This window comes from Wenzhouxiangella sp. XN24, from assembly GCF_011064545.1.
Classification (GTDB): Bacteria; Pseudomonadota; Gammaproteobacteria; order Steroidobacterales; family XN24; genus XN24.
The window spans coordinates 627,990-684,703 of record NZ_JAAMFG010000034.1; the positions used below are offsets into that span (position 1 = coordinate 627,990).

General features: G+C 64.8%; 53 protein-coding genes and 2 riboswitches (1 of these 55 only partly in view). Of the genes, 24 read left to right on the forward strand and 29 right to left on the reverse strand.

The features are described 5' to 3' along the window. Positions 1-301: 301 nt before the first annotated feature. Entirely contained in the window at positions 302-817 is a 516-nt protein-coding gene (locus tag G6032_RS10645; protein ID WP_240902116.1) for a disulfide bond formation protein B, read from the reverse strand. Then, the gene (gene phoU, locus G6032_RS10650; protein ID WP_165282090.1) at positions 810-1,526 is read right to left on the reverse strand and encodes a phosphate signaling complex protein PhoU; all 717 of its coding nucleotides are present in this window, start codon (positions 1,524-1,526) and stop codon (positions 810-812) included. Before phoU ends, G6032_RS10645 begins: the two co-directional genes overlap by 8 nt. Positions 1,527-1,730: 204 nt before the next feature. On the opposite strand from phoU, the gene G6032_RS10655 reads away from it, so the two are divergent. Further along, positions 1,731-2,216, forward strand: coding sequence for a CYTH domain-containing protein (locus G6032_RS10655; protein ID WP_346763799.1), 486 nt, complete (start codon positions 1,731-1,733; stop codon positions 2,214-2,216). On the opposite strand, the gene phoR is transcribed toward G6032_RS10655, so the two are convergent. The 7 genes from phoR to G6032_RS10690 form a co-directional block, all read right to left on the reverse strand. After that, entirely contained in the window at positions 2,203-3,606 is a 1,404-nt protein-coding gene (gene phoR / locus G6032_RS10660) for a phosphate regulon sensor histidine kinase PhoR (protein ID WP_165282091.1), read from the reverse strand. The two genes, G6032_RS10655 and phoR, sit on opposite strands and share 14 nt — an antisense overlap. Next, the gene (gene phoB / locus G6032_RS10665; protein ID WP_165282092.1) at positions 3,603-4,301 is read right to left on the reverse strand and encodes a phosphate regulon transcriptional regulator PhoB; all 699 of its coding nucleotides are present in this window, start codon (positions 4,299-4,301) and stop codon (positions 3,603-3,605) included. The genes phoR and phoB overlap by 4 nt, the downstream gene beginning before the upstream one ends. An 82-nt stretch (positions 4,302-4,383) precedes the next feature. Continuing rightward, positions 4,384-5,064: a tRNA (adenosine(37)-N6)-threonylcarbamoyltransferase complex dimerization subunit type 1 TsaB gene (gene tsaB, locus G6032_RS10670; RefSeq protein ID WP_165282093.1), complete on the reverse strand. Its 681-nt coding sequence runs from the start codon at positions 5,062-5,064 to the stop codon at positions 4,384-4,386. Further along, the gene (locus G6032_RS10675) at positions 5,061-7,004 is read right to left on the reverse strand and encodes an ATP-dependent DNA helicase (RefSeq protein ID WP_346763800.1); all 1,944 of its coding nucleotides are present in this window, start codon (positions 7,002-7,004) and stop codon (positions 5,061-5,063) included. Before G6032_RS10675 ends, tsaB begins: the two co-directional genes overlap by 4 nt. Beyond that, positions 7,001-7,528: a hypothetical protein gene (locus G6032_RS10680; protein ID WP_165282094.1), complete on the reverse strand. Its 528-nt coding sequence runs from the start codon at positions 7,526-7,528 to the stop codon at positions 7,001-7,003. The genes G6032_RS10675 and G6032_RS10680 overlap by 4 nt, the downstream gene beginning before the upstream one ends. Further along, positions 7,525-9,864 (reverse strand): penicillin-binding protein 1B, encoded by a 2,340-nt coding sequence (mrcB, locus tag G6032_RS10685; protein ID WP_165282095.1) that lies wholly within the window; start codon positions 9,862-9,864, stop codon positions 7,525-7,527. Before mrcB ends, G6032_RS10680 begins: the two co-directional genes overlap by 4 nt. Further along, the gene (locus G6032_RS10690; protein ID WP_165282096.1) at positions 9,861-10,607 is read right to left on the reverse strand and encodes a hypothetical protein; all 747 of its coding nucleotides are present in this window, start codon (positions 10,605-10,607) and stop codon (positions 9,861-9,863) included. Before G6032_RS10690 ends, mrcB begins: the two co-directional genes overlap by 4 nt. Positions 10,608-10,671: 64 nt before the next feature. Between G6032_RS10690 and G6032_RS10695 the strand changes: the two genes are divergently transcribed. Continuing rightward, a complete protein-coding gene (locus G6032_RS10695; RefSeq protein ID WP_165282097.1) occupies positions 10,672-11,295 on the forward strand; it encodes a phasin family protein in 624 nt (207 codons plus the stop codon). 223 nt (positions 11,296-11,518) lie between these two features. Here the strand turns inward: G6032_RS10695 and G6032_RS10700 are convergent, their stop codons facing one another. Next, on the reverse strand, positions 11,519-12,421 hold the full coding sequence (locus G6032_RS10700) for an adenylate/guanylate cyclase domain-containing protein (protein ID WP_165282098.1): 903 nt from the start codon (positions 12,419-12,421) through the stop codon (positions 11,519-11,521). Between the two features lie 111 nt (positions 12,422-12,532). Beyond that, positions 12,533-13,429: a class I SAM-dependent methyltransferase gene (locus G6032_RS10705; protein WP_240902117.1), complete on the reverse strand. Its 897-nt coding sequence runs from the start codon at positions 13,427-13,429 to the stop codon at positions 12,533-12,535. Positions 13,430-13,553: 124 nt separating this feature from the next. Here G6032_RS10705 and G6032_RS10710 point away from each other — a divergent pair, with 124 nt between their 5' ends. Further along, positions 13,554-14,984, forward strand: coding sequence for a M20/M25/M40 family metallo-hydrolase (locus G6032_RS10710; protein WP_165282099.1), 1,431 nt, complete (start codon positions 13,554-13,556; stop codon positions 14,982-14,984). Between the two features lie 60 nt (positions 14,985-15,044). Here the strand turns inward: G6032_RS10710 and dusA are convergent, their stop codons facing one another. Together dusA and G6032_RS10720 are read right to left on the reverse strand one after the other, a co-directional pair. Then, the gene (gene dusA, locus G6032_RS10715; protein WP_346763801.1) at positions 15,045-16,013 is read right to left on the reverse strand and encodes a tRNA dihydrouridine(20/20a) synthase DusA; all 969 of its coding nucleotides are present in this window, start codon (positions 16,011-16,013) and stop codon (positions 15,045-15,047) included. Between the two features lie 40 nt (positions 16,014-16,053). Then, positions 16,054-16,449, reverse strand: a complete 396-nt coding sequence (locus G6032_RS10720) for a helix-turn-helix transcriptional regulator (protein ID WP_165282100.1) — start codon at positions 16,447-16,449, stop codon at positions 16,054-16,056. Between the two features lie 572 nt (positions 16,450-17,021). On the opposite strand from G6032_RS10720, the gene G6032_RS10725 reads away from it, so the two are divergent. From G6032_RS10725 to G6032_RS10750, 6 genes are all read left to right on the forward strand, one after another. After that, the gene (locus G6032_RS10725) at positions 17,022-17,501 is read left to right on the forward strand and encodes a hypothetical protein (protein ID WP_165282101.1); all 480 of its coding nucleotides are present in this window, start codon (positions 17,022-17,024) and stop codon (positions 17,499-17,501) included. After that, positions 17,498-17,707: a helix-turn-helix transcriptional regulator gene (locus G6032_RS10730; RefSeq protein WP_165282102.1), complete on the forward strand. Its 210-nt coding sequence runs from the start codon at positions 17,498-17,500 to the stop codon at positions 17,705-17,707. Before G6032_RS10725 ends, G6032_RS10730 begins: the two co-directional genes overlap by 4 nt. Positions 17,708-17,795: 88 nt before the next feature. Continuing rightward, positions 17,796-18,224 carry a nuclear transport factor 2 family protein gene (locus G6032_RS10735; RefSeq protein WP_165282103.1) on the forward strand — a complete coding sequence of 143 codons (429 nt, stop codon included), beginning with the start codon at positions 17,796-17,798 and terminating at the stop codon, positions 18,222-18,224. Positions 18,225-18,615: 391 nt separating this feature from the next. Then, positions 18,616-18,861 (forward strand): type II toxin-antitoxin system ParD family antitoxin, encoded by a 246-nt coding sequence (locus G6032_RS10740; RefSeq protein WP_165282104.1) that lies wholly within the window; start codon positions 18,616-18,618, stop codon positions 18,859-18,861. Then, positions 18,854-19,144: a type II toxin-antitoxin system RelE/ParE family toxin gene (locus tag G6032_RS10745; RefSeq protein WP_165282105.1), complete on the forward strand. Its 291-nt coding sequence runs from the start codon at positions 18,854-18,856 to the stop codon at positions 19,142-19,144. The genes G6032_RS10740 and G6032_RS10745 overlap by 8 nt, the downstream gene beginning before the upstream one ends. Before the next feature lie 346 nt (positions 19,145-19,490). After that, on the forward strand, positions 19,491-21,203 hold the full coding sequence (locus G6032_RS10750; protein ID WP_165282106.1) for a tetratricopeptide repeat protein: 1,713 nt from the start codon (positions 19,491-19,493) through the stop codon (positions 21,201-21,203). A gap of 25 nt (positions 21,204-21,228) precedes the next feature. Here the strand turns inward: G6032_RS10750 and G6032_RS10755 are convergent, their stop codons facing one another. The 3 genes from G6032_RS10755 to G6032_RS10765 all read right to left on the reverse strand — a co-directional run bounded on the left by G6032_RS10755 (position 21,229) and on the right by G6032_RS10765 (position 22,880). Next, positions 21,229-21,819 (reverse strand): SCO family protein, encoded by a 591-nt coding sequence (locus G6032_RS10755; protein ID WP_165282107.1) that lies wholly within the window; start codon positions 21,817-21,819, stop codon positions 21,229-21,231. A 120-nt stretch (positions 21,820-21,939) separates the two neighbouring features. Beyond that, positions 21,940-22,518 (reverse strand): hypothetical protein, encoded by a 579-nt coding sequence (locus tag G6032_RS10760; RefSeq protein ID WP_165282108.1) that lies wholly within the window; start codon positions 22,516-22,518, stop codon positions 21,940-21,942. Positions 22,519-22,526: 8 nt separating this feature from the next. Then, a complete protein-coding gene (locus G6032_RS10765) occupies positions 22,527-22,880 on the reverse strand; it encodes a helix-turn-helix domain-containing protein (protein WP_165282109.1) in 354 nt (117 codons plus the stop codon). A 337-nt stretch (positions 22,881-23,217) separates the two neighbouring features. Here G6032_RS10765 and G6032_RS10770 point away from each other — a divergent pair, with 337 nt between their 5' ends. The 5 genes from G6032_RS10770 to G6032_RS10790 all read left to right on the forward strand — a co-directional run bounded on the left by G6032_RS10770 (position 23,218) and on the right by G6032_RS10790 (position 27,216). Beyond that, complete coding sequence (locus tag G6032_RS10770; protein WP_165282110.1) at positions 23,218-23,757, forward strand: DUF2796 domain-containing protein; 540 nt, start codon at positions 23,218-23,220, stop codon at positions 23,755-23,757. Positions 23,758-23,762: 5 nt separating this feature from the next. Next, positions 23,763-24,521: an ABC transporter ATP-binding protein gene (locus G6032_RS10775; protein WP_276610976.1), complete on the forward strand. Its 759-nt coding sequence runs from the start codon at positions 23,763-23,765 to the stop codon at positions 24,519-24,521. Beyond that, on the forward strand, positions 24,521-25,783 hold the full coding sequence (locus G6032_RS10780; protein ID WP_165282112.1) for an ABC transporter permease: 1,263 nt from the start codon (positions 24,521-24,523) through the stop codon (positions 25,781-25,783). Before G6032_RS10775 ends, G6032_RS10780 begins: the two co-directional genes overlap by 1 nt. Positions 25,784-25,870: 87 nt before the next feature. After that, positions 25,871-26,545, forward strand: a complete 675-nt coding sequence (locus G6032_RS10785) for a DUF3299 domain-containing protein (RefSeq protein ID WP_165282113.1) — start codon at positions 25,871-25,873, stop codon at positions 26,543-26,545. A gap of 185 nt (positions 26,546-26,730) precedes the next feature. Then, on the forward strand, positions 26,731-27,216 hold the full coding sequence (locus tag G6032_RS10790; protein WP_165282114.1) for a hemerythrin family protein: 486 nt from the start codon (positions 26,731-26,733) through the stop codon (positions 27,214-27,216). Positions 27,217-27,293: 77 nt separating this feature from the next. Here G6032_RS10790 and G6032_RS10795 read toward each other — a convergent pair whose 3' ends face one another. The 5 genes from G6032_RS10795 to G6032_RS10815 all read right to left on the reverse strand — a co-directional run bounded on the left by G6032_RS10795 (position 27,294) and on the right by G6032_RS10815 (position 35,907). Beyond that, the gene (locus tag G6032_RS10795) at positions 27,294-28,433 is read right to left on the reverse strand and encodes a carboxylate-amine ligase (RefSeq protein ID WP_165282115.1); all 1,140 of its coding nucleotides are present in this window, start codon (positions 28,431-28,433) and stop codon (positions 27,294-27,296) included. Beyond that, the gene (locus G6032_RS10800; RefSeq protein ID WP_165282116.1) at positions 28,423-29,277 is read right to left on the reverse strand and encodes an N-formylglutamate amidohydrolase; all 855 of its coding nucleotides are present in this window, start codon (positions 29,275-29,277) and stop codon (positions 28,423-28,425) included. The genes G6032_RS10795 and G6032_RS10800 overlap by 11 nt, the downstream gene beginning before the upstream one ends. A gap of 88 nt (positions 29,278-29,365) precedes the next feature. Continuing rightward, positions 29,366-32,929 carry an EAL domain-containing protein gene (locus tag G6032_RS10805; RefSeq protein WP_165282117.1) on the reverse strand — a complete coding sequence of 1,188 codons (3,564 nt, stop codon included), beginning with the start codon at positions 32,927-32,929 and terminating at the stop codon, positions 29,366-29,368. A 238-nt stretch (positions 32,930-33,167) separates the two neighbouring features. Beyond that, positions 33,168-34,988: a translational GTPase TypA gene (typA, locus tag G6032_RS10810; RefSeq protein ID WP_165282118.1), complete on the reverse strand. Its 1,821-nt coding sequence runs from the start codon at positions 34,986-34,988 to the stop codon at positions 33,168-33,170. A 154-nt stretch (positions 34,989-35,142) separates the two neighbouring features. Continuing rightward, positions 35,143-35,907 (reverse strand): transposase, encoded by a 765-nt coding sequence (locus tag G6032_RS10815; protein WP_240902119.1) that lies wholly within the window; start codon positions 35,905-35,907, stop codon positions 35,143-35,145. Between the two features lie 291 nt (positions 35,908-36,198). On the opposite strand from G6032_RS10815, the gene G6032_RS10820 reads away from it, so the two are divergent. The 6 genes from G6032_RS10820 to G6032_RS10845 all read left to right on the forward strand — a co-directional run bounded on the left by G6032_RS10820 (position 36,199) and on the right by G6032_RS10845 (position 43,940). Next, on the forward strand, positions 36,199-36,861 hold the full coding sequence (locus G6032_RS10820) for a PEP-CTERM sorting domain-containing protein (protein ID WP_165282119.1): 663 nt from the start codon (positions 36,199-36,201) through the stop codon (positions 36,859-36,861). Between the two features lie 191 nt (positions 36,862-37,052). Then, entirely contained in the window at positions 37,053-38,039 is a 987-nt protein-coding gene (galE, locus tag G6032_RS10825; protein WP_165282120.1) for a UDP-glucose 4-epimerase GalE, read from the forward strand. Positions 38,040-38,230: 191 nt separating this feature from the next. After that, positions 38,231-38,887: a PEP-CTERM sorting domain-containing protein gene (locus G6032_RS15495; RefSeq protein ID WP_206211918.1), complete on the forward strand. Its 657-nt coding sequence runs from the start codon at positions 38,231-38,233 to the stop codon at positions 38,885-38,887. A 405-nt stretch (positions 38,888-39,292) separates the two neighbouring features. After that, a riboswitch (cyclic di-GMP riboswitch) is annotated at positions 39,293-39,378 on the forward strand. A 155-nt stretch (positions 39,379-39,533) separates the two neighbouring features. Further along, positions 39,534-39,626, forward strand: a riboswitch (cyclic di-GMP riboswitch). 171 nt (positions 39,627-39,797) lie between these two features. Continuing rightward, positions 39,798-41,720, forward strand: coding sequence for a putative Ig domain-containing protein (locus G6032_RS10835; RefSeq protein WP_165282121.1), 1,923 nt, complete (start codon positions 39,798-39,800; stop codon positions 41,718-41,720). 249 nt (positions 41,721-41,969) lie between these two features. Then, the gene (locus G6032_RS10840) at positions 41,970-42,716 is read left to right on the forward strand and encodes a PEP-CTERM sorting domain-containing protein (RefSeq protein ID WP_165282122.1); all 747 of its coding nucleotides are present in this window, start codon (positions 41,970-41,972) and stop codon (positions 42,714-42,716) included. 495 nt (positions 42,717-43,211) lie between these two features. Beyond that, complete coding sequence (locus G6032_RS10845) at positions 43,212-43,940, forward strand: putative Ig domain-containing protein (RefSeq protein ID WP_165282123.1); 729 nt, start codon at positions 43,212-43,214, stop codon at positions 43,938-43,940. A gap of 128 nt (positions 43,941-44,068) precedes the next feature. On the opposite strand, the gene G6032_RS10850 is transcribed toward G6032_RS10845, so the two are convergent. Continuing rightward, positions 44,069-45,538: a TIGR03013 family XrtA/PEP-CTERM system glycosyltransferase gene (locus G6032_RS10850; RefSeq protein WP_165282124.1), complete on the reverse strand. Its 1,470-nt coding sequence runs from the start codon at positions 45,536-45,538 to the stop codon at positions 44,069-44,071. A gap of 496 nt (positions 45,539-46,034) precedes the next feature. Between G6032_RS10850 and G6032_RS10855 the strand changes: the two genes are divergently transcribed. From G6032_RS10855 to G6032_RS10865, 3 genes are read left to right on the forward strand one after another with little or no spacing between them, the layout of a single operon-like run. Beyond that, entirely contained in the window at positions 46,035-47,027 is a 993-nt protein-coding gene (locus G6032_RS10855) for a glycosyltransferase family 2 protein (RefSeq protein WP_206211919.1), read from the forward strand. A 44-nt stretch (positions 47,028-47,071) separates the two neighbouring features. Beyond that, the gene (locus G6032_RS10860; RefSeq protein WP_165282125.1) at positions 47,072-48,001 is read left to right on the forward strand and encodes a glycosyltransferase; all 930 of its coding nucleotides are present in this window, start codon (positions 47,072-47,074) and stop codon (positions 47,999-48,001) included. A gap of 21 nt (positions 48,002-48,022) precedes the next feature. Next, complete coding sequence (locus G6032_RS10865) at positions 48,023-49,534, forward strand: amino acid adenylation domain-containing protein (protein WP_165282126.1); 1,512 nt, start codon at positions 48,023-48,025, stop codon at positions 49,532-49,534. Positions 49,535-49,565: 31 nt separating this feature from the next. Here the strand turns inward: G6032_RS10865 and G6032_RS10870 are convergent, their stop codons facing one another. Together G6032_RS10870 and G6032_RS10875 are read right to left on the reverse strand one after the other, a co-directional pair. Beyond that, positions 49,566-50,093, reverse strand: a complete 528-nt coding sequence (locus G6032_RS10870) for an acyltransferase (protein WP_165282127.1) — start codon at positions 50,091-50,093, stop codon at positions 49,566-49,568. Further along, a complete protein-coding gene (locus G6032_RS10875) occupies positions 50,090-50,335 on the reverse strand; it encodes an acyl carrier protein (RefSeq protein WP_165282128.1) in 246 nt (81 codons plus the stop codon). The genes G6032_RS10870 and G6032_RS10875 overlap by 4 nt, the downstream gene beginning before the upstream one ends. A gap of 157 nt (positions 50,336-50,492) precedes the next feature. On the opposite strand from G6032_RS10875, the gene G6032_RS10880 reads away from it, so the two are divergent. Next, positions 50,493-51,503 (forward strand): lysylphosphatidylglycerol synthase transmembrane domain-containing protein, encoded by a 1,011-nt coding sequence (locus G6032_RS10880; RefSeq protein WP_165282129.1) that lies wholly within the window; start codon positions 50,493-50,495, stop codon positions 51,501-51,503. Positions 51,504-51,565: 62 nt separating this feature from the next. On the opposite strand, the gene G6032_RS10885 is transcribed toward G6032_RS10880, so the two are convergent. The 5 genes in view from G6032_RS10885 to G6032_RS10905 are tightly spaced (at most 51 nt apart) and all read right to left on the reverse strand, a layout consistent with a single transcriptional unit that may run on beyond the window. Continuing rightward, on the reverse strand, positions 51,566-52,549 hold the full coding sequence (locus G6032_RS10885) for an NAD-dependent epimerase/dehydratase family protein (RefSeq protein ID WP_165282130.1): 984 nt from the start codon (positions 52,547-52,549) through the stop codon (positions 51,566-51,568). A gap of 51 nt (positions 52,550-52,600) precedes the next feature. Then, positions 52,601-54,274, reverse strand: a complete 1,674-nt coding sequence (locus G6032_RS10890) for an FAD-dependent oxidoreductase (RefSeq protein WP_165282131.1) — start codon at positions 54,272-54,274, stop codon at positions 52,601-52,603. A 10-nt stretch (positions 54,275-54,284) separates the two neighbouring features. After that, positions 54,285-55,082 (reverse strand): class I SAM-dependent methyltransferase, encoded by a 798-nt coding sequence (locus G6032_RS10895; RefSeq protein ID WP_165282132.1) that lies wholly within the window; start codon positions 55,080-55,082, stop codon positions 54,285-54,287. Beyond that, positions 55,079-56,293: a glycosyltransferase gene (locus G6032_RS10900; protein ID WP_165282133.1), complete on the reverse strand. Its 1,215-nt coding sequence runs from the start codon at positions 56,291-56,293 to the stop codon at positions 55,079-55,081. The genes G6032_RS10895 and G6032_RS10900 overlap by 4 nt, the downstream gene beginning before the upstream one ends. Next, positions 56,290-56,714: the final stretch of a hypothetical protein gene (locus G6032_RS10905; RefSeq protein WP_165282134.1), read on the reverse strand. The gene runs 496 nt beyond the window's last position; only the last 425 of its 921 coding nucleotides appear in the window; its start codon lies off the right edge, out of view — the gene reads right to left on this strand; its stop codon occupies positions 56,290-56,292. Before G6032_RS10905 ends, G6032_RS10900 begins: the two co-directional genes overlap by 4 nt.

Genomic DNA, 56,714 nt, shown 5'->3' on the forward strand with positions numbered 1-56,714 from the left:
CCAATTCAGTCGCCTGAAGAACGAAACAAAGTCGCTGGTCGACCACGCTCGCGCGAGCCAAACCCGCCTCGACGACGCGGATCGACCGCAGCGGCCCGAGCCACGCCTGCCCTGCCGACGCCGCAGCGGAACCGGGGCGTCATGGGCGCACTGAGCGAGCTCAGATTTCGCCGAGCGAAGGGCGCCCGTGATGACCCGGAGCCGCGATCGACCGTGATGACCCGGATCCGCGGTCGACCGGAACGAAGGCGCTAAGTGACGACCCGGATCCGCGGTCGACCCTGACGGGCCGAGCCGTCGATCAGCGCCCGACCGCCCGAAAGTTGTTCCAGAGCGCGACCAGCGCCAGCGGCGTGAGGATGATGAGCATCCACCCGGCCATGCTCAGGCCGAGAAACGTCCAGTCGATCTTCGCGCAGTCGCCCGAACCCTCGAGCACCATGCCGATCGCCTCCCAGAACGGGAACACGTCCATGATGAAGTCCAGCCCGGGCCCGCACTCGGGCACCTCGTCCGCCGGCAGGCCCTGCAACCAGACCTGGCGCCAGGCGAAGCCGATGCCCGCCGCCGCGGTGACGGCCGCAAGAACGCCGTAGACCCGCGCGCCGCTGCGTCCGGGGTTGTGCGCATAGGCGGCCAGCAGGACGAAGCCGAGCGCAAGCACGGCCACCCGCTGGAATACGCACAACGGACACGGTTCCAGCCCGAGCACGTGCTCGGCATACATGGCATAGCCCAGCAGCCCGCCGCAGAGCAGCGCGCCGGCCCCGTTCACCATGCGGCGATCGAGGCCGCGCAATCCCGTTCTCTCAACCATTCCTGACCTGTCGCTCCGCGTCTTCGAGGCTCACATGGCGGATGTCCTTGCCGCGCACCATGTACACCACATACTCACAGATATTCTTGCCGTGATCGCCGATGCGTTCGAGCGCCCGCGCCACCCACAGCATGTCCAGCACCCGGTGAATGCTACCCGGATTCTCGGTCATGAGGGCGATCGCCTGGCGCGACACGGCTTCGTACTCCCGGTCCACCGCCTGGTCCTGGCGCACGACACGCATCGCTTCCTCCGGGTCCATGCGCGCGAAAGCATCCAGGGCACGATGCAACATGCCGCCCGCGAGCTCGGCCAGCTGCTGGATGGCCTCGTAGCTGTCGGTCGGCCGCTCCTGCGACGCCAGGCGCGATGCAAGGAAGCCGATCTTTTCGGCTTCGTCGCCGATTCGCTCGAGGTCCGTGATGGTCTTGACGATGGCCATCACGAGGCGCAGGTCGCCGGCCGTCGGCTGGCGGCGCGCGATGATCCGGCTGCAATCCTCGTCGATCGCAACCTCCGCCCGGTTGACCTTGTAATCGTCCCGTGCGACGCGCTCGCCAAGCGCGCTGTCGCCCCGGACGAGCGCCTCGACGGCCCGGCGCAGCTGTTCCTCGACCAGTCCGCCCATCGCCATCACGCTGTTGCGCACGGCTTCGAGTTCGGCGTTGAACTGGCGCGACCAATGGTGGGTGAGATCCTGGTGTTCCATGGCGGGACTCGACGGACGGCGGAACAAAAAGTGTTGCACGCGAATATGACGCTTGGATGACAGCCCGGTTACGACTGCGCGGAAGACTGGAACAATACACCATCGGACACGCCGTTTCCGGAAAAAATCCCGCCAAAACAGCCGTCAGCCGCTGTCACTCCATTGTAATAAACGTGCGCAGCCCGGCGCTTGATGAAGCACGGGATGACGGTCAATATGAGCGGCATGCACACCGAGATCGAGCGCAAGTTCCTGGTCGCCGGGACTGAATGGAAATCACGGGCGGAAGGCCGGCGTATCCGGCAGGGCTACCTGTCGGTGGACCCGGCCCGCAACGTCCGTGTGCGCGTTGCGGGAGAGCAGGCCTGGCTGACCATCAAGGGCGTCACCACGGGCGTGTCGCGCGCCGAGTACGAGTATCCGATTCCGCCGGACGATGCGGACCAGCTGCTGGAAACGATGTGCCTGCAACCGCTGATCGACAAGACGCGTTACACGCTGTGCGAAGCAGGGCAGCGCTGGGAGATCGACGAGTTCCACGGGGCCAATGCCGGCCTGGTGATCGCCGAGATCGAACTGGACAAGGAGGACCAGGCCTTCGATCGCCCCGCCTGGCTCGGTGCCGAAGTCTCGGACGATCCGCGTTACTACAACGCGAACCTGCTGCGCCATCCCTTCAGGGACTGGTAGGCGCGCGCCCTGCTTCCGATCCCGATCCCGATCCCGCTGCGGCCGCCGTCGCATCGCCCGGAACCGCGCCGTCGCCACCGGTGTGTCCGTCCGTCGCCTCGGGACCGGCGGCAATGCGTCCCGGGGGAAAGCGGCAGGTGAAGCGGCTGCCGGCGCCGATCTTGCTTTCCACCGCGAGGCGCCCGCCGTGTCGCTGCAGCACGTGCTTGACGATCGCCAGTCCCAGGCCCGTGCCGCCCGTGGTTCGGTCGCGCCCCTTGTGCACGCGGTAGAAGCGCTCGGTCAGCCGGGGAATCGCCTCCGCCGGAATACCGATGCCGTCGTCTTCGACCGACATCCAGCCCTCCTCGCCTTCCATCCGCCAGCGGATGCTCACGCGACCATCGGTCGGCGTGTACTTCAGCGCATTGCCGATGAGGTTGGCGAAGGCCGAGTAGATCTCCGACTCCACGCCGAGCAATCCCGCCTCCGTATCGAGGTGCAGCTCGATGACGCCGGGGCGCTGCGGACGCGCCAGGGCCTCCTTGCGCAACACGGTCAGCATCGCGGCGACGTCGACGTAGTCGCGCTCCGCTTCCGGCGCGGAGGCCTCGAGGCGCGACAGGGTCAGCAGGTCCTCGATGATGCGGCGCATGCGCTCCGACTGGCGCGCCATCTCGTCCACCGGCTCACGCCAGTAGTCCGCGAGTTCCGGATCGCCGGCGAGCGAATCGAGATATCCGCTGATCACCGTCAGGGGCGAGCGCAGTTCGTGCGAGGCGTTGGCCACGAAGGTGCGGCGCACGGTCTCGAGGCGCACCTCGTGCGTGATGTCCTTCGCCAGTAACAAGTGCTGGGTCTCGCCATAGGGCACGACCTGCAGCGACAGCTTCACGGCTTCGTCCGGCGGCGAGGCCATGCGCAGGTTGCTGTCGGTACGTGCGGCGCGGAGAAAGGCAGCGAATTCGGGGGCACGGAGCAGGTTCTCGATGCGCTGGCCGCGATCCGCGGGGCGCAGTCCGAGGAGCCGTGTCGCGGCCTCGTTCAGCCAGACGATTGCGTTGTCCTTGTCGAGCACCACCCCGGCGTCGGGCAACGCCTGCGTGGACTTGCGAAACTCTTTCAACACGCGCGCGAGGCGTTTCTTGCGTGCGCGGCTCTGCAGCCGCAGGCGATGCAGCTGGGCGAACACGCCACCCCACAGGCCGGCCGCGTCGCGCGGCGGCTCTCCGAGCTTGCGTCGCAGCCACGATTCCAGCTGCCAGAGATGCCACAGGTGCCAGCCGAGATAGGCCAGCAGCGCGGCGGACAACCACGCCAGGGGCTGGCCGAAGAGGTAACCGAACAGGGCCGATACGAACAGCAGGGCGAGCAGCCGCCCGGCGACGTAGCCCCACGGGCCCTCGCTCACTCGTCGACCTGTTCGGAGAAGCGGTAGCCCGCGCCGCGGACCGTCTGGATCAGGCGATCGCAACCGGACGCTTCGAGCGCCTTGCGCAGGCGGCGGATGTGGACGTCCACCGTGCGTTCCTCGACATAGACGTTGCCGCCCCAGACCCGGTCCAGCAGCTGGCCCCGGCTGTAGACGCGATCCCGGTGCCCCATGAAGAACTTGAGCAGGCGGTATTCGGTCGGCCCCAGGGCGATGACCTCCTCGCCCGCCGTGACGCGATGGCTCGCCGAGTTGAGGCGCAGCGCGTTGGCGGCCAGCACTTCCTCTTCCTCGCCGGGTCCGCCGCGGCGCAGGACCGCCTTGATGCGCGCCAGCAGCTCGCGGGGCGAAAAGGGCTTGGTGATGTAATCGTCGGCACCGCCTTCGAGGCCGCGGATCTTGTCCTCTTCCTCGGCGCGGGCGGTGAGGATGATGACCGGGACTTCCCGCGTGCCGGAGTCTTTCTTCAGCAGGCGCGTCAGTTCCAGGCCGCTCATGTCGGGCAGCATCCAGTCCACGAGCACCAGGTCGGGCAACTGGTCGGCCACCGCGATTCGCGCGGCCCGGCAATCCTCCGCCTCCCGCACGTCGAATCCCGACCTCCGCAGCCCGAATGCGATCATGTCGCGAATCGGCTTCTCGTCCTCGACGATCAGGATCTGCTTGGCAGCCATGGTATTGCCCAGTTGTATGACTGCGTCATTACAGCAACCGCCGGTTACAGATTTGTTAAAGCCCGGCCATCTTACTGATTCTTCAACGGCTCGGGCCACCCCCTTGCCAGGCCACCCGCTCACGCAGGTAGACGGGCAGCGCCTCCTCGGCCGGGACGGCGAGGCCCCGGGCACAGGCATCGGCGGCGATGTCCAGCAGGTCGCGGGCGCGCGGCGCAAGCGCGCTGTCGGCCGACACCACGCCGGCCGTCGCGGCGAGGCCCGGCCAGGCCGCGAAGGCGGAGCCGGCGCCGCGCCAGTCCCTCCCGGGAGCGGCGAGATCGCCGGGCGCCAGCAGGGCTTCAGCCCCGACGAGCACCGGCAGGCCGGCCGCATCGATCTCGTAGGCCCCCGCATAGACCTCGCCCATGCGGGCATCGAACGCGACAAGCACGCGCTGCCAGCCGTGCGCGCGCCCCGCCGCCAAGGCGGCCGCCGCCAGGTTGGACACCGGCACCACCGGCAGGCCGGCGCCGAAAGCGATGCCCTGCGCCACGCCGGCGGCGATCCGCAGGCCCGTGAAACTCCCCGGCCCGCGACCGAAGGCGATCGCATCGAGGTCCCCGAGGCCGATACCCGCCTCCGCGAGACAGGCCTCGGCCATGGGCAACAGGGAAGCCGCGTGCTTGCGCGGCGCCGCCTCGTCGCGCTCGATCAATGCGCCCCCTGCGCGCAGTGCCACGGAACAGCCATCCGCCGCGGTGTCCAGCGACAGGATATTCACCCCGCATCCTCCAGCGTGGTCAGTCCGAGGCCGAGCAGGAAATCCACGGCCTCGTCCGCTTTGCGCACGATGGGCATCGGCGGCAGGCTGACGAGAAACACCCGCCCGTAACCCTTGCCGAGCAGGCGCGGATCGCACACGACGGCCAGGCCCGCGTCGTCCACGTCCCGGATCAGGCGGCCGATGCCCTGCTTGAGCGTCAACACCGCCTGGGGCAGCTGCACGTCGCGGAACGGCTCGCGACCCGCCTCCCGCGCCGCCTCGAGCCGTGCCTTCAGCAGCGGATCGTCCGGCGCCGCGAACGGCAGCTTGTCGATCAGCACCACCGACAGCGCCGGCCCCTTGACGTCCACGCCCTCCCAGAAGCTCTGCGTGCCCAGCAGCACGGCATTGCCGAGGCGACGAAAACTCGCCAGCAGGTGGGCGCGCGGTTCGTCTCCCTGCACCAGCACCGGAAAGCCGAGTTCCGCAGCCCGCGGCCGCAGCAGGCGGGCGGCGGCCTGCAATGCCCGGTGGCTGGTGAAGAGGAGAAAGGCCCGCCCGCCGCTCGCTTCCAGCAACGGGGTCGCGATGTCCACGACCCGCCGCGTGTAGTCGGGGTCCGACGGCGCCGGCAGGCCTTCCGGGATGTAAAGGCGGGTTCGGGCACGGAAATCGAACGGACTGTCGAGGCGCAAAGTCTCGGCCTCCTCGAGGCCGAGACGATCGAGGAAGGCGCCGAAATCGTCGCCGACCGCGAGGGTCGCCGAGGTGAATACCCAGCCGCACTCGCGCGCGTTGATCTGCGCGGCCAGGGCCCGCCCGGCGTCCACGGGGGCGGCATGAAAACTCGCGCTGCGCCGTCCCGTCTCCGCCCAGCGCAGCTCGAATCCCCCGCCGCCCTCGCGCACCGTCCCGAGCCGGGTCGCGAAGGCGCGGGCGCGTCGTTCCACCGCGTCCAGGCCGGCGCTCGCGCCGCCGAGGGTCTCGCAGGCATCCGCCAGCGCGGCGGCCGCGTCTTCCAGCGCGGCGAGCGCCGTGTCGCTGCTCGACGGCAACTCGGGCCAGGAGATGCGCCCCCCGGCGCCCGCCAGGAGTGCGGCGGCGTCCCGTGCCGCACGCTCCAGCGCATCCACGTCCGCCTCCAGCGAAGCCTGCCAGGCGCCCGCCTTCAGCGCTTCGGCCCGCGTGTCCGCCACCAGCCCCAGCGCCTGGCGCGTTCCCGCCGAGACACCGAAGAAACGCGCCGCGATCTCCGGCAGCTGGTGAGCCTCGTCCACCACCACCGCGTCGGCCCCGGGCAGCAGCTCGCCGAAACCCTCCTCCTTGAGCGCGAGGTCGGCCAGCAGGAGGTGATGATTCACCACGACCACGTCCGCCTTGAGCGCTTCGCGCCGCGCCTTGACCACGTGGCAGCGCTGGAACTCCGGGCATTCCTGGCCGAGGCAATTGTCCGCGTTCGAGGTCACGCGACCCCAGACGGGCGCGTCCTCGGGGATGCCGGGCACCTCGGCGATCTCGCCACGCGTCGTGATGCCGGACCACGCCTGGATTTTCGCCAGCCGCGCGGTCTCGCGGATGACGCCGGGACCTTCGTCCAGCGCCAGCTCCAGCCGGTGGCGGCAGAGATAATTGCTGCGCCCCTTGAGCAGCGCGACGTGCACCGGGCGCCCCAGCGCGCCCGACAGGGCCGGCAGGTCGCGGCGGAACAGCTGGTCCTGGAGCGTCTTGGTCCCGGTGGACACCACCACCTTCAGTCCCGCGGCGAGCACCGGCGCGAGATAGGCGTAGGTCTTGCCGGTGCCCGTGCCGGCCTCGACGAGCAGGATGCTGCGGGTCGCCAGCGCCTCGGCGACGGCCTCGGCCATGCGCCGCTGTCCTTCGCGCGGCCGGAATCCCTCGAGCGAGCTTTGCAGGATGCCGTCGGCGTCGAAAGCCGCGCCGATGTCGATGGCGTTCACGATCCGCCGTCGGCCTGGCGCAACAGGTAGCCGGCCTCGGCGCGCGCGGCGGGATCGCGATCGGCCAGCGTGAGTGCTTTCTGCGCCATGCTGCGCGTCGCGGCGAGTTCCCCGGCGGCCAGGCGCAACTTGCCGAGCTCGATCCAGATCCACGGGTTCTGGCTGTCGATGCGCAGGGCCCGCTCGAGTGTGGCGCCGGCCGCCGCGTCCCGTCCGAGGACCCGCTCGCGGCGGGCCTCGTCGATCAACGCCTGGCCGGCGGGATGATAGTCCGGCTCCAGTTCCACGTCGGGTCCCGCACCGCCCGGCAGCGCCGGAAATTCCTCCGGCGGCGTCTGCGGATCGCCCGGCAGCTCGCTGATCGGCGCCTCCGGGCCCCGGCCATGGCGCGGCTCCTCCGCATCCGGCGCCGGGACCTGGCCGATCGGCAATCCCGCGCAACCCGCCAGGACGGCGGCCAGCGAGAGACTCATCGCGCGCAGCCAGTGCCGGTCCGCTTGCCTGCGTCCGTCGTGCCGTTTCATGTTCCGCCCAGCGCTCGCTTCAGCCATTGCAATCCTCGTTCGATCGGCGTCTCGGTCCAGGGGTCGCGCGGCGCGCAATCGCGCCGTGTTTCCAGCGCGGCGCCCTCGGGCACCGGCACGACCACCGTGTCGGCGCAGTCGCCGCGCGCCAGCAGGCCCGTGGCGTATTCGATCTCGGCCTCGACCAGCCCGGTCGCCGCTTCCGGCGCCAGGTCCGATGCACCGAGCCCGGCCATGATATCGGCCCAGATGGGCAGTGCGCCGCTCGCACCGGTCAGCCCGACCGGCGCGTTGTCGTCGCGCCCCACCCAGACGACCGCCAGAGTATCGCTCCCGAAGCCCGCGAACCAGCTATCCCTAAACTCGCCTGAAGTGCCGGTTTTGCCCGCGTACTGCCGTCCGCCGAGGCGCGCCGCCGCACCGCGCGCCGTGCCGCGCTCGAAGACCAGGCGCAGGCCGCGCTGCAGCTGGGCGACGGCCAGCGGATCCGCGACGGCTTCGATCTCGAGCGGGTAGCGCGACAACGGCGTACCCGTCTCGTCGAGCACCGCCTTGACGGCGCGCAACGGGGCGCGAAACCCGCCGGCCGCGATCGTGCCGTAAATCTCCGCGACGTCCAGCGGCGCGTAATCGACCGAGCCCAGCAGCAGCGACGGAAACGCCGGCGGCGGCGCCGTCCCGGCCAGGCGGCCGAGGCGCCGCGCGACGGTCTCCACGCCCAGCTCGAGACCCAGGTTGACGGCCGGGAGATTGAGCGACTCCGCCAGGCTGCGGGCCATCGACACCGGGCCGAGCGGCTCCCCGGAGAAATTCTCCGGCTGCCACGTGCTGCCGTCCTCGAGGACCACGGTCACGGGCTCGTCGCGCAGTGTCGAGGCGAGGGTGTGGCGTCCGGACTCGAGCGCCGCGAGGTAGGTCGCGGGCTTGACCAGCGAACCGATCGGGCGGCTCGCATCCAGCGCCCGGTTGAGCCCGTCGAAACTGCCGTGCGCGCCGCCGACCAGTGCCAGGACCTCGCCGGTCGCAGGGCGCGTCACCACCGCGGCGCCCTCGACCTGCGCCAGCGCCTCGCCGCGCCGCCGCAAGCGCTCGATGCCGTCGCTCACGGCGGCCTGGGCGCTGCGCTGCGCCAGCGGATCGAGCGTCGTGAGCACCACCAGGCCGGCGGAATCGAGGTCGTCATCACGATAGTCGCGCTGCAGCTGGCGACGCACCAGGCCGAGAAATGCCGGCTGGTAAGCCGGCCCCGCGGAGGCCGCGCCCCGCAACCCGAGCGGGCGGCCTGCCGCCGCGCCGGCGCGCTCCGGATCGAGCGCGCCCTGGTCCGCAAGAATCCCGAGCACCAGGTCGCGTCGCTCGCGCACCCGTTCGGGATGGCGCCACGGATTGTAGAAGGACGGTCCCCGGACGATCGTCACCAGGGTGGCGATCTCGGCAGCGTCCAGCTCCGCCAGCGGCTTGCCGAAATAAAAGGCGCTCGCCAGGCCGAAGCCGTGAATCGCGCGGCGCCCGTCCTGGCCCATGTAGACCTCGTTGACGTAGGCGGTGAGGATCTCGTCCTTGCCGTAGCGCCGCTCCAGCAACAGCGCCATGGCCGCCTCGGTGAACTTGCGCCGCCAGGTGCGACGGCTGTCGAGGAAATAGCTCTTGACCAGCTGCTGGGTCAGCGTGCTGCCTCCCTGGCGCACTTCCCCGGCGCGCAGGTTCACCAGCAGCGCACGCCCGATCCCCTCCGGGTCGAGGCCGCGATGGCTTTCGAAACGCCGATCCTCGACCGCGATCAGGGCGGCGGCGAGCAGCGGCGGAATCTCCTCGGGCGCGAGCACCATGCGATCCTCGCCGTGGGCGGGGAAGATGCTGCCGATGCGCAGGGGGTCGAGCTGTAAAAACGGCAGCTCCCGGCCCTGCGCGTCGCGGATGCGCAGGATCCCGGTCGCGTCGAAATCGATCTGCGCCACCTGCGCGGCGCGCGGGCCCTCGGCGAAACGGAAGGCGCGGGTCATGAGACGCACGCTGTTCCCCTGTCGCCACCAGAAGCCGGCGCGCGGGGCGCTGCCGTCGGCCTGCCGATAGCCCTGCGCCTCGAGCAGTGCCGTGAAACGCTCGATCCCGAGCGGGCGGCCCGCGTAGAGCTCGACCGGCGCGGCGAAGACCTGGGCCGGCTGGTCCCAGCGCCGTCCCTCGAACTGGCTCGTGATGCGCATGTCGAGCCAGGCGATCCACCCGGCGCCGGCCACCAGCGCCAGCAGGGCGGCACCGATGATCCAGCGCCGCAGACCGCGCTTCGGGCGCGCTGCGGCGCGCCGCGCTCGCCGGGACGGCTTCCTGCGGGTCATGGCGCATCCTCCGGGGCCGATTCATCGACCATCGGCCGTGCCCGGAAAGACACGAGACCGGCCGCGCCGGGGGGGAACTCGCCCGGCAGGTCCCAGCGGATGAAAGCGTAATCTTCGGCTGTGGCCCGGCGCGGGGGTGACTGCAGATCCTGCTGGAGATCGTCCTGGAGATCCTCCTGCAGATCCTCCTGCCGCGGCTCCTCTGTGACCGGCAGGTCGAGTTCCCCGGCAGGCGCGAAAACGACCCCGTCCACCGAGTAGGTCACGACCGCGCCCGGCCCCGTGGCGCTTCCCGCGACGTAATGCACGCCCTCCGGCACAGGAATCTCGATCCGCAGACCGGTGGCGGGCTCCGCGCCGAGGTGACGAAAGCGGCCCGTGTAAAGGATCTCGGCCGAGCCGACCGGCGGCGGCTCGGGCACCAGCCGCTCGGTGCCGTTCTCCTCGTCCACGAGCAGCCAGCCGGATTCCAGCCTGACGTCGGCCACCGCCAGCAGGCCAGGGCGCGCCTCGACCATCTCGGGCACGACCGACGCCGCGGGGTCCGCCGATTCCGTCGCCGCAGCCGGCACCACCGCCATGAATGCCACCGCCATGAACGCCACCGCCATGAACGCCACCGCCATGAACGCCGCCACCATGAGCACGGCCGCCATGAACGGCCGCGCCAGCAAAGCCGGCCAGGCCGGTGCCCGGCGGCGCACCCGTTCGTCTCCCAGGACCTGCAAAAGCTTGACTCTCACCACTATTCAGCTATATTGTGCATTGCATCAATGCTGCATTGCATCAATTACCGAGGTTATGGACATGATGAACAAGATTGAACAACTTGCCGACACCCTGAAGACCGAGACCCGCCAGCTGGCGGACCGGGCGATTTCCAGCATGCGCAGCGCCGGCCTCGAAACGGCCAGCTTCCTCGCTGCGGCGAAGGGTCCCGTCCACAGCATCGCGGACACCGGCCTGAAGTTGAACAACCTGTCGCACAAGAGCATCGAACGCCTGCTGAAGCAGCAGGTCGCCGCCCTCGACGACCTGATCGACGGCAGCACCCACCGGATCGAGAAGGCCTCGCGCGCCCAGACCGTGCGCACGATGGTCGATTTCCAGATCTCCACGCTGCCCAAGAGCCGTGACAAGGCCGTGACCAATGCCCGCAAGACCGTGGCGATCGTGCGCGACACCGGCGAAGCTTTCGGCGACCTGGTGAAGGACGTCGTGGTCGACATCTCGAGCGCGAACAAGGGTCGCAAGCCGGCCGCCAAAAAGGCTGCCGGACGTCCCGCCAAGAAGAAGGCCGCCACTCGCAAGCCGGCCGCCAAGAAGGCGAGCGCGAAGAAGACCACCGCGCGCAAGACGACCGCCAAGAAGCGCGCCACGAAGTCCGCGGCGAGCGGCGGCCAGACCGGCTCGAGCGCGCAGGCCGCCTGAAAGCCTGCCCGGGCGCGCGCTGCGGCGGATTCCGGCCAGGCAGTTCCCCGCCAGGGGACGCTGTTCTGAACGGAGTCGACGCTGGCAGTCGCCACGGTCGATCCCGACGAGGCCCTCTCCGGAGGGCCTCGTTTTTTTGCGGGTTTGCAACACGCGATGCGGTTCAGGGCGCTGCGCTGTCGGACGGACCGGGGCGTCGATGCGGGACTTCCAGGGCGGGGCCCTAGTCTTCCTGGATGAAGGTGATCGCCTGTGCGGACCCCGGCTGGACGACGCGTCCGAGCCCGATGACGCCTTCGCCGGAGATGGGCACGCTGTCGCGCCGCACGAAGAGCTCCTCGCCCTGTCGCGTGACGACGAAAGAACCGTTCGTGGACTGGTCGATCAAAAGGAAACGGTCTCGGCTCATCTCGACCCGCGCATGCAGGCGCGAAATCAGGTTGCCCTTGACGACGAGATCGTTGTCCTCGCTGCGCCCGAGCGTGGCATGGGGACGCACCGAATCGACCGTCACTTCCTTGCCGAGGTAGCGGATCCGCATCTTCCCGCGGGTCTTCTTTTTCTGGTCGCCCCAGGTGATCGTCGGCAGCATGCTGGTGATGTCTTCCGACTGCCACAGCGCCTCGTACATCGCCACCTCGCCGCTCTTGCCTTTCAGCGGAGCGAGGTCGATCTGGCGCACGGCGACGCGCCACTCGGCGCCGAGGTTCGCCACCATGTTGTCGGTGATCAGCACCTGCGCCGCCTTGGCCTGGCTGGTGACGCGGTTGGCGGTGTTGACGGTCGAGCCGAACACGTCGCGCTGCTCGGGAATCACCGGGCCGAAATCGCAGCCCACGCGGATCGCCAGGGGGGCGCCGCCGCCGGACACCACCTCGCCCTTGCTGATCGCCACCTGCATGTCGCGCGCCGCGTTCATCGCCCCGTCCGCCGTCGGGAAGGTCGCCATGACCTCGTCGCCGATGGTCTTGACCACCCGGCCGTTGTAGGTCTCGGTGGCCCGACGCATCACGTCGATACACTGGCCCACGGTCTCGCGCGCCTTGAGGTCGCCGAGGACCTCGTAGAGTTCCGTGCTGCCGACGACGTCGGCAAACAGGACGGCAACTGAAAATTCGCTAGACATGACTCCGCGACCTTATTGGGAGGGCGGGCCCAACTGTGGGCAAATGATGTTGAGCATACTCGCTGGACAGATTATGTATCAACCTTCCGGGCGCGGTACAGGAAAGCGTGCTCAACCCTTCGCGGGACCCTTGCAGGCCGCGACATAGGCGATCCAGGCCGGGTCCGCATCGCCCCGCTCGACGATGGAAAACTCGCCGCTCGGCTCGCCGTCCTCGTCCTCGCCCTGCCAGTACACGACGGAGCTCGAGAAGCCGGCCTCGGCCAGCAGTTCGCGCACCTCCGGCAAGGTCCAGAGCCGCCAGTCGTAGCTGTAGGCGCGCGGCAGCTCCGAGCCGTCCGGAAAGCGGAAATGGATGTAGCAGATGTAGCGGGCCGACACCGGGTCGAAGGCGTGCTGGTCCCACACATAGGTGAACAGGCCGTAGTCCGTCTCCTCCTCCTGCTCGGCATAGGCGTCCGAGCCGCCGTAGATGTCGAGCACGAACAGCCCGTCGTCCGCCAGCGAATCGTAGGCGCTGCGGAAATAGACCAGCAGCTCTTCGCGGGTCTTGAACGTCCACCAGCTGAAGTTGAAGGCCACCGCGATATCGACGGGTTCCGTGCCGGTCTCGCGCACGTCGCCCTCGATGAGACGGACGCGGGCCCGTTGTCCGGCCTTGAGCGCGGCGACGTGGTGGGTCCGGCCCCATTCGAGCACGGCCGGGTCGATGTCCACCGCGACGGCCTCGCGCTGCCTGTGGCTGCGCACCCACTCGCAGGCCGCCGCGGCCGTGCCGCAGAAGTCCTCGCGGAGGGTCACGGGCTTGCGTCCCACCAGTTCCTTGAACGCGCTGGCGAGGAACTCGACCTCGTGGCGCACGCTCTGCACCGAGGCCTCGTAGAGCTCGTGCCGGTCGGCGAGATCCGCCATCTGCACACGCGCCGGCGCTGCGGTGCCCTTGCCCCGCTGCTTGCGCTTGTTCTTTTTCTTCTTGCCGTCCTTCTTGCCGTCGCTCTTCGCCGCCATGACCCGTCCCCGCTCCATGGAAGGCGCGCATTCTAGCGGATCGCGCGCCCGCCATGGCGCTTTTCCGTGCATTGCCTGGTGTACATTAGGTGCTCCCCGTCCATCAAAGCCCGGAGTCCGACCGATGTACCGCCGCCTGATCGCGGCGCTCACCCTGTTTTCACTGAGCGCCAGCCCTGCAGTTACCGCCGAACCGTCCGAGGCCCTGCTCCGCGAGGCCGCGGAATTGCGGGACCTGGCCCTGGCCGAAAGCGACGCCTGGCGGCATGCAGCCTCCCTGAGCACCGAAGTGGGTCCCCGCCTCGCAGGTTCCAGCGGCGATCGCGCCGCCGTCGCCTGGGCGCTGGCCTACCTGGACGGGTTCGGCTTCGATACGGTCATCCCCCAGACGGTGACGGTGCCGGCCTGGGAACGGGGCGAGGCCGAATTGCGCATCACCGCGCCGTGGCCCCAGCCGCTCGTCGGTGTGTCGCTCGGCCTCACGATCGGCACGCCCGCCGACGGTATCGAGGCGCCGGTGGTGCGCTTCGAGAGCCTTGCAGCCCTCGAGGCGGCGACGTCCGCGATGGTCCGCGGGCACATCGTCTTCATCGACGAAAAGATGGAGCGCACGCGGGACGGCAGCGGCTACAGCGCCGCGGTGGCCAAGCGCAGCCGCGGGCCTTCCGTGGCCTCGGAACGCGGCGCGGTCGCCACGGTGATCCGCTCGGTGGGGACGTCAAGCGAACGTTTCGCATATACCGGCACCACGCGCTTCGCCGAGGGCGTGCGCCCGATCCCGGCCTTCGCCCTTGCTGCGCCGGACGCCGACATGCTGGCGCGCCAGGTCGCCACAGGGCGCGACGTGCTGCTGCACCTGTATTCCACCGCCCGCCAGCTGCCGCCGGCCCGGTCCGCGAACATCATCGCGGATATCCAGGGAGCCACGCATCCGGAGGAAATCGTCATTCTCGGCGCGCACCTCGACTCGTGGGACCTCTCGACCGGGGCACAGGACAACGCCACGGGCGTGGCCATCGTGCTGGAAGTCGCGCGGCTCATCGCCGCCCGGGAGCGGGCCCCGGCGCGCACCGTGCGGGTGGTGCTCTACGCCAACGAGGAAGCGGGCCTGGATGGCTCGCGCGCCTACACCGCGGCGGCGCTCGAGGCGGGACTGCGCCACGTGATCGGACTCGAGGCCGACGCCGGGGCGGGACGCGTGTATGCGCTGAACAGCGGCGTCGGTGAAGAGGCGTTGCCGGTGGTCGAGGCGATGCGCGGGGTGCTGGCACCGCTCGGCATCGCGGGCGGCGACAACGCCACGCGCGGCGGCGCCGATCTCTCCACGCTGCGCGACGCGGGCATGCCGTTGCTGCGCCTGGAGCACGACATGTCGACCTATTTCGACGTGCACCATACGGTCAACGACACGCTCGACAAGGTGGACCCGGAAACGCTGCGCCACGCCGTCGCTGCATATGCTGCGGTGACCTGGATTGCTGCGAATGTCGAGGAGGATTTCGGGGCGTATCCCGAGACGGTGCCGCCGGTGGATCCGGCCGCTTCGGGGAACTGAGGGGCGCCTAGGCCGGAGAACTGCGGGCGCCTGTCGGCTGCGCCGGAGAACCGGGGGCGCCTAGGCGACGCGCTGCAGGGCGTCGCGGATCACGTCGGCGCCGGCGTCGCGTGCGCATGCGCCTTCGGCCAGTCGCCGTCGCCACTGGCGCGCGCCGGGCCGGCCGAGGTAGAGGCCGAGCACGTGACGGGTCATGGCGTTGAGGCGCACGCCTTCGGCGAGGCGCGCTTCCACGTAGTCGAGATATCTTGCCATCACGGCTTCGCGGGTGGGCAGCGGTGTGCCGTGCAACGAATGCTCGAGTTCCGCGAGGAAATAGGGGTTGTGATAGGCCTCCCGGCCGATCATGACGCCATCGACGTGTTCGAGATGGCCGCGTACGGCATCGATATCCCGCACGCCGCCGTTGAGCACGATGCGCAGGTCCGGGAAGTCCTGTTTCAGGCGATAAACGTAGGGGTAGCGTAGTGGCGGGATCTCGCGGTTCTCCTTGGGGGAGAGCCCGGCCAGGATCGCCTTGCGGGCGTGCACGATGAAGGTGTCGCAGCCGGATTCAGCGACCGTACCGACGAAGTCGCGCAGGAACTCGTAGTCGTCCTGGGCGTCGATGCCGATGCGGCTCTTGACCGTGACCGGGATGTCCACCGCGTCGCGCATGGCGCTGATGCAGTCGCGCACCAGTGCCGGTTCCGCCATCAGGCAGGCGCCGAAGCGTCCCGACTGCACGCGGTCGCTCGGGCAGCCGACGTTCAGGTTGATCTCGTCGTAGCCGTAGTGCATGCCGGTTTGTGCGGCCTCGGCCAACAGGGCCGGCTCCGAGCCGCCAAGCTGGAGGGCCAGCGGTTGTTCGGCCGGATCGAAGCCCAGCAGCCGCTCGCGGACGCCGTGGCGGACGGCCTGCGCGGTGACCATTTCGGTGTAGAGCAAGGCGCTGGGCGCCAGCAGCCGCAGGAAATAGCGGCAGTGCCGGTCGGTCCAGTCCATCATCGGGGCTACCCGGACGTCCCGGCGATGTGCACAATTATTCACGTGGCTATACGAATCCCGGTATCGACCCGCAGTGGCAGTATCAATACCGACTTGACGCCCAGCCGACGAATGCGCTCGATAAGCCAGCGATCAGACCAACCAGCCCCAAGCTGATTCCGGCCTCATATGCTGAACCGCCTCCGTAGAACCACTCCGCCAGGATCGCAATCGTTGCGCACGCGACGCCAGCCGCAAGACCACCATATCCCCAGCGAACCCCGATTAGCTGTGTTCTCGGCTTCGTTTCCAAATTGTGCATGTCAACCTCCAATGCCGATGCTATTGATTTGACGGAATTCACCGAGCCCGAACCGTCAGACTCAATCCGCTGAACAGTCCGCGTGCTCAAAGCGGATGCGATTGCGAGTTCTTCCTGGGACCAGCCTTTCTCGGTCCGGAGCCGCTTGACGAGCACGGCATTTACAATACGTTTCATGGCCAAATCGGCTGCTTTAGTGGATGGCATGATGCCACTGCAGCCCAAAATTGGATACGACAAACGGACGACACGATACGACAGCCACGAGACAATGATGGCTGCTCGCTACCGGCCGATGTCGCACCGCGCCGCAGCAGCGCTACCCCATCTCTCTTTTCCACTCGCCCGGGATAATTCGTGCAGCAGTTCAGTTCACGCCCCATAGCCAGACGGGTGCGAGGCAGCCAATGGCGCCTGCGGGGCACCGACGGTCTGCACCGGATATCCTTTTCGAACATCTTCGGCTGGATACTCAGCCGAAAGATGTTGCTGAATCGCGGCGCACTGCCCTCGCGGCCGGGTGGACCGGGACCAGCCGCCTGCCTCCATGACATGAGCGCAGCGGCTGAAGCACGAAAGTAATTGCCTCAGCCGATTCTGGCACTTGACTCGGACACCACATTCTCTTGACAAATGGGAGTTCTTGGTACCAAGATAGTACCTTAGGGTTTCATTCTGAACAGCTTCGGTATCTATTCGGGCAGCAGCTTTGAAACAATTTCTCGTAGGCATTCACAGGAGAATCCGTCTTGAATGATCAACCTAACCGAGCGGAACTGCTTGACCGAATCAATACGCTGATGGCTACCGGAGCCCTGCCCTTCGCGGCCCTTTTGGTGCTCGACGCGCTGGCCGATGCGGGCGTGGATTCAACGCTGATCACAGTGCTGGATTGGGCGGCCAAGGGCGCCCTGGCTGTGGTCGTCGTGCTTCTCTCAGTCGCCGTCGCGCGCAAGGCGCGATCTGGCAAACCTGCACTCGACGAGGACAGCTACTCGGCGACCACGCTGCGGAAGGCGCTGGCCGCGTCCTGGGTGGCGACCTTCGTGGTCCTCACCCAGTTCGACAGCCTTTTCGACGGTGCCGGCATACTCGGCGTGGCGGAGTTGCCGTTGGTTCACGCGGGCGGGATCGTGACAGCGTTTATGCTGGTCGTGCTCAGCCTGACCTACTTCGGTCTGATGATGCGGGCCAGCGACGAGCCCGACCCCTCGGAGAAAGGGTCTTGAGCGACCTCCACAACCGCATCCGGGTGTTTCGCGCCGAGCACCGGATGAGCCAGGCCGATCTGGCCCGCGCCATCGGGGTCTCGCGCAAGACCATCAGTACCGTCGAGGTCGGACGATTCGTGCCATCGACCGTGATAGCGCTGAAGATCGCACGCCATTTCGAGGTTTCCGTCGAGGACGTATTCCAGCTCTCTGACGGGCAATAGCGCCCAGCGCACGCTTAGATCGGCCACATATTGCGATGCCTATGGGCCGCTGTCACTATCGTCGTTTCGAGGCGCCAGGGAGAACGAAATGCGATCAACAACAACGCTAATCGCGTTGCTCCTCTCCTGCCAATCCTGCCAAGTCGTATTCGCCGGCGAGAACGCTGAGACGGTGGAGCGATTCATTGCTGCATTCAATCAGCACAACGTTGACGTTATGCTCGAACTCTCCGCAGTTGATATGCGCTGGATGAGCGTTTCGGGTGAACAAATCTCAATCGAGACATCAACTCATGCCGAACTTCGCGAAGCTATGGGAGGCTACTTTGAGAGTACTCCTAGTGCCAGAGCCGAAGTTCGCTCTATTGGCGAGAGTGGTTCGTTCGTTATCACGCTCGAAGAAGCCTTCTGGTCATCTGGCGGCGCTGAAAAGAGCCAGTGCAGTATGGCGGTGTATGAGCTTCTCGAGCAGAAGATCCAGAATGTGTGGTATTTCCCGGCCCACCAGTGCCCATGAGGTCTGGCGCCCAACACGTCGCCGCATGGTTTCGGCGATCGGGTGGTGAACTGAGTGAGCACCGGCCGCTCGCTCAACCAGCCTTCAACTCACGCTATCCGGCCACGTCACATGGCAGGAATGTCATTGGGATGCGTAGCCAGCTGGCTCGCAAATTCCACCTGCGCCCTCCCCGCCGGTGCCAGAAACTCCTCTAGCAGGATTTCGCCGGGATGGAACGGATTCTTGGGTTGTCTGGCCATTACTCGTCTCTATCAGTGATAGTGAGCCGCCCTGAGTATGCAGCGGCCATTCAGTGATCGTCCTCGCACGATCCATATCCCGAAGGGCGCATTTGCCCCCTTATGCTATAGTGCACCAATCGTATGACGCTGTTGCAGGAATCTTCAAGATGGCTACGGTACGCAAGACGATCACACTCACCGACGCCCAGGACGACTGGATCAAGGCTCAGGTTGCCAGCGGTGATTACACCAATGACAGCGAGTATCTCCGTGACCTGATCCGGCGGGAGCAGGAAAAGGCCAGCGCACTGAAGGCCGCCATCGACGAAGGTCTCGCCAGCGGCCCGAGCGACCGCAGTCTCGAGGATATCTGGGCCGCGGCGGAGTCTCGATACCGCGCATCGAATGGCTGACTACCGTTTCTCGAAGCGCGCGGCGATGGACCTCGAGGCGATCGCCGAATACACGATCGAGCGGTTCGGCATCGAACAGGCGCGACGCTATCGCAACGAACTGGCGACCTGCTTCGATCAACTGGCGGCCAATCCCAGACTCGGCCGCCGCGCCGAGCAGCTCGGGTCTGCGCTGCGTCGCTACGAGCATCGTTCACACATCGTGTTCTACCAGACAACGGATACCGCGATCCTCATCGTCCGTATCTTGCACTACCGCATGGACGTTACGCGGCAGTTTTAGCACGCTGGCGGCCCGGCGGCTTTCCCTCACAAATTCGGCCACCGGCTCTCCGGGCTGCGTCTCGAACTATTGCCTTCCAGCGAAGTACGAACTTGCCGATAGACTGAATTTGTACGCGGTTGATACTAAAACGCTATTCCGATTTCTTCCCTCCAATCCATCATCGGGGCGACCTGGATTTCCCGGCGATGTGGGCCGTGATCCACGTGGCTCATGGCCATTCGACTACGCTTCGTTGATCGTATTCTACGTCGATGTTGCACGGGCGATTTGACTTCATTTTGCTGCAGGCGTATAGCCTACTGATGCGAAAACTCCCTACAGGGAAATCAATAGGGAGATTGCCATGAAAAAATCGCTTCTCACGCCCGCCCTCCTCATCGTGGCCGGCGCCCTTGCATTCTCGGTCGTCAATCTCTCCGATATTTCCGCCAGCCCGGAACGGCAGGCCGACGAACCCGGGACTTTCATCCCGCCCATCGCGCCGGTGGGCGCGACCCTGCTCGAGGGCCTGGGCGACTACAGCCGCAAGATCACTACCGACAGCGAAGCGGCGCAACGCTGGTTCGACCAGGCGCTGATGCTGACGTGGGGCTTCAATCACCAGGCCGCGGAGCGATCGTTCCTCCAGGCGGTCTCGGCCGATCCCGAGTGCGCGATGTGCTGGTGGGGCGCCGCACTGGTTCTGGGACCGCATGTCAACGCCGGGATGGACCCGGCGAACAATGCTGCGGCCTGGGAAAGGCTGCAGACCGCCCGCAGCCTGGCGAAGTCGGCCGAACCCTGGGAACAGGCCTGGATCGAGGCGCTGGCCGCTCGCTATGCCGAGCTCCCCGGCGATGACCGAACCGCGCTCGACCGCGCCTATGCCGATGCAATGAAGCGCGTGGTCGAAACCTATCCGGACGACCTCGACGCCGCGACGTTCTACGGCGAGGCGCTCATGAACATGCAGCCGTGGAACTACTGGACGCCCGACGGCGAACCGGTTGGCGAGACGCTGCATATCGTCGAGGTGCTCGAAGGCGTCATCGACCGGGACGGTGATCATGCCGGCGCGCTGCACCTGTACATTCACGCGGTCGAGGCATCGAACGAGCCGGAGCGAGGCGTCGCCGCCGCCGACCGGCTGCGTACCCTGATCCCGGGCTCGGGCCACCTCGTCCACATGCCCGCCCACATCTACGCCCGGGTCGGGCGCTGGCACGATGCCGTCATCGCGAACCGGCGCGCGATCGAGGCCGACGACGCCTACCTCGCCGCATGCCGGCCGGGACCGGGCGTTTATCCGCTGGGCTACGTGCCGCACAACCATCATTTCCTGTGGTTCGCCGCCACGATGGCCGGTGAACAGGATGTGGCCATCGAGGCCGCGGCTTCGACGAACGAACGCACCAGCGATCCGGACCTGATGCGCACGCCGGGCTTCGAACCGATGCAGAACTTCGCCCTCACGCCGCTGTTTGCCCGGGTTCGTTTCGGACGCTGGGATGAACTGCTCGCGATGCCGAAACCGGCCGACGACCTGCCCTACATGGTCGCGATGTGGCACTACGGCCGCGGAGTAGCCGCGCTGCGGACCGGCGACGTCGAGGCAGCGGGGACTCACCACGCGCGCCTGGCGGAGTTCGCCGGCAGCCCGACGATCGCGGCCATGACGGCCTGGGACCGTTACTCGCTGATCCACGGCGTGCGGATCGCCGAACGCACGCTGGCCGCCGAGCTGGCCTGGCACGCCCGCGAGGTCGAAGCGGCGATCGGCGCGATGAACAGTGCGATTGCGATCGAGGACGAGCTCCCCTACGACGAACCGCCCGGGTGGCACCATCCCGGCCGCCAGGTGCTGGGCGCGATGCTGCTGGAGGCCGGCAGGCCTGCGGAAGCCGAAGCGGCCTACCGTGCCGAGCTGAAGCGCAACCCGGAGAACGGCTGGTCGCTCAAGGGACTCGCGCAGTCGCTGGCCGCCCAGGACCGAGACGACGAGGCCCGCTCCGTGGCCGAGCGCTTCGAGCGCGCCTGGGCGCACGCCGACTTCGAGCTGGCCGCGACGCGGTTGTGATCCAACCGCCCTTCCCGGCCCGGGATCAGGGCGCGGGCAGGCCGGCGAGATCTTCGCGCAGCATGGCTGCGTCGAAAGGCGGTCGCCAGTAGGCCGCCATTCGGCCCTGCGCGTCGATCAGCGCGACGGCTGTGGCGTGGTCGAAGGTGGATTCGCCTTTGCCGGTGGGCACGCGCACATGGGCCATCTGCAGGCTTCCCAGCAGGCGCTCGAGCTGGTCGCGTTCGCCGGTCACCCCGATCCAGTCTTCGTTGAACCAGGCCAGGTACTCGGCGAGGCGTTCCGGCGTGTCGCGCTCCGGGTCAACGCTGACAAAGACCGTGCGAAACGGGGGGCTCCGGTCGAACTCCTGCTGTGCGGTTTCCAGGATTCCGAGCGTGGCAGGGCAGATGTCGGGGCAGTGCGTGAAGCCGGAGAACAGGAGTGTCCAGCGGCCTTCCAGGTCATCGCGCGAGAACGAGGCACCCGTGTGGTCGACGAGCTCGAATGTCTCGATCGACCAGGGGGGATCGGCGAGGCGGGCATGCTGCAACGAGAGTGAATCGACGCGTTCTTCGCTGCAGCCGACGAGCGCCGACAACGCCACCAGCGCCAGGACCAGGTGAGTTCTGAGCATATTCCGCCCTCCTGCGGCATCCACCGCGATTGCCTTAGATCGCATTTTTCGGGTCAAAATATGGCGTCTAAAGCGCCAGAGCAGGGTAATTTCGCATCTTTTCTTATTTAAATCATGGGGTTATGGCGGTCCGACCCGCTTATTGCCGTTCAGACGCGAAAAAAACAACTGGATGTGCCGATCATCGGCGATGCCCTCCTCCAGTATCCATCTCTGCAAGTCCGGCCAGTCGATCCTGTCAGCCTGGGACTCCGCCACCATCACCGCCTGCTCCATCGACTGCGGTTCTTTCCAGACGGCTGCTGCGATCAGGCGATCCATGACCGAGTGCGTTGGACTGATGATACGTATGTTGCCCAGCCGCGTTGGCATCAACACGCACTGATCCGGACTGATGTACCGGCTCCCAAAGCTGATCGGCGATGGAGGGAACTCGAGATACCAGGTGGTCGACGGGTGCGTGAAGACGGACATCCGAGGACGGCCGGAGTGCGTGAACCCCAAGGGCTGCAGAGCGGCTGCGAGCTCCTTGACCAGGGCGCCCGTGACGAAATCCAGGTCCTCTGACATGTAGCGGTTGCTGGTGTAAAGGGAAACCGCCGCCCCGCCGGACAGCGTAGCCAGAATGCCGTGGCTTTCGAGTGTCTCGGAAACCATCGCGGCGAGTTCCTGCAGCGATGTCGTCGGCGTGATCCGCATGCTGGTCCTCAATTTTTGCCAAAACGACGCGGGCGGCGGCGCTCCCGGAAATCGCGTTCCATCACCTCCGGAGGAAGTCGAGTGAGCATTTCCCGGAGAAACGCCCGCAAGGCCTCTGTTATGGGGCTCGGACGGAAATAGAACACGCGCGCGGTCGCTTCGCGCCGGCTCACCAATAACCCGATGTCCTCGAATTTGCGCAGCTGGTTCTGGACCTGGCTGAGCGAAAAACCAAATGTCTTTGCGATCTGCGAGGCGTACCCCTGACCGTAGTTTTCCAGGTACATGAGCACACGGTAAGCCGACTCGCTCCCGAACAAGCCGATAAGCGGACCTTCAGAAATCGTTGCTTGAGTCGTCATATTAACCACCTTATATTTGGGTGACTCTACCTAATATCCGGGTGGACTGTCCAGCGGGAGGGCAGGAGGGCGGGTCGGACCGTGACAACACTATGTTTCACCTAACTTTTTGTTAAAAAAAGGGCCTTGTTCGGCGCTTAGCGTGCAAGTTTCGCGGCAGAATTCTGCTTCTAACGACCGATCAGCGACCTGGAGCAAATTGGCGGGATTGAATGGGGTGCTGCGGACTATGGGAGAATCTTCTCCTTAGCCCGCGTTTTTCCCGGCCAAAAATAGCGTCTAAGGCTCCAAAACCCGGCTAAAACTTGCTTTTTCCGATTCTTAACAGGAGGTTACGATGGTCCGACCCGCTGTTTCCGTTTTACTCTTGATGGTGGCGTCGGCGCAGGCCAGCGAGCCGCATGTGCACGGACTGGCGCGGCTCACGGTGTCGCTCGATGAGCAGACCCTGACCATCGCGCTGTCGTCGCCGCTCGACAATCTCGCGGGATTCGAGCATGCCCCGCGTACCGAGGCGCAGAAAGCTGCGCTCGAGCACATAGTCGCCACGCTGGAACGCCCGGCGGAACTGTTCCTGGCGACCGCCGCAGCGGGATGCACGCCCGCTTCGACGAACATCGAGTCTCCCATCCTCGAAGACCACTCGTCGCATGACCACGAGCATCACCACGACCACGACCACGACCACCACGCCCACGCCGACCTCTACGCCGAGTACACCTTCGATTGCGCACAACCGGCCCGGCTCAACAATCTGACCGTCGTCCTTTTCGAAGCCTTCCCCCGCCTCGAACGCATCGACGCCGAAGCCGCCCTCCCCGGTCGCCAGGTGGCCGCGGGCCTCGAGCCGGACGACAACATTTTCAACCTGCGCTGATGACCTTGGCCGACACCGACACCGACACCGACACCGACACCGGCACCGGCACCACCACCGCAGCCGACAACAACCCGGTCGTCCGCGTCCGCGACCTGCGCTTCGCGTGGCCCGGCGGTGACCCGTGCCTCGACCTGCCGGCATTCGACATCGCACGCGGCCGGCACGTGTTTCTCTACGGCCCGAGCGGCTGCGGCAAGAGCACGCTGCTGAACCTGCTGGCCGGCGTGCTGCGCCCCGGCCAGGGCGAACTGCGCCTGCTCGACACCGATCTCGACCAGCTCTCCGGCGCCGCCCGCGACCGCTTCCGCGCCAATCACATCGGCTTCATCTTCCAGCAGTTCAACCTCATCCCCTACCTGTCGGTGCTCGACAACGTCCTGCTGCCCTGCCGCTTCTCGACACGCCGCGCAGCCCGCGCCCGCGAGCAATCGCCATCCCTGCACGACGAGGCCTGCCGCCTCCTGCGCCACCTCGATCTGGACCCCACGCTGTGGCGCCGGGACGCGACCGCGCTCTCCGTCGGCCAGCAGCAGCGCGTCGCCGCCGCCAGAGCCCTGATCGGCCGCCCCGAACTGGTGTTCGCCGACGAGCCCACGTCCGCGCTCGACGAGGAACGCCAGGCCGCGTTTCTCGCCCTGCTGCGCCAGGAATGCCTGGCCGCCGGCGCCGCCCTGCTGTTCGTCAGCCATGACCGCCGCCTCGCCGCCGGCTTCGACGAGGAACGTTCCCTCGCGACACTCAACCGCGTGGTGGCCGCCTGATGCCCGGCCTGGCCAAGCTCGCCCTGCTGAGCGCGTGGAATCGCCGCTACAGCCTCGGCCTCACGATGCTCGCCATCGCCCTCGCCGTCACGCTGCTGCTCGGCATCGAACGCATCCGCCACGAGGTCCGCGACGGCTTCGCGCAGTCGGTCTCCGGCACCGACCTGATCGTCGGCGCACGCTCCAGCCCGCTGCAGCTCGTCCTGTACAGCGTCTTCCGCCTGGGCGAAGCCACGCACAACATGAGCTGGCCCAGCGCACAACGCATCGCCGCCCACCCGGCCGTCGCATGGACCATCCCGATCTCGCTCGGCGACTCGCATCGCGGCTACCCGGTCGTCGGCACCACGCCCGACTACTTCGTACACTTCCAACACGGCGATCGCCAGTCCCTGCGCCTCGCCTCCGGCCGGCCCTTCGGCGACCTGTTCGAGACCGTGATCGGCGCCGAGGTCGCCGCGCAACTCGGCTATGTCCAGGGCGACGCGATCACCCTGAGCCACGGCCTCGGCGGCACGCGCCTCATGGAACATGCGGGCAAGCCGTTCACCGTCGTGGGCGTGCTCGCGCGCACCGGGACGCCCGTCGATCGCAGCGTGCACATCAACCTCGCCTCGATGGAAGCCATCCATCTGGACTGGGTCGGCGGCGCGCCCCTGCCCGGGCTCGAGATCTCCGCCGACCAGGTCACGCGCTTCGACCTGGAGCCCAAGAACATCACGGCCCTCCTCGTGGGACTCGAAAGCCGCGCCGCCGTGTTCCGCATCCAGCGAGAGATCAACCGAGACGAGGAAGAAGCGCTCATGGCCGTGCTCCCGGGCGTCGCGCTTGCGCAGTTGTGGCAGCTCGTCGGGGTCGCGGAGCAGGCCCTGCTGCTGATCTCCGCGCTGGTCGTGGTGGTGAGCCTCGTCGGCCTCGTCGCAGCCATGTTGACGGGACTCGACCAGCGGCGCCGCGAACTGGCGATCCTGCGTTCCAGCGGGGCGCGCCCGCGTGACGTGTTCGCCCTGCTCGCCCTCGAGGGCGGCCTCGTGACATTGAGCGGCGTGCTGCTGGGGCTGGTGCTGCTCACGGCGCTGCTGGTGTTCGGCGCGCCCCTCGTCGAGTCCCGCCTGGGGCTCGGCCTCGAACTCGTCGCGCCGGGCCTGCGGGAACTCCGGCTACTCGGACTGGTCTTGCTGGTAAGCATGCTCACCTGCCTGCTGCCCGGCTGGCGCGCCTATCGCATCTCCCTGGCCGACGGCCTGACCCCGCGGGTCTAGTGCGGCAGCCTCAGGAAAACCGCCCCCACGGACACAGACACAGACACAGATACGGACACGGATAGGGATACCCATGAGAGACGCGCAATGACGAAACTTCTCGGATGGCTCGCCGCAGCGGTCGTCGTCGGTGCGATGGTGTTCCTGCTCGTGCCGGGCGCGCCGGAACTACCGCACGAAACCGCGGGATCGTCTCTCGACGAAGCCGCGCCGCCGTCCGCTCCGCAGGATGCTTCCGCCGCCTCGGCCGGCACGTCGGAGTTTGCGATCGGCGACCGCCTCCCGCCGGCCATGATGGAGCGCGCCTCGGAGTATCCGGAAATCGAGTGGGACTCCCTCATGCCCGCGGACTGGAATCCACTGGAAATCTTCGAGGGCCTGGACATCGACGCGCTCGACGACGCCGACCCGCGCGCGATCGAGGCGCTGGAGACGCTCCGGGCGGCCTGGGACGAGGCGCCGACCAACGAGGCCCTGTCCGGCACCGCGGGGCGTATCGCCGGCTTCCTCGTGCCCCTCGACTGGCAGGCCGAGAGCTTCCGGGAGTTCCTGCTCGTGCCCTATTTCGGCGCGTGCATCCACACGCCCCCGCCGCCGGCCAACCAGATCATTCATGTCATCGCCGACCCGCCGGTGACCGAGTACGGCATGATGGAAGCGATCTGGGTCGAGGGCCGCTTCGAGATCGCCGAGATCGACACGGAGATGGGCCGTTCCGGCTACCGCATGTACGCCCACGGCGTGACGCTTTACGAGTGGTGAACGCTCGCGACTGACCAGTGGCTGACACTCAGCACTGACGACTGGTGAACGCTCGCGACTGACCAGTGGCCGACACTCAAGAACAGCGCCCGGCGGCCGATACATAAAAGGTAACGATGGCCGGGCCATTCGTGCGCCCCTGCGCCGCTGTTTGCCCCTGCCGGGCAACCACAAGGACAGTCCCCATGCCCGTAGTCTGGCGTTCGCAGATGACGACCGGCAATGACCTGATCGACCAGGACCACAAGTACCTGCTGGCCCTGTTCAATTCCATCGAGCTCGCGCTGAGCAAGCCCGAACTCATGCGCTACCTGCCCACGTTTTTCCGCCAGCTCGTGGACTACACGGCCGATCATTTCTCGCGCGAGGAACAGATCCAGCTCAAGATCAACTATCCGAATTACCTGCCGCACAGGCGACAGCACATCGAGATCGTCGCACGGCTCGAAACCCTCCATGCCCGCGTGATCGAGGAACTCGGGCCGTCGCCCGAAGATGCCGACCAGGACGGCGAGGTGCCGCGACCGACGGCCGAGGACCCCGAGGTAGTGCGCCAGCGGCTGGAGACGGAGGTGCTGGCGCTGGCGCGCGAGTGGGTGATCAATCACGTCCTGAAGTCGGACAAGGACCTGCTGCCCTACCTCAAGGCCTACCCGCGCAATTTCATGTGACGCACGATTTCACCCGGCCGGCGGTTTCGCGTGGGCCGCGGTTTCGCCTGGCCTGCGATTTCAGCGGGCCCGCGGTTTCAGCCGACGCGAGACTCCTCGATGAGCAGATCCACCACCGCCTCGAGCGCCTCGCGCTGCGAGGCGCCGCCGGCGAGGGCCCGTTCATAGGCGGCGACCTGGCGGTGCGCGCTGGTGCCGCGCTCGAGAATGGTGAAGGCGTGCTCGACTTCCGCGGTGCAGCCCAAGGCATCCGAATCCTCGCGCACCAGCTCGATCAGCTCGGCGAGATTGTCCCGGTGCGGCACGATGGCGCCGCGGCCGAGATCCACCAGCCCCTCGTCGAAGCTGTAGCGCATCGCGCGCCAGCGGTTTTCCATCAGCAGCATGCGCGCATAGGTCCGCCAGCGCTGGTTGTTGACCCGCAGCCGGTAAAGCATGCGCAGCAATGACACGTTGATCGCGGCGATGCAGATCGCATCCTCGATGCGCGTGCACACGTCCATCACACGGGTCTCGAGCGTCGGGTAACGCGCGCTCGGGCGCACGTCCCACCAGATCTTCGTGCCGTCCTCGATCAGGCCCGCGTCCACCATCACCTCGATGTGGCGCGCGTACTCTGCCCAGCTGGCGAAGGTCTCCGGCATGCCGGTGCGCGGCAGCGCGTCGAACACCGTGAGGCGAAACGACTTCAGGCCCGTGTTCTCGCCCTCCCAGAACGGCGAGGAACACGACAGCGCCAGCATATGCGGCAGGAAATAGGCGAACTGGCTCATGAGGTCGATGCGCGTCTCCTCGTCCTCGATCCCCACGTGCACATGCATGCCGCAGATAAGGAGCCGCCGCGCGGTGGCCTGCAGCTCGCGGCCCAGCGTGTCGTAGCGTTCCTTGTCGGTGTGGCGCTGGTCGAGCCAGCGCGCGAAGGGATGGGTCGAGGCGGCGATCGGTGCGCAGCCATGGCGCTCGGCGACCCGGCCCACGCACTCGCGCATGCGCCCGAGCTCCTGGCGCACCTCGGCGATGCTCTCGCAGACCTTGGTGCCGACCTCGATCTGCGAACGCAGGAACTCCGGGCTGACCTGCCCGCGGGCCTCCATCTCGTGCTCGCAATCCTCGATCATCGACTCCGGCATGTCGGTCACGAGATCGCGCGTCTCGCGGTCCACGAGCAGGTATTCCTCCTCGACGCCGATCGTGAAACTCGGTTCCTTAGCTGTCATCCCCTGTCTCCCCAAATTTCCGGTACAGCGTCTCGTCGGCGAGGATCTCCTCGAGCACGTCCCCGAGAATGCCCGCCCAGCGGGTGATGCCCTCGGGATGATCGATGAGGTCCTGGCGGATCTCGATGGAAACATGGGGCAGGCCGCCGCCCTCCGCGTGGTGGTCCACCGTGTGGTCCGCGGGCGCCTTGCCTGAATAGGGTTCGTTGTCGCCGACCGCGATGCCGCGGGCCTGCAGCTTGTCGAGCAGCGGCACGGGGATGCGCGGGTCCTTGTCCCACAGGATGCCGATCTGCCACGGTCTGCGGACCCGCTTGAAGATCGGCGTGAAGCTGTGGACGGCGACGAACGCCGGCACGATGTTGCGCCGCTCGAAGCTCTCGAGGCGGCGACGGATCGCCTGGTGATAAGGATAGAAGAATTGGCGGGCGCGTTCCGCCTTGTCGTCCCGGCTCAAGCCCTGGTTGCCGGGAATGAACTCGCCGTCGCTGACCGCCAGGATCGAGGTGGGATCGTCCAGGCCGCGGTTGCAATCCACGACGAGCCGCGAGTACCCCGCCAGCACGGCCGGCGCATCGAGCCGTTTCGAGAGCAGTTCCGCGACCGCGCCCGCGCCGATGTCGCAGGCGATGTGCCGACCCAGCGCCAGCTCGTCCAGGCCGAGATCGTCGAGCGCGGCCGGAATCCGCCGGCTCGCGTGATCGCAGACCACCAGCAGCCGCGCCCGGCCATGCGGGTTCAGGACGCGAAACGGCCCCGGCTCTCCCGGTCCGATCAGTGCGCTTTGCCGTCCGGACGCCGCCGTCCCCGCCGATCCTGCGGCCTCGCCTTTGGCGCCGGGCATGGTGCCCGAAATCCTTGTCATCGCCGCAGTGTACCGCGCGGGGGGAGATGCCGAAACGGGCAATGACCGCAGCCGGCTCCGGGGATGTTCAGGCGAGGCGCAGCGCCGGTTGGCCGCCGCGGGCCTGGAAGCGCGGAAAGTCCGACACCGGCGCCGGGGCCGCGATGTGGAAGCCCTGCACGTACTCGACACCGATGCCGGCCAGCATCTCGAGCGCATCGCGCGACTCGACATGCTCCGCCACCATGCGGATGCCCATCGCCTTCCCGACACGATGAATGGCGTCGATCATGCACTGGTGCACGTGGTTGGTCGTGATGTTGCGCACGAAATTGCCGTCCACCTTGATGTAGTCCACCGGCAGGTTCTGCAGGTAGCTGAACGACGACAGGCCGTTGCCGAAATCGTCCAGCGAGAACTCACAGCCATGCGCTTTCAGCTGGTTCATGAAGTGGACCGCGCGGCCGAGATTCGAGATGGCCGCCGTCTCGGTGATCTCGAAACAGATGGTGCGCTCGGGCGGCTGGTGCTCCTCGATCGCCGCGAGGACGAACTCGAGGAACTTGTCGTCGTTGAGCGAGGTGCCGGAGAGGTTGATGGAGAGCGTGTAGCCTTCATCGTCCCCGCCGTCCTGCGGCTTGTAGGCCAGTTGCTCGAGCGCCTGGGTGATCACCCAGCGATCGACCATCGGCATGATGTTGTAGCGCTCGGCCGCCGGAATGAAGGCGTTCGGCGGCACCATGCGGTCGTGCTCGTCGCGCATGCGGATCAACAATTCGTAGTGGCCGCGCCGGTCCGGGTTGTCGCCGATGGCGACGATGGGCTGGAAATACAGCTCGAGGCGATCCTCGTCGATGGCGCGCGTGATGCGTGACACCCATTGCATCTCGGCGTGCCGTTCGGGCGCGGCGCCGTGCTGGTAGACATGCACCCGGTTGCGGCCCAGGTCCTTCGCCGAGTAGCAGGCGACGTCCGCTGCGGAGAGCAGGCTCTCGATGCTTTCGGATTCTTCCTGGATCGCCACCAATCCGATCGAGACGCCGATGTCGAAGGCGGCTTCCTTGGCGACGAAGCGATAATCGCGGATCGCGCTGCGCATTTCGTTGGCGATCTCGACGGCGCGCTCCAGGGAGCAGTTCTGCAGCAGCACGCCGAACTCGTCGCCGCCGAGTCGCGAGACGGTGTCGGTGCCGCGCACGAAGGTGCGGATGAGGGTCGTCACCTGGCGCAGCAACTGGTCTCCGGCCGTGTGGCCGCAGGTATCGTTGACGACCTTGAACTGGTCGAGATCGAGATACAGCAGCACGTGCGACGCGCCGGCGCGGGCGGTGGCGAGCGCCTCCTCGAGACGGATCTCGAACTCGCGACGATTGATCAGCCCGGTGAGGGAATCGTGTGCAGCATGGTGGGCCAGCTGGCGGCGCAGCTGCCGCTCCTTGCTGACGTCGTGCAGCACGAGCACCACGCCCGCCACTTCGCCGCCGGTGCCGCGAATCGGCGCGGCGGAATCCTGGATGGGGATCTCGCGCCCGTTGCGGGATATGAGGATCGAGTGCTGGCCCACCTCGGTGAGAGCCCCGTCGCGCAGGCAGACTTCCGCCGGGTTCTCCAGCGTGTGGCCGCGTGTTTCGTGGCGCAGCATGAAGACTTCGCGCACGGGGCGGCCGCGGGCCTCGGCGAGCGACCAGCCCGTCAGCGTCTCGGCCACCGGGTTGAGGTAATCGACGCGCCCCTCGTTGTCGGTGGTGATGACGCCGTCGGCGATCGAGTTGAGCGTGACCTGGGCGCGCTCGCGCTGCGCGTAGACTTCGAGCTCGGCGCGCTTGCGCTCGGTGATGTCCGACAGGGTGCCCTCGTGGCCGATCATCATTCCGGTCTCGTCGAGCAGGGTACGCGCGTTCTCCAGGACGACGATCTCGCTGCCGTCCTTGCGCCGGAGGCGCAGCTCGGCGTTGCGCAGGTTGCCCTCGCGGTACAGCGCCTCGAGCATCAGGTTGCGTTCGTCGGGATCGATGTAGAGTTCCGCCGTGCTGCTGAGCGCCATCAGTTCGCCGGCCGAGTCGTACCCGAGCATCTGCACGAGGCTCGGGTTGCAGGAGATGAATCGCCCTTCCTTCGACACCTGGTAGACGCCGTCGAGCACTTTCTCGAACAGCCCGCGGTAGCGGCTCTCGCTGACCCTGAGCGCACGCTCGGCGCGCTTGCGGGCGATCGCGATGCCGGCCAGCTGGATGATCCGGCTGAACAGGTCGAGGTGTTGCGTCAGGGAGGTCTTCGCGCCCTTGATGTACACGGCGAAGGCGCCGAGCACGCGGCCGTCCGCGTCATGGATCGGGGCCGACCAGCAACCCGCGTAGCCGTGGCGCAGGGCCCGCTCGCGATGCGCCGCCCACATGGGCGCGGTGCCGATGTCGGCCGTGCACACGGTCTCTTCCTGCGGACCAGGGAACAGGCCGTGATTCTCGAAATCGCTGAAGCAGATGCGCTCGACTTCGGCGCGGAAGGACTCGGGCAGGTTGGGGCCGGCCCGCATCTTAAGTTCGTTGTGGCTCTCGTCGAGGACATACAGCGCCGGGTGCAGTTCCGGCACCATGCGGGTCAGCGCCTCGGCCGCCGCGGTCAGGATGTCGGTCAGCGGGGCGTTTGCCGCGATGCGCTCGAGGATCATGCGCTCGCCGTAGGCCCGCAGCTCGGCGTGCTTGCGCTCGCGGATGTCGAGCACGCTGGCGCGGATCATGTGGCGCCCGCCAAACTCGATGCGCGCGAGCCGGATCTCGCAGGGAATCGGTTGTCCTTCAGCGTTGCGGTGCACCCACTCGAACTGCTCCTGGCGCCCGGCCAGGACCGACTCGATGCGTTCTTTCGAAGCTTCGGGCGTGGGGCGGCCGTCGGGTTGCACGTCGGGGCTGAGGTCTTCGGGCCTGCTGGTGAGCAGGCGGGCGCGATTGACCTTGAAGAGCTCGAGGGCTTTTTCGTTACCGTCGGCGAAGTACCCGGTCTTGGGGTCGAGGACGACGATGGCCTCGGGTGCGCTGTCCACGAGCGAGCGGTAGCGTGCCTCGCTCTCGCGCAGTGCGCTTTCGGCTTCGAGCCGTTCGCTCATGTCGCGGATGGCGAGCACGAAAATCTTGCGCCCGCCGTTTTCCGTGGCGCTGGCGACGAGGAGATCGACCGGGAACTCCCGATGGTCGGCGCGCCGGCCGGTGCCGCTGGTGGGCGACAGGTCGAGCTGGGTGTTCTCGCGGACGCGGGCGAGCTCGGCGAGGTAGTCGGTGATGCGGCGGCCTGGCGGCATGACGAGGATCGTGCCGATGCTTTCGCCGACCAGGTCGCCGGCCTCGCGGCCGAACATGCGCTCGCCGGTGACGTTCATCGAGCGGATCCGGCCGTTGGCGTCCACCGACAGGATGCTGTCCTTGATGTTGTCCAGCAGCACCCGCAGGCCGTCCTCGCCCTCGGTCGGCGCGCTTGGCGTGCTTGGCGCGTTATCTTGCCGCTCGTATTCCGCGAGGCGGCTCTCCAGGGACTTCAGCTCCTTCTCGTAGCTGCGGTACTGCCGATGCACCGACGCCACCAACGCCTCCAGCCGCGCCTTTTCGGGCGAAGCCAGGCTGAGCGCTGACTGGAGTTGCTTGCGCAGGATCGGATGCATTGAGCCCCTTCGGGGCGGGTCGGACCGCCCTAAGTCTATGAGTTATATAAAATAACCCATGTATTTCCCCACAAAAACAGCGCTTAGAAGCGGTTTTCCCAGCGCTTTTTCGCCATCTAACTGAGGTAAGTAATCGGCCGGAGGGGGCCGAGCTTGAGGCTTAGCGCGCGATAAACCGCGCGCAAAGTGCGCTCTAACTGCTTAAATCGGCTGAAATTTTGGGAATAGCCTTTGGGGATCAGGCAGTTGTCGCGGTCCGACCCGCGCGCTTGCGCTCGTGCTCCTTGAGGAAGCGCTTGCGGACGCGAATCGCCGCCGGGGTGATCTCGACGAGCTCGTCGTCGTCGATGAACTCGATGGCCTGCTCGAGCGTCATCCGGATCGGCGGGCTGAGCGTCAGCGCCTCGTCTTTCGACGCCGCGCGGATGTTATTGAGCTGCTTGGCCTTCAGCGGGTTGACGGTGAGGTCGTTCTCGCGGCTGTGGATTCCAACCACCTGGCCCTCATAAACCTCGTCGCCCGCACCGGTGAACAGCCGCCCGCGTTCCTGCAGGTTGAACAAACCGTAGGCGAGCGCCTTGCCGGTGCCGTTGGAGATCAGCACGCCATTGGTCCGCTGCGCGAGCCGATCCGCCTTGACCGGAGCATAACGATCGAACACGTGATGCATCAGGCCGGTGCCCGAGGTCATGCTGCGAAAATCCGACTGAAAGCCGATCAGCCCGCGGCTCGGCACGCGGTAATCCAGCCGCACCCGGCCCAGCCCGTCCGGCACCATGTCCAGCAGGTCGCCACCACGCGCGCCGAGTTGCTCCATCGTCGCACCCTGGTGGCGCGTCTCGACGTCCAGCGTCACCAGCTCCCACGGCTCCTCATAGACGCCGTCCGCATTGAGCCGCTTGATCACCTTCGGCCGCGACACCGCCATCTCGTACCCCTCGCGGCGCATCGTCTCCAGCAACACGGACAGGTGCAGCTCACCCCGACCGGAGACCAGGAAACGCTCCGCGTCCTCCGTGTCCTCCACGCGCAACGCGACGTTGTGCACGGCCTCGCGATACAAGCGCTCGCGCACCTGCCGACTGGTGACGAACTTGCCATCGCGCCCGGCGAACGGCGAATCGTTCGTCTCGAAGGTCATCTGGATGGTCGGTTCATCGACCGTCAGCGGCGGCAACGCCTCCGGCTTGCCCGGCTCGCACAGCGTGTCGGAGATGCGCGGATGATCGAGCCCCGCAAAACACACGATCTCCCCGGCCTCCGCCTCGTCCACCTCGACCCGCTTCAGGCCGAGGAACGAATAGACCTGCATGACTTTCTCGTTGCGCACCGAGCCGTCCGCGCCGACCACCGTCACCGGGCTGTTGCGCGTGATCTTGCCGCGCTTCACCAGGCCGATGCCGATCGCGCCGACGTAGCTTGAGTAATCGAGCGCACTGACCTGCAGCTGCAGCGGCCCGTCATGGCGCACGTCGGGCGGCGGACACCGGGACACGATCGTCTCGAACAACGGCTGCATGTCGTCCGCAAGTTCGTCCGGGCTATGTCCCGCGCGGCCGAGCAAGGCCGAGGCATACACGGTCGGGAAGTCGAGCTGCTCGTCGCTGGCGCCGAGGCTGTCCATCAGGTCGAACGTTTTCTCCACCGCCCAATGCGGCCGCGCGCCATCGCGATCCACCTTGTTGATCACGACGATGGGACGCAGGCCGTGGTCGAAGGCCTTGCGCGTCACGAACCGCGTTTGCGGCATCGGCCCGTCGACTGCATCGACCAGCAGCAGCACCGAGTCCACCATCGACAGCACGCGCTCGACCTCGCCGCCGAAGTCGGCATGCCCCGGGGTATCCACGATGTTGATGCGGTAATCGTTCCAGCGAATCGCCGTGTTCTTGGCCAGGATCGTGATGCCGCGCTCCCGCTCCTGCGGATTCGAGTCCATCGCCCGTTCCTGCAGCTCCTCACGGTCCGCGAGCGTCTGCGACTGGCGCAGCAGCTTGTCCACGAGCGTCGTCTTGCCGTGGTCTACGTGCGCGATGATGGCGATGTTGCGAAGATTCATGCGGGTCGGACCGTGGCAAGTGCCTGTTGCAAAAAAGAAAAGGGCCGAAAAACAGCCCTCGGGAGACCCTTAGGACGCGATTTACCCCCGTAAATTCGCTTTCTAAGGCAGCCGGGTATATTACGCTGAAAAGGTTACTTTTTCACCATTTCTATCAATCGTCCGCGCGGCCGGCCGGATGACGTCTCCCCGTCGCGCTGGAGTAATCGGGCGGCGCCTCGCGCAGGCAGGACACACCCCACGCCTCGTCAATGGCGCGTGACACGGCCCGCGGGCCGAGATCCCCCTTGACCGTGCGCAGGAATCGCTTGCTCCCGACAGCCACACTTTCGGTCCACTCGGGCTGGCGGACCGGCGCACTCTCCCCCAGCACACGTTCGGTCCAGGCCCTGGCGCGACGCCTGAGCGCCTCTGGCGACTGGCACCCGACCAGCGCGCACAGCGCCGCGGTGTCGATGATCCGGTAGCGTTGCGGCAGCCGTTGCAACTCGCAATAACCACTCTCCGGCCATTCGAACGGATGCGCCACCACCCCGGCGCGCACCATGTTCAGGTCGATGTAACTCATGCACCGGAGCAGGTGGCCGTCACTCGCGACCGCGGTCGCGTGATACCGGTCCTGCCAGAAGGCGCCGCTCCGCTTGCGGCGGTCGTTGTGCTCTTGCCCGGTCCGCCCCGCCACGAGCCGCATGGCCGCGGCGATTTCGCCGTTGCGCTGGTCGCGCACCAGCAGGTGGATGTGGTTGCAGGTCACGATGTAGTTCAGCACGCACAGTCCATAGCGACGCTGCGCCTCGAACAACCAGTAGAGCCAGCGCCGACGATCGATCCGCGCCTTCAGCAGGAATTCGCGCTGGTGGCAGCGCTGGGTGATATGCCAGACGTGGCCGGGGATGAATACGCGGTTGGCGCGCGGCATGGGTCTTGGTTCCTTACAACGCGATTTCAGGCGCTGTATTTGCATCCTAAGCGCCGATCGCGGTGCTTATGAGGGTCTTTATCGTTAGATTGCATGGAGATAACGCGGTCCGACCCGAGGCAAGCCCCGAGGCAGACCCAAAACCGTGACGCACGTCTTGTCGACCAGCTTTACGACTACCGCGCCGCGCGCCATCGACACCTAAGATATTGTCATTATTTATAGATAGTTACGCGTTCTGGCATGATAACTGCATGCCTCACTCAATCACTCATCATCGGATTGACGCGCATGAAGAACCTCAATCGTATCGCCGCCGCTCTCGCGCTCAGCTTGTTCGGCTTTGCAGCCCATGCGGCGCCGATCATCACCTTCAACAGCGCTGACGCCTCAGATGGCAGCGGCCTGACGACACCGGTCGCAGGCGCGACGGTCATCGATTTCAACGATGACAGCCTTCTCAACACAAGAGGTCCTGCAGGTTTCTTTGGTCAAGGCGGTGTCGTAAAAGGGTCGTCGAGCGGCGCATATGCGGCACCCGCCGGCAACACGACGCAGTACCTGTCCGTGGCCCTTGGCCAGCGCGCCGGTTCCCACACCATCACTTTCGATACCGGCGTCACGTACAACTACTTCGGCCTTTACTGGGGTTCGATCGACGACTACAACACGCTGTCGTTCTTCAATGGTGCAACCGAAGTGCTCACGCTCACCGGAGCACAGGTCATCGCCAACCCGAACTTCTTCGGCAACCAGACGGCCGACCCGGCGAACCGCTACGTCAACATCTTCCTGGGCGCCACCAGCTACGACAAGATCGTGATCAGCACCACGCAGTTCGCCTTCGAGTCCGACAACCACGCGTTCGCGCAGGTGCCGGAGCCTGGCACATTGGCGCTGCTCGGCCTCGGCCTCATCGGCGCGGGCGCCCTGCGTCGTCGCCGGAGCCAGTAAGACAACGAAGGGGAGGTGCGCCGACCCCGCTCCTTACAGCGACCGACGCAACATGACAAAGGGCAGCCGCAAGGCTGCCCTTTTCTTTTCGTCAATCGATCCCCAGGGCGCCGGTAGCTTGACCGATTTGGCATTTCTCGCCGCCCGACGATTGCTATGATGCGAACCCGTCAACTCCCCGGAGAACACAGATGGCGCAAGGGATTCTCGTCACCGGCGGTGCCGGCTACATCGGCAGCCACGTGGCGCGACAACTCGGCGAAGCCGGCGAGCGTGTCGTAACGCTCGACAACCTGTGTACCGGGTTTCGCGAAGCCGTGACGCATGGCGAACTGGTGATCGGCGATACCGGTGACCAGGCGCTCGTGAGCCGCGTCCTGGCCGAGCACGACATCGACACGATCATGCACTTCGCAGCGCATACCGTGGTCCCGGAATCGGTCACCGATCCGCTGAAGTACTACCGGAACAACACCTGCGCGACGCGGAATCTCCTGCAGTGCGCTGCCGAGGCCGGGGTGAAGCACATCGTGTTCTCGTCCACGGCCGCCGTGTACGGCCTGCCGCCGGGCGGCGTCGCGAGCGAAGACACGCCGACGGCGCCGATCAACGCTTATGGCACGTCCAAGCTGATGAGCGAGTGGATGCTGCGGGATCTCGCGGCGGCGGGTGGCCCGTCATACGTCGCGCTGCGTTACTTCAATGTGGCCGGCAGCGATCCCGAAGGGCGCATCGGCCAATCCACGCCGAATGCCACGCTGCTGGTGAAGGTCGCGTGCGAAGTGGTGGTTGGGAAACGCGAAGCGCTCACCATTTTTGGCACCGACTACGACACGCCGGACGGCACTGGCGTGCGTGACTACATCCATGTCGAAGACCTGGCCACCGCGCATCTCGATGCGTTGCGCTGGTTGCGCGACGGCGGCGAACCAAAGGTGCTCAACTGCGGCTACGGGCACGGCTACAGTGTGCGTGAAGTTGCGCAGGCCTTCGAACGCGTCACTGGCGAGCCGCTGCCCGTGCGCGAGGCCGAGCGTCGCGCCGGCGATCCGCCGACGCTGGTTGCGAACGCGAGCCGCATCCGCGAGCTGTTTGGCTGGACGCCGAAGCACGACGACCTGGACCAGATCGTCGCCTCCTCGCTGGCCTGGGAGCGGGCGCCGCGGTACAGCGCGTAGACCACCCGGCTTTTTGTCGAAATTCCTTACAATTTCTGATTCTCGAACGCTGTCGCGCCGCAATAACGGCATTTATTTCAGTCGGTTGAGACTATGGTACGAAACTTGTATGTCTCTCCACGAACGGGATTCACATCCCGGATGACGGTTTAGAACGAAACTGCGCGGATCAGGCGCGAGGGAATGAAAAAATGAACTTGACTCAGAGATACAAGACTTTCGGCGCGGCAGCGAGCCTTTTGGCATTGTCTGCGTTGGGGACCGGCGTTGCGTCCGCTGGGCCGATTTTCGTTGACGACACTTCCAGCGGAATCACAGGCGAATACCTTGGCGAGGACTGCATTGCCGCAACCTGCGTACAACTCGGCGACCGCTACACCGTAAGCGGTGGCGCTGTTATTGCTCCCGCTGAATTCGAGCCCGGCGACTACAAGACTCCCGGGTGGGACTCGTCCGACCCGGACAAGACGTTGTCATATAACGTGACCAGCAGTAAAAATGTGCCTCCGGGCGCAATCAGTAAGATCGTCATCTCCGACCTGGACGGCGCGTTCGATTTCTACTGGGGATCGGTGGACTCGTACAACGTGGTGACGTTCTTCTCCGGCGGTAGCAACGTCCTGGCCATCACTGGCACGACGCTGAGTTCTATTGGTGGGGGCACCGCGAACAATTTCGGTTTCGATGCCTACGTCAGTTTCGTCGGCAAGTTTGATAAAGTTGAACTCTCAAGCGCCAACGGCGTCGCCTTCGAGGTGGCAACTGCTGTACCGGAGCCTGGCACACTGGCTCTGTTGGGACTTGGCCTGATCGGCGTTGGCTTCGCGCGTAGACGCGCTGCTGCCTGAACTGATTCGGAAGGACGGGTTTCCGTCGATCCGTAGACCGACGCAAAAGCCCCCTGCAACGAAGTTGCAGGGGGCTTTTCTTTTTCGAGCCACACCTTTGCAAGAATGATGGCGTCGCTCGCGTCGGCTATACCAAGGCATTTCACCGCAATGCCCCCCCGGAGTGCGATTCAGGCTTTAAGCGAGTTGACCGGCCTTAGAAGCCGTTTTTACCCAAGAGAAATCCATTCTAAGCCTTCTAAAAAGGGCGTATTTTGCCCTTTCTCTATTTATTTCATACACTTACTACGGTCCGACCCCAACCAGCCAACCAGAGTGTGACCCCCGTCACACTTCCCATCTCTCCCCCCAAACCCGCGCCAAATACCTATTGCACCCCACCCCGACCGGGCGTAGAACTACCCCCACTGACAAGGGCAAACTCGTCGAAAGGCGGGGACGCAAAGCCACCGGTCTAAGGGACAAGGTCCTACGACAGCGGGGTTGCCAAAGAACCGGATCGCGCTACTCCCCCTCCCAGGGCGCCCTCCAGCCAAACGGCAACCTCCTGTACCAAAGACCCCCGAACGGCCAAGCCTCTCGGCGGTTTCCCCTGTCGGTACATCCCGGAAACGGGCGATACGTAAAGACTTACGAAAGTCGAGGCCACTGAAAAAGGCAAACTCACTGAAAGGTGAGGACGCAAAGCCACCGGTCTAAGGAACCCAACGCAGGGTTCTACGATAGCGGGGCCGCCAGAAAACATGGAAAGACATTCTTCATATCTCAGGCTGCAACGCCGCTCCAGGTTAGCGAGCCTCTTTCCCTCTCCGGCGCGTCCGATCCGGCGCGGTCCTGTCCGCGCACTGCAATGCACTGCTACCCGTGAGTTCAACTTTTCCGTGGCCATGATGCGAAGCGAGGTTTCGCCATGGCTACCTGGAACACACTTCTAAAGTCGCGTTTCACCGCACTGACGGTTGCATTCCTGCTGACGACGCTGAGCGGCTGCGGCAGCGAGAGCGATGACACCGCGGCGGCCGTGACGCCGCCGCCGCCAAGCAGCACGACGCCGCCCCCCAGCACGACCCCGCCAATCGATCCCGAGGTCGAAACCCACATCACCGGCAGCGTCGGCGACGGCCCCATCATCGGCGCCCGCGTCCGCGTCCTCGCCAACACCGGCCTCCTGCTCAGCGAAAGCACCAGCGGCAGCACCGCCGACTACGACGTCAGGATCAAGACCCAGGGCAAGCATTACGCACTCACGATTCGCGCCGACCAGGGCACCGACCTCGTCACCGGACTCGCTCCCGATTTCGAACTGGTCGCCGTCCTGCATAGCCCGTCGAACCGCACCGTCAAGAACCTGAACCCCTTCTCGACGCTGATCTTCGAAGCCGCCCGCATGAACGGCGGCGTCAGCAACGAGACCGTCACTGCCGCCAGCCACGCCGTCGTCACGCGCTACGGCTTCGGTCTCGACACGGCGGTGATCGCCGATCCCGTCGAGACCCCGATCACCGACGAAAACATCCACATGATCGTCCGCTCCAGCGAAACGCTCGGCGAAATGATCCGTCGCACCCGCGATGCCATGACCGCTACCGGCAGCACCATGGACGGGGACGCCATCATGCAGGCCCTCGCGTCCGACCTGATCGACGGCTGGATCGACGGCATGGGCGGCCTCGAAAGCCGCTCCCGGATCGCCGCGGTCGCCAACGTCGCCAGCGCAGCCGTCCTGCTCGAGACCATGAGCAACGAATTGCGCGTGTACGACGTGAATGCGACCGACGCGATGGACCAGGCCGTGCGCCAGGTCCGCCCCAACGCCGACCCGGACGCCTCGGTCAGCACCCTGCCGATCCCCGCGACGGCGTTCGTCCAGGCCAGCCGCCTGCTGCGCGCTGCACAACAGATCAACAACGATCCGGCCATCGCGGCGGCCATTTCGGTCATGGACGCGGCCGCACCCGGCACGAGTCCTGTCGACCTCGCCGCGCAGCTCCCCGCCGACCTGCAGACGGCCCTGCGCCAGGCGACGCTCGACACCGCATATGCGCCCGAGGCGCAGGTGGACGCGATCAACGCCCAGGCCCGCGTGGCGGCACCTCAAGAACCGACCCCGGAACCGACCCCGGAACCGACCCCGGAACCGACCCCGGAACCGACCCCGGAACCGACCCCTGAGCCCGACCCCGAGCCGACCCCTGAGCCCGACCCCGAGCCGACCCCTGAGCCCGACCCCGAGCCGACTCCTGAGCCTGAGCCCGACCCCGAGCCGATCCCGGATCCGGTCCCTGTCAACCAGGCTCCCCAGATCTCCGGCACGCCTGCGACCACCGAGCTGCAGGTCAACGACGGGTGGAACTTCACGCCAAACGCGTCTGACCCCGAGGGCGATCCGCTGACCTTCTCGGTCACCGGTAAGCCCAGGTGGATGAGCCTGAACGCCTCGAACGGACACCTGCAGGGCACCCCCGGCGTCGGCGATGTCGGTACCACCGGACCGATCACGATCTCCGTGACCGACGGCGAGTACACCGTCAGCCTCCCGGCATTCACCCTGACGGTGCTTGCGCCGCCGCCGGTCACCGGCTCGGCCACACTGAGCTGGGCCCCGCCGACCGAGCGCGTGGACGGCTCGGCGATGGGCACGGTCGCCAGTTACAAGATCTACTACAGCCTCAACGGCTCGCAGCTGGACCAGGTCATCACACTGCCCGGCGGCACGACCAGCCACCAGATCCAGGACCTCGGTCAGGGCACGTGGTATTTCGCGGTCACCGCCATATGCGCCGATGGTCTCGAAAGCACCAAGTCAGCCGTCGTGAGCAAGACGATCCAGTAACGGTCTCGGGAGCAGTGCAACGGTCCCCTGGGACCGGTTCCCATGCGCGGGCTGCGCGAGTGGCCCGCGCATTTTTTTGGCCGGGGAAAAGTGTGACGTGGCTCACGTCGGCGGACTTTACAGACCCGGCTGCGGGGCGCGATGGGTAAATTCATAAAATGATGTTTTTATTCGTTATTTTCGAGTTGGCACGCCTTGTGCATCATGAAACGCAACTAAGTAATTCGTTCGTGACCCAAGGTAACATCCATGATTCGCAAGTCATCCCTTTTCGCTCTCTCCGCCGTCGCAGCCCTGGCTGTTGCCGGTGTTGCCCATGCCGGCCCAATTACCTACCAGATCAGCGCCAACGACCTGACTGCTGCCAAGAATGCCGAACTGGCCTTCCTGAGCACCCTCCAGGCGGGTTACACCACCGAGGATTTCGAAGACGTCGCCGACGTTGACGATAACACCCAATACCTGTCGATCATGACGTCTGTCGGCGAATTCGTAAGCGAAGTGCCGGGCACGGGCGGGGCGTGCGACAACGTGTCCATGGGCTACGACTGCGATGAGGGCCTCGCCATTCTGAACGGAGACCCCGGCACGAACCCGTTCTCCGGCCGCTTTAATACCACGGACCCGGGTAACAAGTGGCTCGACAGCTTCGACGCCCAGAAATTCCTGTTCAATGTGGCGGCGGGCAACAATGCCGTGGGTTTCTTCATCACAGACCCCAACGATGCTGGCGGGAGCTTCGATTTCGAAACCACTGACGGCACGTTTACCTTGTCGATCGATGACATCTTCAAAGGCAAGCTTGGCAACAAGGGCGTGTTCTACGTGTCCTTCTTCTCTGAGTTGGACATCGAGAGCATCCGGATTGTCACCAACAACGGGAACGACGGCTTCGGCGTCGACGACGTTACCGTCGGTCGCGTGCCCGAGCCCGGCACCCTCGCCCTCCTCGGTCTCGGCCTGCTGGGCGCCGGGATGATGCGCCGCCGCGGCTAGACACAGACACGTCTACGACTCCTTGGAGTCGACCTTGCAAGGGCCCCTTTCGGGGCCCTTTCTTTTTCGGACTTAGCCGACGCCCACGACGCCCGGGCCGAGTCGCACCCTCTCATCCTCATCCGCGCTGTCCCAACCCAGCGCCCGCGCAAATCTGCGCACGCCCCAACCACCAAAACGTCCTCGGACACGCGAAAACACACCCCCAAGGAAGCTGATTTCCGCATAGCAGCACGGATTTGCCCACGACGGTTCATGCCAAATCTAGAAAAACGCCACAACAGCACCTCGACAATTGGTTAAAGATTCGCCACAAGCTGCCGATTTATAAGGTGAATCGGGCTTCGAAATCCGACGTTATCCGCGCAACTTTATGTTTGTTAATAAAAATTTCGCCAAACCCTTGTTGTTTGACTTAATTACTGATGCTAGAAAAGCGCATCTTTCAGCCCTACCTGCGCCGGGTGGCGCCTCCTTCCACCCGACCGAGGTCATATGGAACAACGGCAAACGAGCGGTTCGCGATTCGTGCCGATCATCGCCTGCCTGGTGCTGGCGGGATGTTTTGGCGACAACGACATTGCTGGTGCGCCGGGCGGCAACCAGCCTCCCCCGGGCGCCGGACAGCCATCTCCTTCGCCGACCCCGCCGCCTCCGCCAAGCCCGCCCCCGGATACCAATGCGCCGCCGACGATCTCCGGCAGCCCGCCCACCTCGGTCACGGTCGGCGAGCCATGGACCTTCCAGCCCAGCATCGCGGATCCGGATGGTGACCAGCTCACCGTGTCGGCGAGCAACCTGCCGGGCTGGCTTTCACTCGACGCGAGCACCGGCCGGGTACACGGCACCCCCGGCGAGGGTGACGTGCGCAGCTGGAACGGCATCGCGCTCACCGTCAGCGATGGCCAGGCCACGGCGAGCCTGTCGGCGTTTTCTGTCAACGTGGTGGCCCGGGGTGCGGTAACGGGCAATGCAACTTTGAGCTGGAGCGCCCCCACCGAGCGCGCGGACGGTTCACCGATCGGTGAACTCGCCGGCTACGAGGTGCTCTACGGCCAGCAATCCCGCAACTACGACATCGTCATCGAGCTCGATAATCCCGGCGTCACGCGCTACATGATCGAGGGTCTCGGACCCGGCACCTGGTTCTTCGCGGTCAAGGCCGTGACGAAGGACGGGCTGGAAAGCGCCCCGTCACAGGAAGTCAGCAAGACGATCGGCTGATTTGCGAAGCCGGCCAACGTGCAAGATTCGCCGCCGCGCACCTTGCAAGATGCGAAGCCGCCCAACGTGTAAGAATCCTCGACACGCGCGCCGAGGACATCCGGGCCAGGGCTAGCGCGACCCCTGGGCTAGCGCGATCCCTTCCGCCACAGCACCACCTCGGCGGTCTGCAACAGGATCACCAGGTCGAACAGGATCGACTTGTTCTTCACGTAGTACAGGTCGTACTGCAGCTTTTCCAGGGCGTCGTGCTCGGACGCGCCATAGGGGTAGCAGAGCTGCGCCCACCCGGTGATGCCCGGCTTCACGCAATGGCGCTCGCGGTAATAGGGAATCTTTTCAGCGAGCTGCTCGACGAATTCCGGCCGCTCGGGCCGGGGACCCACGAAGCTCATCCGCCCCGCCAGCACGTTGAACAGCTGCGGCAGCTCGTCGATGCGGGTCGCGCGGATGAACCGGCCGACCGAGGTCACGCGCGGGTCGTTCTGCTGCGCCCACTTGGCGCCGTCCTTCTCCGCGTCCTCGCGCATGCTGCGGAACTTGAAGAGCGTGAAGGGCTCACCCTCCAGGCCGACGCGGGTCTGGGCATAAAACACGTTGCCGCGGAAGCCGGATGAGACCCAGATCGCCAGCGCGGTGAGCAGCATCAACGGGGCGGTCAGCACCAGTAGTATCCCCGCGGCAATGAGATCGAGGGTCCGCGTCAGCAAGCGCGCCACGCCGCGGCTGTTGATACCCTCGGAGTAAATCAACCAGCTCGGGTAGAGCATGGACAGCTCGACCTTGCCGCTCTCGCGCTCCATGAAATCCAGTACGTCGGTCACCGGCACGCCAGCCAGCCGGCAATCCAGCAGCTGGTGCACCGGCAGGCCGCGCCGGCGATCTTCCATAGCGACCACCACCTCGTCCACGTCATGTTCCAGCACGAAGTCGCGCAGGGAATCGCCCGTCTGGACCCGCGCCTCGGGCGGCACCTTGGCCGTGGAGCCCTCGGTGGGAACATAGCCGACCACCTGGAAATTGCGCAGATCCTGCCGCACGCGCACGTTCTGGACCTCCGCCGCCTTCGCACCCGCGCCATACACGAGCACCCGGCGCGCGAAGCGCTCCCGGCCGACCACCTGCACGAACACCAGCCGCGAAGTGGCGAGTAGCGGCAGGGCGATGCAGATCGAGAGCGCCAGCGTGCTCCGGTTCAGGGTCAAAGATCCCATGAAAAACATCAGGATGGCCATGGCCAGCGCGCCGATCACGAGCCCTACGACCATGCGGGCGATCACGGAGGCCGTGCGAGCATCGAGCCGGCGGTTGTAGAGGCCCATGGCGACGAGCGCGGACAGCACCACCCCCGCGAACACCAGTGATTCGGTCCACGGGGCGCCCACAGCGGCCCGCAGTTGCTCGATGTCACCGGCGTGCAGGACGACGCCCGCAAGGTGGACCGCCACGCACAACAGCAGGAAGTCCACGGTGCCGATGATCAGGGCCCACAGGTCGATGTTCTGCCCGAAGATCTCCACGGACGTCTTGGAGACGCGCCAGCGGCGATGCTTGGGGGTGTTAGGAGAACCAGGCAAGGATTCGGTTTTGGTATTCACGGGCTTCAGAACTGGATATTCCTTCGACGAGTCGCGGGGCTCGACTTGCTCGGTGTCTCCCGACTGCTGGAATTTAAAAGGATTTCCCCTCGACACAACGTGATTCCCGTCACAGGCGGACTGATTCGCCTTCGCCCCGCATAGTTAGTATAGATGCAGGCGGGTTGCACACATATGAAACGATGCCACGGTAGTTTTCTATGGCGATAAGATTTTTTTACATATTCCAAGCCGAGAATGACGCGCCGGGTCCGCGGGTTTTCGTGCGAACCTTTACTCTCCAACCAGACCACGCCTCTCCAACCAGGCCACGCCTGCGAGGAATCACCAAACCAAACCAAAAAAAACCGGCATCATCTCTCACGCCGATCGTGTTGAAGTGATAGTGTGTCGGATTAGTACTTGGAACTGGATCACAGCCCTAACTGACTCAACGCGTTAGGGTAAACGTCTAAAACCCAGCCAACTAAGCCGCCAGAAGGCCTCGGGAAATCACGTGGCGAAAGTGAAAGTCGTGTCTCAAGGATCTGACGACACCCAGGCCAGCCAGCCCAGTTTGTCGGTGGTCGTTCCCCTTTACAACGAGGAAGAAAGCGCAACGGCGTTGTATGACGCCGTGTGCGCAGCGCTGGATCCTTCCGGGCTGAACTACGAGTTGTTGCTCGTGGATGACGGCAGTCGTGACCGAACATGGCAGATAGTCCAGGACATCGCGAGCACCGACGCCCGCGTCAGAGGCATCAGGTTCCGGCGCAATTTCGGCCAGACGCCCGCGATGGCCGCTGGCATCGAGTACGCGCGGGGTAGCGTCATCGTCACGATGGACGGGGACCTGCAGAACGACCCGAGAGACATCCCGATGCTCGTGGCCAAACTCGATGAGGGCTTCGACCTTGTCGTCGGCTGGCGCTTCGATCGCCAGGACAAGCTCGTCAGCAGGAAAATTCCCTCGAAAATCGCCAACTGGCTCATCGGTCGAGTCACCGGCGTACCGATCAAGGACAATGGCTGTTCCTTGAAAGCCTATCGGGCCAAAGTCATCAAGAATGTCCCTCTGTATTCTGAGATGCACCGCTTCATTCCCGCCATGGCACGGATTTCAGGTGCGGAGATCGCAGAACTGAAAGTCAGGCACCACGCTCGCCAGTTCGGGACTTCCAAATATGGGATTTCTCGCACCTGGCGAGTTCTGATGGACCTGGTCGCGATCAAGACCCTGAGCCGGGCGGCCACACAGCCGATGCACTGGTTCAGCCGCTTGTCCTTGCCGCTATTGATGATGGGATTGCCACTACTCGGCTACGCCATGTACGAATTCATCGCAGCGGAGGGAAGAAGCCCGGTTGTGTTTGCCGGCGCCGGCCTGCTACTCGTCTCTTCCGGCGTGATGATGCTTTTCACCGGCGTGTTAGTGGAACTGGCGGTACGCACCGGCGACGCCCGGCTGATTGACGCCACCTATTTCTTGAAAAGGCTGATTGACAAATGAACGATGTTGTCGGGCAATCGCCAGGCTCCGGACGGATAACTGTTGTGCCTGATCGCCTTACGGTGATCGTGCCCGTGAGCGAGCGGCATGACGATCTGCGCACCCTGCATGATGATTATCGCAAGGCGCTGCTTACGGTAGAACAGGACCTGGAGTTTATCTACGTCCTCGACGGTCCGAAGCCGCAAGCTCTGCAACAGCTGCGCGAGCTCCGTTCGCGCGGTGAGGAGTTGATCATCTTGCAGTTCGGCAAATGGTTCGGCGAGGCCGCTGCAATTTCCGCCGGGTTCAGCGCGTCCTCCGGAACCTGGGTCATGACGCTGCCTTCCTACTACCAGGTTGAGCCGGCTTCGATCGCGGACCTGTGGTCTTCTCGCAAGACAAGCCATATGACGGTTGCGTGTCGCCACCCCCGTGCGGGGTCGGCCTGGAACCGGGTGCTTGGCCGGGTATTCAACGCTCTGGTCAGGGCGATCACTGGAACCCAGCTGAGCGATCTCGGTTGCGGTGCCCGGCTAATGAGCAGAAACGTGCTGGAAGAGATACCGATCTATGGGGATCAACACCGTTTTCTCCCCGTACTCGCATCGATGCGCGGCTTTTCCGTAACAGAAGTGCCGCTGGCCCAGTCTCCGCGCGACCTGGTTCATCGCCCGTATGGCCCAGGCGTGTTCTTACGACGCATTCTCGACCTGGTGTCCGTGTTTTTCCTGGCGCGATTCACCAAAAAACCGCTGCGATTCTTCGGCTTGATCGGCACGGCGATCGCACTGGTTGGCGCCCTGTGGACCAGCTGGCTGGTTGTTCAACGGGTATTTATGGACCAGGGCCTGGGTGACCGTCCCGCACTAATTCTCGCCGCGCTGCTCATCACTCTCGGCGTGCAGGTGTTCACGCTCGGGCTTGTTGGCGAGATCATCATTTTTACGCATGCGCGAGATATCCGCGAATATGCGGTTGAGGAAGTGACCTGACAGGACTTGGACACCCTTGCGATGGCTACTCTTGTAATCGATTCTTTTCTAGAAAACGTGGCTGCCAACCCCGAACGCCTCGCGCTCGCCTGCCATGATCGCCATCTTAGCTATGCCGAACTGCTGGAATCTGCGCTCCGCATAAAAAGGTTGATTCGCCGTCACGCGGAGATAAGCTCCCGAATTGCGGTGGTCGCCGCGGACGACAGTATGACTTATGCGGGCATGCTGGCCTGCTGGCTGGCGGGTTGCGCCTACATCCCTCTGAACAAAGGCAATCCCGCCGCACGCAACGAGGAGATCCTGCGCAGCGCGGAAGTTCCGCTGATCCTTGCGAGTGCAGCTTTCGAAGCTGCCAGCGAGGCGGCAACCGCGATCGGAATCCCGATGGTTTCCACGAACGAGAACGACCTCCCGGAACCTGATCGGCGAATCGAACAAGTCACAGCCGATGACATCGCATACATGCTGTTCACCTCGGGCAGCACTGGGACACCGAAGGGCGTGCCCATAACCCACGGGAATCTCGCTGCCTTCTTCGCTTCCTGGGATGCGGACCCGACCTGCAGACTGTCAGCGGACGACCGGGTTTTGCAGATGTTCGAGCTGAGCTTTGACCTGTCAGTTCAATGTTTCTTTGGCCCCCTGCGGTACGGCGCCTCCTGCCACGTTGTACCCCACAGGGGTATTTCATACTTGAATATCGTAAAAATCCTGCAGAACGAACGAATAAGCGTCGCTGTGATGGTGCCCTCGGTGCTTGCCTACCTGGAACGTTTTTTCAGCGAGTTGCAGCTGCCTGAGCTGAAGCACTCGATATTCGCCGGCGAAGCGCTGCTGAATAGTTTGACTGAAGGGTGGAGCCGCTGTGTTCCCAACGCGCTTATTCAGAACGCATATGGCCCGACAGAAGCGACAATTCTCTGCTACATCTACGATTGGGAGCGTGAGCAGGCTGCGGAAGAATCCGAAAACGGGATTGTGCCGATCGGCTACCCCATGATGGGGAACGGCCACACGATACTGGACACCGAAGACCAGCCTGTAGGTCCTGGTCAGGAGGGTGAACTATGTATCTCGGGGCCCCAGTTGACACCCGGCTACTGGAAGAATCCCACGAAGAACTCGGAAGCCTTCTGCAATATCGACGTCGATGGCCTGCCTACTCGCTTCTACCGAACCGGGGACCTCGTGGCGACAATGCCATCGGGCCCGCTTATGTGGCGCATGCGTAAAGATTTCCAGGTCAAGATCGACGGACACCGGATCGAACTCGGCGAGATCGAAGCCCATACCCGTGCGTTTACCGGTGCATCGCTGGTCACGGCTCTGGCCCGTCCCGATGCAGACGGGCACCCGGTGCTGGCGTTATTTCTGGAGCCGGGGAGACGATCAGACCGCGAGTTACGGGACCATCTTGCGAAAGTATTACCGGTTTACATGCAACCGCGGCACATCATTCGGCTCGATGAAATGCCGCTGACCGCCAGCGGGAAGATCGATCGCTCCCGCTTGATTGAGCAGCTCGTTTAAACCTTACCCGCTTATCGGATGCAATAATCCGTCAGCGTCGCTCGAAAATCGCCTTGGCCGGATTTCCGGTAACGATTTTCCGGGCTCCAATCTTGCTGGAGACCACTGACCCGGCAGTTACAATGGTTCCCGCCTGGATGCTCGCGCCGTCCAGCACCACGCTATTCGCCCCAATCCACACATCGTCGCCGATCTGGATGCCCAGCGAAGTATGGCCCTGTTGGTTCATCGGCACGTCAACCCGATCATAACGATGGTTGTTCGCTACCATGGCGGAGTTTGCCGCGACCATTACATCAGAGCCGATCGTGATCCCCTGGGTCCCTGAACTGATGAAGCAGCCGGGACCTATTGCGGAACGAGCTCCAATAGTGACGGGACCATCCGTCGCCTTGAGCTTGGTGAACGCGCTGATCACAACGCCTTTGCCAAGCCGCAGGTTCGGCGTGAAGTCGACTTCCGCGCGTGGGCTGACATACGCTCGGTATTTGAGCCCGTAGATAAGCGTCCGAAGGAATGCCGGCACCAGGAAGCGGCGCGCTGCTTTGACAAGTTTCATGGTGTTGCCACTTTGCTCTCAACGGCGGCAAACAGATCGCCAACGCATTCTAGACCCATGATCTCCATCATCGAAAGCCGTATCTGGAAACGCTCCTCTACCGCGGTAATAAGGCGCAGATGATTGAGTGAATCCCACGAATCGACATCGTCGGCCGTGGTCTCCGGAGCCACCTTATCCGGATCGATCGACATAACTTCGCCGATTATAGTTGCGAGTGCCTGGAAGTTTTCGCCGCTCATAAGTTTTCCCACAACATGAAGTTTCGACTAGCGTCCGCCAAATGCGAAAAACTATCACGAATTGCCTGCCTCCCGTGTGACCCAAGCCGCAGACAATTCCTGAAACCGGAGTATTCTGCTCCGAGTTTCGGCCGAATGTCGTATCACAGCACTCCAAATGAGCTCCCGAGCTAAACAACCGGCGAAGAAAAACCGCGCAGCAGCTCTCTGGCACGCCCTGGTCATTATCCTGGTGGGGCTGGCGGCCTGGTATTTCATCGACTTCGGCGAAGTTGCAAAGAGTATCGCGTCGATCACCCCGGCTTGGCTCGCTGTAATACTATTGCTAGCGACGATCGACCGCTTTCTTATGGCGGGGAAATGGCTGCACCTTCTGCGGCACGTTCGCAATCCGGCAAGATTCCCGGCAGTTTTGAGTGCCTACTACCAATCCGCCTTCGTGCAGCGATTCCTGCCCAGCAGCCTCGGAGGAGATGCGCTCCGCGCGCTCATTATTTCGAGTCGGTACGGAGCGGGTTCCGGAGTTCTCGCCACCATGGTTGTGGAGAAACTCATCGCGATGTTCACCGCGACTTTCCTGGCCATATGCGGTGGGTTGATGGTGCTTAGCCGTGCGCACGACGACTCCATTGAGATTCTCCTGGTCAGCATCCCGCTGTTGATGATGGTGATGCTGGTCGTCCTCCGCCTGACACTGCATCGCCCACTCGTGCTTGGCATTATCAACCGGCTGCCCTGGATCCGCGCCCGTGAGGGTCTCATCGCCATATATGACCACTACTCGGGTTTCCGACACGCCCCACAGGTGCTCGTAGCTAATTTCATCTACTCGCTGATCGAACAAATATTGCAGATCGTATTGCTGCTCTGCTGCGCCCTGGCTCTCAACGTCGCTGCCGACATCTTCACGATTATTGCGGCCGTGGCGGTTGCACAGTGCCTGAGAAAACTCGCCATAATTCTCGAGGGCTGGCTGTTTGGCGAATTCACCGCGGTGTTGGTCTATAGTCTGCTGGGTATTCCCGAGGCGCAGGCACTGGCGTTTTCACTTCTTGGCCATGCGGCACACATCGTCGCTTCCCTGCCTGGGGCCGTGCTGTTCGCGCGATCCTCGATCAGGCTGAGCGACATTAGAAACCAGTTCAGCCGAGAAAAAAACACGTCCTGAACAGGGGCGTTTATTCCCCGCCCAGTGTCCAAAGCGGACCATTCTGGACGACTGATCGCCGGCTAGATCCGCCCGGTCGAAATATACCAGTCACCGGTGCGCTTCAACCCGGTATGGATATCCACTTTCGGCTCGTAGCCAAGCTCCTTTCGTGCCTTGTCGATACGAAATGCACGCACCTGACGAAACCAGTCTACGCGTCGGGGGAATATTGGCGGCTCAATACCGAAAGGCTTGCACGCCTTTTCGCAGACGTGTCCGGCTATGATCAGCGGCCAGATTGGATAACGCGGCACCTTCACATCCACGTCGATGGCCTTGCCGACATGCTTGACCAGGTCCTGGATAGGAAAGTATTCAGCATCGCCGATGATGTAGGCCTGCCCCGCTCCCTTGCCGGGTTCCATCGCCAGCACGAAGGCATCCACCAGGTTATCCACGTAGACCGGATGGTAGTAAGTCTGCCCACTGCCAAACATAGGGAAAAACCCCTTCTTGGCTCGCCGAAAAATCATCTGGAACCGCCCGGGGTCTCCCGGGCCATAGATCGCCGTAGGTCTCAGAGTCGTGTATTCGAGCGGACCTCCGTCGAGCATTTTCAGTTCGAGTTCGCCCTCGTACTTAGTCTGCTGGTAATAGTCGGCCGGCGCGATCGGGGAGTTCTCGTCACCTGGCGGATTCTCAATATGGCCATGCACGCCCTGGGTGCTGCAATACACCAGCTTGCGGGCGCCGGCCTTCAAGGCCTCTTCGGCCACGATGCGAGTGCCCTCCACGTTCACAGATTTATAAATCTCATCCGGCACGCCGACCTCGCGAAAAGCCGCCGCAAGGTGCATGACGACCTCCGCACCTGCGCTGCACTTTGCAACCGCATCCCGATCCGTCACGCTGGCATAAACAAGTTCAGCGCCCTTGGCCCGGAGCTGGTCGTCGATCAGGCCCGGCTGCTTGTCCAGGGACACTACACTGTGGCCGTCGCGCAACAATCGCTCTACCAACGCAGCTCCGGTGAAGCCCGTTCCACCCGTTACGAAGATCCGCATAACCTCAAGCTCCTTGGCGATTCTCTCAATGTAAGATCCGGGGACCGAACCTCAGGCGACAACCCTATCCGCGGACGTCCCGCTCGTGACTGGAGCAGTCCGAACACCCATGCGAAACCGTTCGAGGAGCCTGAGGGTGTCAGTGCTCTCGGCTGCCATGCGTTCCGCCGACCACCCCAGCGACTTTGCCATATGGTCTGCACACCACTCCAGGAGGTCGGCTGAAAGCAATCCACGCTCAGCCCAGTCCGTAGCCCTCAAGACCGCATCCGATAGCCGCACGACCATTTCCTGCTCGATCCCGAATTTCACACGCCGGCGAAATACCTCGTCATTCCCCAGGCAACCCGAGGACACGTCGCCCAAGCACGTGAGTGCGCGGGATCCATAAACCATCGAAGCCCAGCCATGCTCATCGCCGGCACCGAAGCCACTGCAGCCGTCTGCGTCGGCGGCCAGGACCGGCGCGCCGCCGGCAGGCTCGCTGAACGATGGCAGCGTCACCGGCCGTCCGAGCTTGCGACAAACTTGCCTGACCACCCTGCCGGCGACCAGCGGTGCCGTCGTGTACTTGATCCCTGCCACGCTGATCAGGCCATCGACTCCCTGGGTTTCCGCATGATCGATCACGATCGAGCGCTTGGCACGGTTGGTCTCGCTGTCTTCCGTTGGCGTAAGCCCGATGTGAACGGCGCGAATATCATCGAGCTCGAGCCCCAGACCGGGAGCCGCGGCATTGACCTCCCCAACGAATGTTTCAATCACATCGGATGGCGCGCTCAGTTCGTCCGCAGGCGATTCATGCAGGTCGTGCGTGGTGCCGACCACGGTGCACCCATGCCATGGACTGGTAAAAAACAGCCGTTTCGGCTGGCCGATGGCCGCGCCCGCGGGCCGCCGGCTCGCGATACCCAAGGCATCTTCGCCCGGGTAAAGAGCACGGGTCACCAAGTTGATGTTGCGGGTCCATGCGGTGATACGGACGCCCCTTAGGGCGGCCGGCCCGCGCGCCAAGAACTCATCGACCCAGGGTCCCGTGGCGTTCAGCGTGACCTTGGCGCGAACTTCCACTTCCCGACCAGTGATCTGATCGCGGGCCACCACGCCCCTGACACCTCCGGCATCGTGAAGCAGGGATTCGGCACCCAGGTGATTCGCCGCCACGGCCCCAGCGTCGACGGCGTCCCAGATACATTCGAGCGTGACCCGCACCGCATCGTGCATCTGGCCGTCGTACCAGAATGCCCCACCCGTCACGTCCTTGCGCTGGAGCAGCGGATGCAGGCCAACCAGCCGTCCTCGCGTCATGACGCCTGAGCCCGGCAACCGGATCGATTGAGGAATACCGCTATTTCTCCCGATGGCAGACAGATGATAGGCCAGCATCCCACCACCGAGCGCCAGGGGACTCCGCGTCCCAAAGCCATAGGTCGGCATCACGAACCGCAAAGGCCGCATCAAGTGCGGTGCGAAACGGAACCAAGTGCGCTGGGAAACCACGGACTCGCGGATGCGGGGTATATCGAAGTTCTGAATGTACCGCAGCCCGCCATGGACGAGCTTCGCGGAATTCCGCGAGGTCGCCACGCCGAAGTCCCCTCGCTCGATAAGTGCGACCCGGAGTCCCGCTTGCGCGGCGAGACGCGCGATACAGGCTCCATGTATGCCGGCACCGACCACCAGCACGTCGAACTCACCAGAGAATGCGTCAAGGTCCCTTTGCATTATCCAGTCCTCAGCACTGTCTGCAGAACGCGAGCAGGTGATGGCCGGTCCGGTTCGTCCAGGAAGCCGGCAAGGAATTGAATCCCCCAACGAAGACGCCGTTATACACCAGCGCCTTCAGACCCTTGTGCACCTTGGTTGGCACGGGGAAGCGCTCCGACCGTAGATCTATCATGGGAAACGGGGCGAGGATACTGCGAAACTCGTCCATCGTCATGTGGCGGAAAACCGGCGAATCCAGGTGGTCGATGTCGACCTTCATGACATGACGCAGCCAATTCATCCAGGATTTCCGGTTGACGGTCATCAGGATGGCAACGCCATCGGGTTTAGTTACACGGCGAATCTCGCGCACCATCCGGGCCGGATCTGGCGTGAAATGCAACACGGTGTGGCAATACACCACGTCGAACGCAGCATCCGGGAAGGACATCGCCTCGCCGTCCATAACCTCGAATCGACCGGCCAGCCCCCGTTGGGAGAAATTGGCACGAGCCAACTCGACGGCACGGGGCGAAATATCAATTCCCGTGACTTCGCTTCCTCCGGTCGCAAACCGGGCGACGTCGTTACCGAGCCCGCAGCCGACGTCCAGCACGGACCGCCCCGGATACCCCGCAAAATTCACGCGCCTGGCGAGGTATTCGAGCTTATCGAAGCGGTACTCCTCGATCTCGCGGAAAAACTCGGGCGAGCCCGAAGGATGAGTGGCGATCTTCCAGTCGTCAACATGCGCGTCCCAATAGGCTCGCACGCGGGTTTTCAACGCCTCGTCGTCCGTCCCGGCATGTTCCTGGGGCGGCTTCATGCCGCCTGCTCGACGATATCGCGGAGGCCCACTAACCCGAGCAGTCGCCGGATTTTCTTTACGTAGGCCGGCCGCGCGTAATCGCGCTCATACAAGCCCCTGGCGTTCCTGGATCGGCGTACCGCTTCTGCAGGATCATCCAGCGCGGCCTTGAGGCCAGCAGCCATCGATTCCGGCTCGGGGTCGACGAGGAAGCAGGCCGAGTCATCCAGCACCTGCGTATGAGACCAGATGCGCGTAGCCACCAGCGGCTTGCCGCTGGCCAGTTGCTCGTAGATCTTAAGCGGCGTGTTGGTCCCATGGACCCGGGGAGAAACCAGCACCGTGGCAGAACGATTGAACTGCAGCGCCTCGGTCTTGGATACACGGCCAGTGAAGCGACAGGCATCTCCGAGCCCCAACGAATCCGCCAGGGCGCGCATGGCCTCCACCTGGGCCTCGGTGCCCCCGGCGAGCACCAGCCGGGCGGCGGGCAGTTCCCGATGCACGATTGCGAAAGCCCGGATCAGGACGTCGATACCCTGGTAGGCCTCGAAGGTGCCCGCATACAGCACTACGGGGTAAGCCTCGAAGTACGCGGCGGCCAGAGGCTCAGCGGACGAAGGCCCGCCAACCGCGTCGCAGGGTCGCTCCTTCAGCCGTACGTCGTCGAAAATCGAGTTCTCGATCAGGAAGTGCCGTTCCTCGGGGACTCCGGCCGCCAGGGCGTAGTCCCGCAGGTCGGGACAGATCGTGATCACCGCATCTGCGGCCTTGAGACAGCTATCCTCCAGGAAGTTGAAGGTTCCTATGAGCAGCTTCGACTTGGTGAAGCGGAAATTCTCCAGTTGCTGCGGGAGGCTCGAGTGCATGTCGTAGATCAGCCGGAACCGGAAGATCGGCTTGAGATAGCGGCACCAGAAGACTGCCTCCTCATGGGCATGAACCACCGGGTAGCGGTGGCGGATCAACATGCCGATCGTCCACAGGACCATGAACACATCGAGCACCAGCTTCCGCCAGGAGGGCCCGACGGGTATCGGCTCGAGTGGAGCGATTCGCGGGATGCGCACGATCCTGAGCCCCGGAATGTCCACGTCCTGCCCCGGATGGTAGGTAAGCAGGTCGATATTGACCCCCTGCTCGGCCATGACCAGCGTGCGATAGTAGACGCTGAACGGGGTGCCCCGGGGAGTGAAGAAGGGATGAGGCGCGACTACGAGGAGCTTCATGCCGGCTCCCGGGCGCGCAGCCGGTTGTACAGATGCACCCCGACCTGGTTAACGAGAAAGCGCAGCGGGCCCGAAGGATGACCATAAACCGGCGGGGATTCCGGCAAGCCCAGCAACCACTGGCGCAGCGATCCCCACGGCCGGTCGATGTTCAACTCCAAGTCCGCCAGAAAGCCAAAGCTACCGACGCGACGATAATCGCCGCCGAAGGGAAACGGGTCCGTGCCAACAAGCACTCTGGCACCCTCCGCGCGGCCCACCCGGATCAGTCGCGGTTCGGCGCCGATCCAACAGCGGCTTCCGCTGTCGCCGAGGAACCACCCGCGTAACCCATCGTTCCCCATCGCCATGGACACTCGACGCCCGCGCGCCCCCAGCCACTTGCCTAAGCCCCATGGGACTGCGGCAACGGCCCCTGACC

What these genes read in the sequence shown, in the direction of transcription:
- G6032_RS10770 (WP_165282110.1), top strand. Translation starts at nt 23,218, where the DNA reads ATGGTCCGACCCGCTGTTTCCGTTTTACTCTTGATGGTGGCGTCGGCG.
- G6032_RS10820 (WP_165282119.1), top strand. Translation starts at nt 36,199, where the DNA reads ATGAAGAACCTCAATCGTATCGCCGCCGCTCTCGCGCTCAGCTTGTTC.
- typA (WP_165282118.1), bottom strand. Translation starts at nt 34,988, where the DNA reads ATGAATCTTCGCAACATCGCCATCATCGCGCACGTAGACCACGGCAAG.
- G6032_RS10705 (WP_240902117.1), bottom strand. Translation starts at nt 13,429, where the DNA reads ATGGCGGCGAAGAGCGACGGCAAGAAGGACGGCAAGAAGAAAAAGAAC.
- G6032_RS10880 (WP_165282129.1), top strand. Translation starts at nt 50,493, where the DNA reads ATGAGCTCCCGAGCTAAACAACCGGCGAAGAAAAACCGCGCAGCAGCT.
- G6032_RS10755 (WP_165282107.1), bottom strand. Translation starts at nt 21,819, where the DNA reads ATGCTCAGAACTCACCTGGTCCTGGCGCTGGTGGCGTTGTCGGCGCTC.
- G6032_RS10780 (WP_165282112.1), top strand. Translation starts at nt 24,521, where the DNA reads ATGCCCGGCCTGGCCAAGCTCGCCCTGCTGAGCGCGTGGAATCGCCGC.
- G6032_RS10895 (WP_165282132.1), bottom strand. Translation starts at nt 55,082, where the DNA reads ATGAAGCCGCCCCAGGAACATGCCGGGACGGACGACGAGGCGTTGAAA.
- G6032_RS10815 (WP_240902119.1), bottom strand. Translation starts at nt 35,907, where the DNA reads ATGCCGCGCGCCAACCGCGTATTCATCCCCGGCCACGTCTGGCATATC.
- G6032_RS10765 (WP_165282109.1), bottom strand. Translation starts at nt 22,880, where the DNA reads ATGACGACTCAAGCAACGATTTCTGAAGGTCCGCTTATCGGCTTGTTC.
- G6032_RS10700 (WP_165282098.1), bottom strand. Translation starts at nt 12,421, where the DNA reads ATGTCTAGCGAATTTTCAGTTGCCGTCCTGTTTGCCGACGTCGTCGGC.
- G6032_RS10840 (WP_165282122.1), top strand. Translation starts at nt 41,970, where the DNA reads ATGATTCGCAAGTCATCCCTTTTCGCTCTCTCCGCCGTCGCAGCCCTG.
- mrcB (WP_165282095.1), bottom strand. Translation starts at nt 9,864, where the DNA reads ATGACCCGCAGGAAGCCGTCCCGGCGAGCGCGGCGCGCCGCAGCGCGC.
- G6032_RS10695 (WP_165282097.1), top strand. Translation starts at nt 10,672, where the DNA reads ATGATGAACAAGATTGAACAACTTGCCGACACCCTGAAGACCGAGACC.
- phoU (WP_165282090.1), bottom strand. Translation starts at nt 1,526, where the DNA reads ATGGAACACCAGGATCTCACCCACCATTGGTCGCGCCAGTTCAACGCC.
- G6032_RS10680 (WP_165282094.1), bottom strand. Translation starts at nt 7,528, where the DNA reads ATGAAACGGCACGACGGACGCAGGCAAGCGGACCGGCACTGGCTGCGC.
- G6032_RS10805 (WP_165282117.1), bottom strand. Translation starts at nt 32,929, where the DNA reads ATGCATCCGATCCTGCGCAAGCAACTCCAGTCAGCGCTCAGCCTGGCT.
- phoB (WP_165282092.1), bottom strand. Translation starts at nt 4,301, where the DNA reads ATGGCTGCCAAGCAGATCCTGATCGTCGAGGACGAGAAGCCGATTCGC.
- galE (WP_165282120.1), top strand. Translation starts at nt 37,053, where the DNA reads ATGGCGCAAGGGATTCTCGTCACCGGCGGTGCCGGCTACATCGGCAGC.
- G6032_RS10785 (WP_165282113.1), top strand. Translation starts at nt 25,871, where the DNA reads ATGACGAAACTTCTCGGATGGCTCGCCGCAGCGGTCGTCGTCGGTGCG.
- G6032_RS10875 (WP_165282128.1), bottom strand. Translation starts at nt 50,335, where the DNA reads ATGAGCGGCGAAAACTTCCAGGCACTCGCAACTATAATCGGCGAAGTT.
- G6032_RS10735 (WP_165282103.1), top strand. Translation starts at nt 17,796, where the DNA reads ATGCGATCAACAACAACGCTAATCGCGTTGCTCCTCTCCTGCCAATCC.
- G6032_RS10720 (WP_165282100.1), bottom strand. Translation starts at nt 16,449, where the DNA reads ATGAAACGTATTGTAAATGCCGTGCTCGTCAAGCGGCTCCGGACCGAG.
- G6032_RS10800 (WP_165282116.1), bottom strand. Translation starts at nt 29,277, where the DNA reads ATGCCCGGCGCCAAAGGCGAGGCCGCAGGATCGGCGGGGACGGCGGCG.
- G6032_RS10890 (WP_165282131.1), bottom strand. Translation starts at nt 54,274, where the DNA reads ATGCAAAGGGACCTTGACGCATTCTCTGGTGAGTTCGACGTGCTGGTG.
- G6032_RS10750 (WP_165282106.1), top strand. Translation starts at nt 19,491, where the DNA reads ATGAAAAAATCGCTTCTCACGCCCGCCCTCCTCATCGTGGCCGGCGCC.
- G6032_RS10835 (WP_165282121.1), top strand. Translation starts at nt 39,798, where the DNA reads ATGGCTACCTGGAACACACTTCTAAAGTCGCGTTTCACCGCACTGACG.
- G6032_RS10710 (WP_165282099.1), top strand. Translation starts at nt 13,554, where the DNA reads ATGTACCGCCGCCTGATCGCGGCGCTCACCCTGTTTTCACTGAGCGCC.
- G6032_RS15495 (WP_206211918.1), top strand. Translation starts at nt 38,231, where the DNA reads ATGAACTTGACTCAGAGATACAAGACTTTCGGCGCGGCAGCGAGCCTT.
- G6032_RS10795 (WP_165282115.1), bottom strand. Translation starts at nt 28,433, where the DNA reads ATGACAGCTAAGGAACCGAGTTTCACGATCGGCGTCGAGGAGGAATAC.
- G6032_RS10870 (WP_165282127.1), bottom strand. Translation starts at nt 50,093, where the DNA reads ATGAAACTTGTCAAAGCAGCGCGCCGCTTCCTGGTGCCGGCATTCCTT.
- G6032_RS10740 (WP_165282104.1), top strand. Translation starts at nt 18,616, where the DNA reads ATGGCTACGGTACGCAAGACGATCACACTCACCGACGCCCAGGACGAC.
- G6032_RS10655 (WP_346763799.1), top strand. Translation starts at nt 1,731, where the DNA reads ATGACGGTCAATATGAGCGGCATGCACACCGAGATCGAGCGCAAGTTC.
- G6032_RS10900 (WP_165282133.1), bottom strand. Translation starts at nt 56,293, where the DNA reads ATGAAGCTCCTCGTAGTCGCGCCTCATCCCTTCTTCACTCCCCGGGGC.
- G6032_RS10885 (WP_165282130.1), bottom strand. Translation starts at nt 52,549, where the DNA reads ATGCGGATCTTCGTAACGGGTGGAACGGGCTTCACCGGAGCTGCGTTG.
- G6032_RS10865 (WP_165282126.1), top strand. Translation starts at nt 48,023, where the DNA reads ATGGCTACTCTTGTAATCGATTCTTTTCTAGAAAACGTGGCTGCCAAC.
- G6032_RS10845 (WP_165282123.1), top strand. Translation starts at nt 43,212, where the DNA reads ATGGAACAACGGCAAACGAGCGGTTCGCGATTCGTGCCGATCATCGCC.
- G6032_RS10645 (WP_240902116.1), bottom strand. Translation starts at nt 817, where the DNA reads ATGGTTGAGAGAACGGGATTGCGCGGCCTCGATCGCCGCATGGTGAAC.
- G6032_RS10745 (WP_165282105.1), top strand. Translation starts at nt 18,854, where the DNA reads ATGGCTGACTACCGTTTCTCGAAGCGCGCGGCGATGGACCTCGAGGCG.
- G6032_RS10760 (WP_165282108.1), bottom strand. Translation starts at nt 22,518, where the DNA reads ATGCGGATCACGCCGACGACATCGCTGCAGGAACTCGCCGCGATGGTT.
- G6032_RS10790 (WP_165282114.1), top strand. Translation starts at nt 26,731, where the DNA reads ATGCCCGTAGTCTGGCGTTCGCAGATGACGACCGGCAATGACCTGATC.